The 57,671-nt window shown below is 48.0% G+C and carries 50 protein-coding genes and 1 riboswitch (2 of these 51 cut by a window edge); of the genes, 32 read left to right on the plus strand and 18 right to left on the minus strand.

Annotated elements, in window-relative coordinates; genetic code table 11:
* The 3 genes from HQN90_RS16725 to HQN90_RS16735 all read left to right on the plus strand — a co-directional run.
* Positions 1-469, plus strand: partial view of an ABC transporter substrate-binding protein gene (locus tag HQN90_RS16725; protein WP_173220700.1) — the 3' portion only. It extends 899 nt beyond the left edge of the window; the window shows 469 of its 1,368 coding nt (coding positions 900-1,368); the start codon falls outside the window, past its left edge; it ends in the stop codon at positions 467-469.
* A gap of 77 nt (positions 470-546) precedes the next feature.
* Entirely contained in the window at positions 547-2,493 is a 1,947-nt protein-coding gene (locus HQN90_RS16730; RefSeq protein ID WP_173220701.1) for a heparinase II/III domain-containing protein, read from the plus strand.
* Positions 2,494-2,515: 22 nt separating this feature from the next.
* Entirely contained in the window at positions 2,516-3,643 is a 1,128-nt protein-coding gene (locus HQN90_RS16735) for a glycoside hydrolase family 88 protein (protein WP_173220703.1), read from the plus strand.
* Positions 3,644-3,969: 326 nt separating this feature from the next.
* On the opposite strand, the gene HQN90_RS16740 is transcribed toward HQN90_RS16735, so the two are convergent.
* The 7 genes from HQN90_RS16740 to HQN90_RS16770 all read right to left on the minus strand — a co-directional run bounded on the left by HQN90_RS16740 (position 3,970) and on the right by HQN90_RS16770 (position 11,987).
* On the minus strand, positions 3,970-4,983 hold the full coding sequence (locus HQN90_RS16740) for an extracellular solute-binding protein (RefSeq protein WP_173220705.1): 1,014 nt from the start codon (positions 4,981-4,983) through the stop codon (positions 3,970-3,972).
* An 82-nt stretch (positions 4,984-5,065) separates the two neighbouring features.
* On the minus strand, positions 5,066-6,142 hold the full coding sequence (locus tag HQN90_RS16745; protein WP_216855345.1) for an ABC transporter ATP-binding protein: 1,077 nt from the start codon (positions 6,140-6,142) through the stop codon (positions 5,066-5,068).
* Positions 6,143-6,235: 93 nt separating this feature from the next.
* Positions 6,236-7,894, minus strand: coding sequence for an ABC transporter permease (locus HQN90_RS16750; RefSeq protein ID WP_158082204.1), 1,659 nt, complete (start codon positions 7,892-7,894; stop codon positions 6,236-6,238).
* Between the two features lie 90 nt (positions 7,895-7,984).
* Positions 7,985-9,019 carry an ABC transporter substrate-binding protein gene (locus tag HQN90_RS16755; protein WP_173220707.1) on the minus strand — a complete coding sequence of 345 codons (1,035 nt, stop codon included), beginning with the start codon at positions 9,017-9,019 and terminating at the stop codon, positions 7,985-7,987.
* 24 nt (positions 9,020-9,043) lie between these two features.
* Positions 9,044-9,829 carry a DUF3919 family protein gene (locus HQN90_RS16760; protein ID WP_173220709.1) on the minus strand — a complete coding sequence of 262 codons (786 nt, stop codon included), beginning with the start codon at positions 9,827-9,829 and terminating at the stop codon, positions 9,044-9,046.
* Between the two features lie 43 nt (positions 9,830-9,872).
* The gene (locus HQN90_RS16765; protein ID WP_173220711.1) at positions 9,873-11,309 is read right to left on the minus strand and encodes a sensor histidine kinase; all 1,437 of its coding nucleotides are present in this window, start codon (positions 11,307-11,309) and stop codon (positions 9,873-9,875) included.
* A 3-nt stretch (positions 11,310-11,312) separates the two neighbouring features.
* Positions 11,313-11,987, minus strand: a complete 675-nt coding sequence (locus HQN90_RS16770; RefSeq protein ID WP_173220713.1) for a response regulator transcription factor — start codon at positions 11,985-11,987, stop codon at positions 11,313-11,315.
* 232 nt (positions 11,988-12,219) lie between these two features.
* Here HQN90_RS16770 and HQN90_RS16775 point away from each other — a divergent pair, with 232 nt between their 5' ends.
* The 4 genes from HQN90_RS16775 to HQN90_RS16790 all read left to right on the plus strand — a co-directional run bounded on the left by HQN90_RS16775 (position 12,220) and on the right by HQN90_RS16790 (position 16,445).
* Positions 12,220-13,128: a polysaccharide deacetylase family protein gene (locus HQN90_RS16775; protein ID WP_173220715.1), complete on the plus strand. Its 909-nt coding sequence runs from the start codon at positions 12,220-12,222 to the stop codon at positions 13,126-13,128.
* 228 nt (positions 13,129-13,356) lie between these two features.
* Entirely contained in the window at positions 13,357-14,400 is a 1,044-nt protein-coding gene (desA, locus tag HQN90_RS16780; RefSeq protein ID WP_173220717.1) for a Delta(5) desaturase DesA, read from the plus strand.
* Positions 14,401-14,584: 184 nt separating this feature from the next.
* Positions 14,585-15,547 (plus strand): ABC transporter permease, encoded by a 963-nt coding sequence (locus HQN90_RS16785; protein WP_173220719.1) that lies wholly within the window; start codon positions 14,585-14,587, stop codon positions 15,545-15,547.
* A gap of 16 nt (positions 15,548-15,563) precedes the next feature.
* A complete protein-coding gene (locus tag HQN90_RS16790; RefSeq protein ID WP_173220721.1) occupies positions 15,564-16,445 on the plus strand; it encodes a carbohydrate ABC transporter permease in 882 nt (293 codons plus the stop codon).
* A gap of 408 nt (positions 16,446-16,853) precedes the next feature.
* Here HQN90_RS16790 and HQN90_RS16795 read toward each other — a convergent pair whose 3' ends face one another.
* Positions 16,854-17,900, minus strand: a complete 1,047-nt coding sequence (locus HQN90_RS16795) for a DUF7309 domain-containing protein (RefSeq protein ID WP_173220723.1) — start codon at positions 17,898-17,900, stop codon at positions 16,854-16,856.
* 326 nt (positions 17,901-18,226) lie between these two features.
* Between HQN90_RS16795 and HQN90_RS16800 the strand changes: the two genes are divergently transcribed.
* From HQN90_RS16800 to HQN90_RS16880, 17 genes are all read left to right on the plus strand, one after another.
* Positions 18,227-19,822: an extracellular solute-binding protein gene (locus HQN90_RS16800; protein ID WP_173220725.1), complete on the plus strand. Its 1,596-nt coding sequence runs from the start codon at positions 18,227-18,229 to the stop codon at positions 19,820-19,822.
* A gap of 86 nt (positions 19,823-19,908) precedes the next feature.
* Entirely contained in the window at positions 19,909-20,949 is a 1,041-nt protein-coding gene (locus HQN90_RS16805; RefSeq protein ID WP_173220727.1) for a response regulator transcription factor, read from the plus strand.
* A complete protein-coding gene (locus HQN90_RS16810) occupies positions 20,946-22,799 on the plus strand; it encodes a cache domain-containing sensor histidine kinase (protein WP_173220729.1) in 1,854 nt (617 codons plus the stop codon). The genes HQN90_RS16805 and HQN90_RS16810 overlap by 4 nt, the downstream gene beginning before the upstream one ends.
* A gap of 275 nt (positions 22,800-23,074) precedes the next feature.
* On the plus strand, positions 23,075-23,842 hold the full coding sequence (locus tag HQN90_RS16815; RefSeq protein WP_173220731.1) for an SDR family NAD(P)-dependent oxidoreductase: 768 nt from the start codon (positions 23,075-23,077) through the stop codon (positions 23,840-23,842).
* Positions 23,839-25,926 carry a heparinase II/III domain-containing protein gene (locus HQN90_RS16820; RefSeq protein WP_173220733.1) on the plus strand — a complete coding sequence of 696 codons (2,088 nt, stop codon included), beginning with the start codon at positions 23,839-23,841 and terminating at the stop codon, positions 25,924-25,926. Before HQN90_RS16815 ends, HQN90_RS16820 begins: the two co-directional genes overlap by 4 nt.
* Positions 25,927-25,986: 60 nt before the next feature.
* On the plus strand, positions 25,987-28,290 hold the full coding sequence (locus HQN90_RS16825; RefSeq protein WP_173220735.1) for a DUF4962 domain-containing protein: 2,304 nt from the start codon (positions 25,987-25,989) through the stop codon (positions 28,288-28,290).
* 351 nt (positions 28,291-28,641) lie between these two features.
* Complete coding sequence (locus HQN90_RS39960; protein WP_173220737.1) at positions 28,642-28,890, plus strand: helix-turn-helix transcriptional regulator; 249 nt, start codon at positions 28,642-28,644, stop codon at positions 28,888-28,890.
* 92 nt (positions 28,891-28,982) lie between these two features.
* A complete protein-coding gene (locus tag HQN90_RS16835; protein ID WP_173220739.1) occupies positions 28,983-29,453 on the plus strand; it encodes a hypothetical protein in 471 nt (156 codons plus the stop codon).
* Between the two features lie 104 nt (positions 29,454-29,557).
* Positions 29,558-30,844: an ABC transporter substrate-binding protein gene (locus HQN90_RS16840; protein WP_173220741.1), complete on the plus strand. Its 1,287-nt coding sequence runs from the start codon at positions 29,558-29,560 to the stop codon at positions 30,842-30,844.
* Positions 30,845-30,903: 59 nt separating this feature from the next.
* On the plus strand, positions 30,904-31,131 hold the full coding sequence (locus HQN90_RS16845; protein ID WP_173220743.1) for a hypothetical protein: 228 nt from the start codon (positions 30,904-30,906) through the stop codon (positions 31,129-31,131).
* Positions 31,132-31,321: 190 nt separating this feature from the next.
* Entirely contained in the window at positions 31,322-32,683 is a 1,362-nt protein-coding gene (locus tag HQN90_RS16850) for an extracellular solute-binding protein (protein WP_173220745.1), read from the plus strand.
* A 96-nt stretch (positions 32,684-32,779) separates the two neighbouring features.
* A complete protein-coding gene (locus tag HQN90_RS16855) occupies positions 32,780-33,670 on the plus strand; it encodes an ABC transporter permease subunit (protein ID WP_173220748.1) in 891 nt (296 codons plus the stop codon).
* A 16-nt stretch (positions 33,671-33,686) separates the two neighbouring features.
* Entirely contained in the window at positions 33,687-34,568 is an 882-nt protein-coding gene (locus HQN90_RS16860; protein WP_173220750.1) for a carbohydrate ABC transporter permease, read from the plus strand.
* Positions 34,569-34,653: 85 nt separating this feature from the next.
* A complete protein-coding gene (locus HQN90_RS16865) occupies positions 34,654-36,483 on the plus strand; it encodes a sensor histidine kinase (RefSeq protein WP_420851055.1) in 1,830 nt (609 codons plus the stop codon).
* 2 nt (positions 36,484-36,485) lie between these two features.
* On the plus strand, positions 36,486-37,658 hold the full coding sequence (locus HQN90_RS16870; RefSeq protein ID WP_173220752.1) for a response regulator transcription factor: 1,173 nt from the start codon (positions 36,486-36,488) through the stop codon (positions 37,656-37,658).
* Between the two features lie 180 nt (positions 37,659-37,838).
* Positions 37,839-38,369, plus strand: a complete 531-nt coding sequence (locus HQN90_RS16875) for a C40 family peptidase (protein WP_173220754.1) — start codon at positions 37,839-37,841, stop codon at positions 38,367-38,369.
* Between the two features lie 213 nt (positions 38,370-38,582).
* Positions 38,583-39,203, plus strand: a complete 621-nt coding sequence (locus tag HQN90_RS16880; RefSeq protein WP_173220756.1) for a TetR/AcrR family transcriptional regulator — start codon at positions 38,583-38,585, stop codon at positions 39,201-39,203.
* A 42-nt stretch (positions 39,204-39,245) separates the two neighbouring features.
* On the opposite strand, the gene HQN90_RS16885 is transcribed toward HQN90_RS16880, so the two are convergent.
* Both HQN90_RS16885 and HQN90_RS16890 read right to left on the minus strand, forming a co-directional pair.
* The gene (locus tag HQN90_RS16885) at positions 39,246-39,821 is read right to left on the minus strand and encodes a S26 family signal peptidase (protein WP_173220759.1); all 576 of its coding nucleotides are present in this window, start codon (positions 39,819-39,821) and stop codon (positions 39,246-39,248) included.
* Positions 39,822-40,452: 631 nt separating this feature from the next.
* Complete coding sequence (locus tag HQN90_RS16890; RefSeq protein ID WP_079415451.1) at positions 40,453-41,199, minus strand: SDR family NAD(P)-dependent oxidoreductase; 747 nt, start codon at positions 41,197-41,199, stop codon at positions 40,453-40,455.
* A gap of 233 nt (positions 41,200-41,432) precedes the next feature.
* Between HQN90_RS16890 and HQN90_RS16895 the strand changes: the two genes are divergently transcribed.
* The 3 genes from HQN90_RS16895 to HQN90_RS16905 all read left to right on the plus strand — a co-directional run bounded on the left by HQN90_RS16895 (position 41,433) and on the right by HQN90_RS16905 (position 42,430).
* On the plus strand, positions 41,433-41,825 hold the full coding sequence (locus HQN90_RS16895) for a pyrophosphohydrolase domain-containing protein (protein ID WP_173220761.1): 393 nt from the start codon (positions 41,433-41,435) through the stop codon (positions 41,823-41,825).
* 16 nt (positions 41,826-41,841) lie between these two features.
* Positions 41,842-42,060: a helix-turn-helix domain-containing protein gene (locus HQN90_RS16900; protein ID WP_173220763.1), complete on the plus strand. Its 219-nt coding sequence runs from the start codon at positions 41,842-41,844 to the stop codon at positions 42,058-42,060.
* 169 nt (positions 42,061-42,229) lie between these two features.
* Complete coding sequence (locus tag HQN90_RS16905) at positions 42,230-42,430, plus strand: cold-shock protein (protein WP_028555213.1); 201 nt, start codon at positions 42,230-42,232, stop codon at positions 42,428-42,430.
* Between the two features lie 131 nt (positions 42,431-42,561).
* Here the strand turns inward: HQN90_RS16905 and HQN90_RS16910 are convergent, their stop codons facing one another.
* From HQN90_RS16910 to HQN90_RS16935, 6 genes are all read right to left on the minus strand, one after another.
* Positions 42,562-43,881, minus strand: a complete 1,320-nt coding sequence (locus tag HQN90_RS16910) for an ABC transporter substrate-binding protein (RefSeq protein WP_173220765.1) — start codon at positions 43,879-43,881, stop codon at positions 42,562-42,564.
* Positions 43,882-44,017: 136 nt separating this feature from the next.
* Positions 44,018-45,625, minus strand: coding sequence for a response regulator transcription factor (locus HQN90_RS16915; protein WP_246362515.1), 1,608 nt, complete (start codon positions 45,623-45,625; stop codon positions 44,018-44,020).
* Positions 45,600-47,351 carry a cache domain-containing sensor histidine kinase gene (locus HQN90_RS16920; RefSeq protein WP_173220767.1) on the minus strand — a complete coding sequence of 584 codons (1,752 nt, stop codon included), beginning with the start codon at positions 47,349-47,351 and terminating at the stop codon, positions 45,600-45,602. The genes HQN90_RS16915 and HQN90_RS16920 overlap by 26 nt, the downstream gene beginning before the upstream one ends.
* A 95-nt stretch (positions 47,352-47,446) precedes the next feature.
* On the minus strand, positions 47,447-48,286 hold the full coding sequence (locus tag HQN90_RS16925) for a carbohydrate ABC transporter permease (RefSeq protein ID WP_173220769.1): 840 nt from the start codon (positions 48,284-48,286) through the stop codon (positions 47,447-47,449).
* A complete protein-coding gene (locus HQN90_RS16930; RefSeq protein WP_173220771.1) occupies positions 48,283-49,245 on the minus strand; it encodes a carbohydrate ABC transporter permease in 963 nt (320 codons plus the stop codon). Before HQN90_RS16930 ends, HQN90_RS16925 begins: the two co-directional genes overlap by 4 nt.
* Before the next feature lie 209 nt (positions 49,246-49,454).
* Positions 49,455-50,570 carry a YncE family protein gene (locus HQN90_RS16935; protein ID WP_173220773.1) on the minus strand — a complete coding sequence of 372 codons (1,116 nt, stop codon included), beginning with the start codon at positions 50,568-50,570 and terminating at the stop codon, positions 49,455-49,457.
* 489 nt (positions 50,571-51,059) lie between these two features.
* Here HQN90_RS16935 and HQN90_RS16940 point away from each other — a divergent pair, with 489 nt between their 5' ends.
* Positions 51,060-51,572 carry a hypothetical protein gene (locus HQN90_RS16940; protein ID WP_173220775.1) on the plus strand — a complete coding sequence of 171 codons (513 nt, stop codon included), beginning with the start codon at positions 51,060-51,062 and terminating at the stop codon, positions 51,570-51,572.
* Positions 51,518-52,195 carry an amidohydrolase family protein gene (locus HQN90_RS16945; protein WP_173220777.1) on the plus strand — a complete coding sequence of 226 codons (678 nt, stop codon included), beginning with the start codon at positions 51,518-51,520 and terminating at the stop codon, positions 52,193-52,195. Before HQN90_RS16940 ends, HQN90_RS16945 begins: the two co-directional genes overlap by 55 nt.
* 293 nt (positions 52,196-52,488) lie before the next feature.
* Here the strand turns inward: HQN90_RS16945 and HQN90_RS16950 are convergent, their stop codons facing one another.
* Together HQN90_RS16950 and HQN90_RS39635 are read right to left on the minus strand one after the other, a co-directional pair.
* Positions 52,489-53,823 (minus strand): 5'-deoxyadenosine deaminase, encoded by a 1,335-nt coding sequence (locus HQN90_RS16950; protein WP_173220780.1) that lies wholly within the window; start codon positions 53,821-53,823, stop codon positions 52,489-52,491.
* Between the two features lie 67 nt (positions 53,824-53,890).
* Positions 53,891-53,990: riboswitch (purine riboswitch) on the minus strand.
* Between the two features lie 96 nt (positions 53,991-54,086).
* Positions 54,087-56,222 carry a multicopper oxidase domain-containing protein gene (locus HQN90_RS39635; RefSeq protein WP_173220782.1) on the minus strand — a complete coding sequence of 712 codons (2,136 nt, stop codon included), beginning with the start codon at positions 56,220-56,222 and terminating at the stop codon, positions 54,087-54,089.
* A gap of 347 nt (positions 56,223-56,569) precedes the next feature.
* Here HQN90_RS39635 and HQN90_RS16960 point away from each other — a divergent pair, with 347 nt between their 5' ends.
* The 3 genes from HQN90_RS16960 to HQN90_RS39640 all read left to right on the plus strand — a co-directional run.
* Entirely contained in the window at positions 56,570-56,770 is a 201-nt protein-coding gene (locus HQN90_RS16960; protein WP_079415431.1) for a cold-shock protein, read from the plus strand.
* A 105-nt stretch (positions 56,771-56,875) separates the two neighbouring features.
* On the plus strand, positions 56,876-57,103 hold the full coding sequence (locus tag HQN90_RS16965; protein ID WP_079415429.1) for a cold-shock protein: 228 nt from the start codon (positions 56,876-56,878) through the stop codon (positions 57,101-57,103).
* Positions 57,104-57,203: 100 nt separating this feature from the next.
* Positions 57,204-57,671 carry the start of a peptidoglycan DD-metalloendopeptidase family protein gene (locus HQN90_RS39640; protein WP_173220784.1) on the plus strand. It continues 939 nt past the right edge of the window, so only the first 468 of its 1,407 coding nucleotides appear in the window; it begins with the start codon at positions 57,204-57,206; its stop codon lies beyond the right edge, outside the window.

Consider the following 57,671-nt stretch of genomic DNA (forward strand, 5'->3'; position numbering starts at 1 on the left):
GTTCCCGCTTAATTTCAAAGCGGCTGTAGCGCCATTCCCTAAAAACAATGCTTCAGATCCAAGCGGTTATTCCATGGTTACAACAGATTTCTATGCGGTTTCTGCCAAAGCGAAACATCCGCAAGAGGCTTACCAATTTATTCGTTACCTGACAACAGATGGTATTCTTGTGCAAGGGAAGTATGTCCCATCCTGGTCTAAAGTTAAAAACGATCAACTGGGTCAAATTGTAGATACCATCCTCAAAGGCACCAAAAACCCAGAGAAGGTAGACAGAGATTCCTTGATTACGGTGTTGACGAATGCAAGAGCTTCTAAATTGGTGCCTCCTGCAACTTATCAAGCCGACGTGTATAAAGCGTTGAATGAAGAGTATGAGAAGCTTATTCTAGATAAGCAAAATCTAGATGCTATGATCAAAAATTCGCAAGATCGCACACAGAAAATTATTGATGCTGCTAAGAAGTAGTTTCTGGTATAGTCAAGAGGAAAGCGCAAACAGGGAGAACTTCGGTTCTCCCTGTTTGTTAACGGATGAACCAATGCATGCGTACGCGAACGGAAGGCAAACGCCTTCACATTTCATTCAAGAAAGTGGGTCGTATTCCGGTGAATGTAGCATTAGGGAACATGGAAGAGTTGAAAGCAGCGCTAGGGGCAGTGAAAATAGATCAGTCCCAGCTGCTGTTTGCTGGTGAAAGCGCTGATCAAGTGAAAGCTCGCTTGCGCAGCGGCCAGCATGGCAGCCAGCTTGTGGAGGAGATCCGCACAGAAGGAGTCAAGCTGCTTCAGGAAACGATGCCTGAGCTTAGCTATACCTTATTTCGGTTATATGCGGAGCAGGGAACACGAGTTGAATACGAACATGTGTATTTTCGCCGTCGGAACCGCTTAACGACATTTGCTTTATTAGCTTGGCTAGAGACGGAACATGGCGTCTATTTCGACGCGCTTCTGGATACGATATGGTCCATTCTGGACGAGTATACGTGGTGTTTACCTGCGCATATTTTGCAAGGGCCGGAGATGCGCGGGCCTATAGGGGAGGGGCAGCAGGCCGCAAATCTTGCGAATGCTTCGGGAGAGGCTTTCACGATTGATCTTTTCGCTGCGGAGACAGCCTTCGCGCTGAGTGAAATCAGCGTGCTGCTGGGCGACGCCCTGCCTGACTTGCTTCGCGTGCGCATTCGCGAAGAAGTGCTGCGCCGCATACTGCGGCCATTTGTGACGCAGGCTCCCAGCGGCTGGGAGACGGCTACGCACAACTGGGCCTCCGTCTGCGGAGGCTCGATTGCTGCTGCAGCGATCTACACGCTGCAGGATGATGATGAACTCGCCGCTGTGCTGGGGCGGGCCTTCCTGCCGCTCGCCTCTTATTTGAGCGGCTTTGAAGAAGATGGCGCATGCACCGAAGGGTACATGTACTGGCAGTACGGCTTCGGCTATTTCACCTATGCCGCCGATTTAATTCAGCGGCGCACGGGCGGTGCCGTGGATTGGTTCCAAGACGACAAGGTGCGGCAGATTGCCTTGTTCCAACAGAAGTGCTTCCTCGATGGACGGAAGGTTGTCAGCTTCTCCGACTCCCATGGGGAGGCGGGGATCTTCATGGGATTAAGCGGCTATCTGAAGCAGCTTTACCCCGAGCTGGAGCATCCTGAGCTAGGGCTTCGCGCCGGCTACAGGGATGACCATTGCAGCAGGTGGGCACCTGCGCTGCGCAATCTGCTCTGGGCCCGTGAGGAGGCAGACGGCCGTCCGTGGCACACGGCATCCTATTATCTAGCGGATGCGCAGTGGCTGATATCGAGGCAGCTTCAGCCGCAAGGCGCTTATGTATTTGCAGCCAAGGGCGGCCACAATAACGAGCCGCATAATCATAATGATCTTGGACATTTTCTGCTCTATGCCCAAGGGGAGACCTTGCTTGCTGATCTCGGCAGCGGGCGCTATACTCGGGCGTATTTTGGCCCAGAGCGATACGAGATTCTGTGCAATGGCTCGCAAGGCCACTCTGTCCCGATCATAGATGGGCAGTATCAGCAGGCCGGTGCGGCTCATCGAGCGGAGCTGCTTGAGTTTACCAGTACGGAAGCGCAAGACGCGCTGGCGTTGGAGCTCTCCAGCGCCTATGGCACGGAGAAGGTAAGGCAATGGGTGCGCCGCTTTACTTGGCGCAAGACAGAGCCGCCGACGCTCGTCGTATCGGACCGCTTTGAATTTACGAAAGCGCCGACCACACTGGTGGAGCGCTTCATTTCCTGGCATCTGCCGCAGCAAGCGGAGGATGGACGGATTGTGATCGCGCCAACCAAGGAGGCGCGGTTGTTCATTGGTTACGACTCAAGCTTGTTCGACTGGTCGGTTGAGTCATTCATCCATGATGATCATTACGGACAGTCACGAGCTTGCTATGCCATTGATTTCACATTGAAGCCTAGTGGACAAATACGCTTGGAATTATCAGCTATGTTTATATGTGCGTTCGAATAAAGCAGATAGGGAGTGGAAGAGGATGAAGAGGCAATCCGGTTGGGCACAAGAGGCTTGGCAGAAAACAGTCACCAAAGTAGCGCGAACAAGTAAGCGCATCGGAGACGGCTTTCCTCACGCCAGTGTACAAGGAGAGTATAAGCTGGAGCCTGCATATTGGTGGACGGCGGGCTTCTGGCCAGGGCTGCTTTGGCTCTTGTATCGCGAGACCAAAGACGAGCAGCTGAAGCTGCTGGCAGAGTCCTGTGAACAGCAGCTCGATCAGGTCATGGCGGATTATTACCGCTTGGACCATGATATCGGCTTCATGTGGACGCTGACGAGCGTTGCGCGCTACAAGCTGCTGGGCGCGGAGGATTCGAAGCGCCGCGGCTTGCTCGCGGCTAATTTATTGGCTGCACGGTTCAATGTGCAGGGGAACTTCATTCGCGCCTGGAACCCCTGGCGCGAAGGGGAAGACAACGCCGGCTGGGCCATCATCGACTGCATGATGAACCTGCCGCTGCTGCACTGGGCGTCGGGCACGACCGGCGATCCGCGGTACAAGCAGATCGCTGTGCGGCATGCTGATATGGTGCTGGAGCACTTCATCCGTCCGGATGGCTCCGTCAATCATATCGTAATCTTCGATCCGCACACCGGCGAGCAGCTTGAAGTCAATGGCGGACAGGGCTTCGCCCCGGAGTCCGCTTGGTCGCGCGGCACGGCGTGGGCGATCTACGGCATGGCGCTCAGTCATCATCACACGGGAGATGAGCGGTATTTGCAAGCCGCCAAGCGCGCAGCGCACTTCTTCCTGGCTAATCTGCCGGAGGACAGCGTGCCGCACTGGGATTTCCGCTTGCCGGAGGACATTACGGCTTATCGCGATTCTTCCGCAGGCTCTTGCGCCGCGTGCGGCCTGCTTCTGCTGGCTGATCAGGTAAGCGAGCAGGAGAGCGCCCTGTATCGCCAAGCTGGCGAGCGAATCTTGCACTCGCTGTACGTGAACTATGGCGCATGGGACTCGGAGACCGAGGAAGGGCTGATTCTTCATGGAACGAGCCATTATCCGGAAGGCAAGAATATCGATGTGCCGCTTATCTACGGCGATTACTATTTCGTTGAAGGCCTGTCCCGTCTGCTAGGACATGGCGAGCTGTTCTGGTAGTGTAGTTGCAGTATTAACGCCACCCAATGGGAACTGAGATCCGCTATATCACCGAAAATAGCGAAAAAACCGTCGGAGTGGAACTACAGTCCGCTATTTCGCTGTTTTCACCTCCGCAGCGTGCTAATTTCAATAAATAGCGTACTCCAGTTCCGCTTCCTGCGCCGTCAGCTCTCTTTTGCCTCAAATAGCGTAACGTAGTTCCGCTTGGACAAGATCTTCACGCACTAAAGAACCTCGATTTCCACGAATCATGGAAATCGAGGTTCTTCGTATTCCTATCGGAGCCCAGCGCTTAGCATCTCATCCTGCGGCAAGCCTCAGCCTCACTTCGACGCTTCCCGCCACTGGCCTAGTAATTTCTCGTGCTGCTCCGCAGCCAGATCGAAGCGGTACGTCGCAAGGAGATTCTCCAGCTTCACGGGTGCAAGGAGCGGGTTCACCGGAATATTCGGCGCGACCGGGAAGGAGAAGGCAGTGTTCATATAATCCGTTTGAACTTCCCGAGACAGCATGAAATCGACGAGCTTTTTGGCTGCTGCCGAGTTGTTGCCTCCCTTGAGAATCGAGACAGCGCCGATCTCCCAGCCGGCTTGCGGCGGAATGAGCGAGCTGATGTTGTAGCCCGAGTTTTTGAACCGCAGCTGGTCGCTTAAGAAGGAGACAGCCGCCGCCAGCTCGCCTTCTGCTAAATGCTGGGCGCTTGTGTTGCCGGCGAACGTCATGGAGGCGCTTTGTTGCTTCAGCGACTGCATTAGGCTGACTGCTTCGCGATCACCACGCTGCTGGGCGAGCGAAGCGAGAAGCGTATAGCCCGTACCCGAGGTCTCCGGGTCCGGAATCTCGATCTTGCCCTTAAGCTCAGGGCGGAGCAAATCCTCGTACCCCTGGGGAAGCGGCAGAGCCTTCAGCGTTGGGTCCTGCTGCCAGACGGTCTGGTTTACCCCAATGGCCAGCGCACCCATGTACATACCGGTCCAGTAGCCGTCGTTGTCTTTATACTTGGCAGGGATGCTGTTCGCAGCCGCCGAGGAGTAACGGAGGGATTTATTTTTGTTTTTGAGCTGCTCGTGAAGATCGGCGGGTCCGCCGAGCACGACGTCAATCCCTGTTTTGCCTAGGGACAGCAGATGATAGCTGGCTTCGCCGCTGGACATCCGGATGATATCATACGGTTGCCCTGTTTGTTCTTTGAATGTCTCCAGCAGAATGCGTCCGGCGTCTTCCTGAAAGATGACATAGACCTTCAGTGGCTGGTTATTTTTCTTCTCCCCGAAGACGAGAAAGCCAAGGAATACGCCAACACCGGCAATAATCACGAGCAATGCTTTTTTCCACATGATGTTGAATCCCTCCTGAACAGCCAAAAAAGGAAACCAAAGTTCCCCTTTTCAGCAACTATCTATTTGGCTTTAAGCCCCGCTAGGTGAGCTTAATTACGTGAATTTTATCATCAGCTGCACTAATCGTGACATTCCCTTGAAACCTTGTCAAACCGATGTCATAAGCATCGACAATCCATTCTTTCATGTTATCGTCCAGAATGAAATACCGCTCCTTCTCGCCCAAGAACATCGATGATTTCACGAAGCCGCTTACGACGAACTCGCTCGCATCGGGTGCATTAATGCGCAGGGATTCTGGGCGAATGCTGAGCAGCACCTTCTCGCCAGCCGTGACAGCTTCATCCAGGGTCACACTGGCCGTACGGCCTTTCACGCCATAGGCAACAGTAGCTTTCCCGTTTGCAGAATCGTTTACGACCGCATCGACGAAATTCGTCGTGCCAATGAAATCCGCCACATAGGGGGTGCGAGGCTTGTAATAAATCTCGTGCGGTGTGCCATATTGATCGATCGCCCCTTTGTTGAAGACGACGATATGATCCGACATCGACAAAGCTTCAAGCTGATCATGCGTGACGTAGATGACCGTCAGGCCCAGCTCTTGCTGGATGCTTCGCAGCTCTACGCGCACTTCTTCACGCAGCTTGGCATCCAAGTTGCTTAGCGGCTCATCCAGCAGGATGATCGGTGAGTTCATGACGAGAGCCCGCGCCATAGCAACCCGCTGCTGCTGGCCTCCGGACATTTCGTGCGGATAGCGCTCCTCAAGTCCTGTTAATTTCACTTTCGCCATGGCGGTCTTCACGCGCTCCTGCACTTCAGCTTCAGGACGCTTCTGGATATCAAGCCCGTAGGCGACATTATCGAACACCGTCATGTGCGGGAATAGGGCGTACTCCTGAAACACCATCGGTGTTCCGCGTTTGTAAGGAGGCAGATCGTTGACGAGCTTGCCGTCAATCCATATTTCACCTTCGTCAACGGTATAGAAGCCCGCGATCGAGCGCAGCAATGTTGTTTTGCCGCACCCGCTTGGCCCTAGGAAGGTAATGAACTTCCCGCGTTCAATCTGCAAATCAATCTGTTTGAGAACGTGGTTGCTGCCAAACACCTTACTCACATTTTTCAAATCCAATAATATGTGTGAACTCATGATCCTCACTCCTTAAAGCTTTTCGGTTGAAAAGCTGGCATCGTAAGATGAACTTTTCCGGTAGAAAGACTGACGTCTTAGACGTACGTTAAATTAGAAATCGAATATTTTAACCTTTGAACGGAAGATGAGCTTCATCACACCCAGCGTGGCTAGGGTTGTTCCCATTAATCCGACGGCGACGGCAGCCGCCCAGTAGTAGGTTCCCGTCTCGGCATAGTTGAAGATGGATACCGCTGCGACCACCCATTTGGGGGTAATGAGAAAGACGATGGTGCTTAGGGTGTTCATATTTTTCATAAAGGCATAAACAAAGTTCGCGACAATCGTCTTTTGGAGCATCGGAAATACGATCGTTGTCAATGTGCGCCGGCTGTCTGCGCCAAGATTCGTAGCAGCCTCTTCAATAGATTTGTCGACCTGTTTAAAAGATGCGGTAAGTCCTCGATAGCCGACGGGCATCTGCTTCAGCAGCATCGCGACGATAATGAGAATGGCGGATCCTTGCAGCATAATCGGTCCGTTGCTGAAAGCGACGATCAGAGCCAGACCAACGAACGTTCCAGGCAAGGCTATGGGCAGAACGGCGGTGAAATCCAATATTTTTTTGCCGGGAAACGGCTTGCGTACAACGACATAGGCCAGCACGAGGGCGAAGCCAACAGCCAGAATGGAACTGATCAGCGATAGAACCAAACTGTTCAGTACAGCAGGGCTGGATGGGTTGAAGACGATTTTGAATATATGATCCAGCGTAAAGGTGTTGTCTCGACCGAAGTTTTTGGTGAAAGCGAACAAGATGGTGATAGCGAACATCGACAGAATGAAGAGCGCCATGATGCTGTTGAAAATAAATAGCACGATATCGGTCTTGCGTGATGTCTTCACACGATTGAGTCCGGAAACCGGCTTCCCTGTTATGGTGGAGTAGGAGCCTTTGGACAGCAGCTTGCTCTGAATGACGAAAACTAGCAGCGCAGGAATGACCAGAATAAGACCCATGACAGAAGCGAGCCCAGGCTCGTTATTAATAATTTCTCCGTAGATTTCAACAGCTAACAGAGAGTAATTGCCTCCGATCAGCTTGGGATTTCCGAAGTCAGCAAAGCAGTTGATAGCAACCAGCAAGAAGGCGTTAATAACGCCTGGAAGTGCTAATTTAAACGTAATGGTACGAAAAAGCTTGAAACCGCGCGCTCCTAAATTCTGTGCTGCAATTTCCAGGTTAGGTGAAATCGAGCGAAGGACGCCTGTAATTGTCATATAAGCAAGCGGGAAATAGGAGATCGTTTGCACGATCCAGAGCCCAGGCAGTCCGTATAAATCGAGCTCGACGTTGAACCAAGCTTTCATGGTTTGCGAAACCATTCCGCCTCTGCCGAATAGCAGCAGGAAGGCCAGACCGGTCATGACAGAAGGGGCCAGAATCGGAAGAAAGGCGATAAAGCGGAAAAATTTCTTCCCTGCGATGTTGCTGTAATGAATAGAGTAAGCATAAATAAAACCGCAAACAGTAGCCGTTAGAGCAGATAGGGAGGAACTGACGACGGTGTTCAGCAAGGCCGTTCCATAGCGGCTTTTACTGAAAAAAGTGGTCCAATCTGTCGCTCCTGGCAAAGCAATGACGTAAATGAGCGGATAAATGACGAAGAGACAGAGAACTGCAAAACTGATGAGCACAAGGATCAGCGAGGATGGATCTTTCACCAGTCTGCCGATCGACGAACCCATACCCTTTTTTTCTATGATCATAAGGGGTTCACGACCACCTTCCAAATTCATTGTATAGGAGGGCATTGGCGGCACAACAGACGTGCTTCAATGCCCTGTAATCGCTTACTTTTATTTGAGGTTTTTCAGCGCATCTTGCAGCTCTTTACGCTGTTCGGCAGCTTTCCACAAGCTGTAGGTCGTGTTGTATTTGGTTGCTTTAATATCGATACCGCCTTTGGGAATCGGTACGGTCGGTTTCACGGAGCTGGCAAAAGCAGATTCGGTATAAAGAAGGCCAGGCTCATTCGTTAGCATGAAATCCATAAGTTTTTTAGCGCCAGCCGTGTTAGCTCCACCTTTTACGATCGCGAGTCCGCCTACTTCGTAGCCTGCGGCTTCCGGAACGATACTGACGATCGGATTTCCTTGATTTTTCATTTTTAATTGGTCGCCTAAGAAGGTGATGCCAATAGTGTACTCGCCTTTAGCTGCCTTCTGAATCGGCTCGATGCCTGATTTCGGTCTTTCTTTGAGGTTCGGCAGCAGTTTAGCTACATAGCTCAGCATCTCCTCTTTGCCCCAAACCTGGGCTAGTGATGCTACCGCTGTGTAGGCTGTGCCGGAGGTAGCCGGGTCGGACATGCCGATTTCGCCTTTGAATTTCGGGTCAAGAAGCTCTTGGAACGTTTGCGGATACGGAGCTGCTGCATATTTCTCTTTCCAACGCTGCTCATTGATCCCAATAGCGATTGGATTTAAATAAAACCCTGTCCAGAAGCCTTCTTTGTCCTTCATGTTGTCAGGAATGTCTTTGGAATTCGGCGAAATGTAGTTTTCCAGTGCGCCAGCTTTTTTCAGCACCTCATGCGAATCAGCAGGACCGCCCATCAGGAAGTCGGCCTGCGGCTTGCCCATTTCATTTTGCACACGAGTCACCGCTTCACCGCTCGGCAAACGAAGCACGTCGTAGTCGATGCCGGTTTCTGCTTTGAATTTATCCAAGATTTTACGAGCTTCTTCTTCTTGGAAAATGGAGTAAACCGTAATCTTGCCTTTCGCTTTTCCGCCAAAAACACCGGATTTGTACAGGAAGAATCCTGCAACCAGCACGACAACAATGATCGACACGATCATCAAAGAACTATTGCTTTTTTTTCTAGCCATTTCATCAACCATCCCCTCGATATGTTAGGAGGCATCACTTAACTTGAAATAGGCTTTGTGGTTGGTTTCATCCAACAAATCGAAAACGATGAAGTAAGCGTTATCATATCGGTCGACATGCAGCCAATGCTTGCCGTTCACCGCTTTGTCGGAAAGTTGCACGACAAAGTGAGCGCTGGGTTGTTCAGCCATGAAATCAAAATGACTGAAATCAATCAGCCTGACAGCGGAATGCATTTGCCTCGTAAGAGCAGCCCGGTCCGCATCAGACAATGTCGTGAGGAGACCATCTTGCAAGCGGAATACTTGATGATTCCTGTTCGCAATGGCTTCACTTACCGTATCTGCGGTGAGCGTCTTGTCGATCAGCATGTTCTGCAGCTTCCGAATTTCAGCGCTGATGTCCAGCGAATTGACGGAGTCGGAGCCGAAACGAAAGCCGCTGGTACCGATTTGGAAAGGAATATCCTCTTGATCCAGATAAGCAATGGAGCCTGTTAACAGCAATCGTGAAGCGTTTTCACGAGTTTGTGGCTGGCCCCCGCTTAAGATGCGGCTAAACGATGCTTTCCACGCAATCAGCTCTTTCGGATCTTCTATCGAGATGGTTCCAATCCCTGGATACGTCACATTCATACGCATGGGAACACCGTCAAACATATCACGGCTGTTCGGTTCCTTGGGTACGATCTGTACTTCATCAACGCCGATGCGGAACACATAGGCGAAAATACCGATCAACGTACATCCGATAACGATTTGTAACAAGATGAGGCGCAACCATGAAAGCCCTTTCTTCTCCTCTTGCATGTAGATTACTCTCCTTTTATCTCAGAAAAATCATCGTTTTGTATCAATTTTGTAACAAAACTTGAGGGGGAAGGGACTCGACCTGGAACATTAATACGACTTCCGTACCGCTTCCTTCACGGCTGTATACGGTGATATCGCCGCCTTGCAGCTCCATCAATTGCTTGCAAAGCAGCAGACCAAGTCCATGCGAATGTGTCGAAATGGGGCGGTTCAGCTTCTGCTCAGAAGGAACGAACAGCGCAGCTGTCTCCTGTTCGTTCATGCCTTTCCCGTTATCGGTGATGCGTACAAGGCAATGATATTCTTGCTGCTCTAATCGAATCGCAAGCTCCGTACATCCGCTGTGCTTGATCGCATTTTCAATAACATTAAACAGCACCTGCTGTGTGCGTTTGGGATCGGCATACACCTCGCATGGCTCGACCTGTAAGGTGGTCATGATCGAGGATTTATGCAGGGTAGGCTCAAGAATTCGCAGACTATCTGTCAGTATCGCCGCTAGATCGGTACGCTCGACCTGCACCAGCCAAGCTTCATCGCCTTTGAGCGACGATTGCAGCAGGTCCTCAACCATTTGCAGCAGTCGTGTGCTTTCCTTGCGGATATACACATTGCACGTTCGAATATCATCCATACGCTCCATTTTGTCGATAAGATCAGAGAAGCCGATGATGGAAGTCAGCGGTGTCTTCAGCTCATGGGTCACATTGTCATAAAACTTTTTTTGCTTGCTTTGTTCATAGTGAAGCAGCTCGATGTGCTCTTGCAGCGCTGCTGACATTTGGTTAAAGTCATCGGCCAATTCGCGCACCTCGTCCTGACTGCGGACAACAATTTTGCGGCTGAAATCGCCGATGGCGACAAGCTTTAGTGCCTGCTGCAGAGCATGCAGGGGTCGCATAATAAAGAAAGAGAAGGAATAGCTCGCGAGCAGCGCAATGAGCAGGCAGCCCAGAGCGACGCCAATAAACCAGGAACGCATCGCGGACAGCGTTTCTTCGTGCTTATTCAGATCAAGCAAGTAGCGGAACCCGCCTACAATCTTGCCTTCATAGACGAAGGGAGAGGCATAAATGAGAAGCTTGCTGTTTTCCCCTTCGGTGATGACAGATGCGGTTTGACCAGCCAACGCGGCATCAATATCGCTCCGTTTAATCAAATCTTCTTTATTGCCGCTGTCCCCAATAATCATGCCCTCGGGGTCAAAGAGCTGCACTTGGAAATTGCTGTTCGCCGCGAGGTGGGAGGCAATCAGCGGGGCATAGGTGCCCGAAAATAGCTGTTCAATGCTGATTTTCTTATCGTTCACAATTTTCAAAGCTTCAATGCGATGCAGCGAATAATACTGGCCCAAGGTTTGGGTATCCCGCTCAATCATGCTTTTGCTCAATGTATAATTGACGACCACATACATTACGGCGAGCAGCATGACGATCGTGATGGAATGCTGAATGAATAGTTTGTTGCGAAGCTTCATCCCTTAAACCTCCAGCTTGTAGCCCATACCGTGAACCGTGGCGAGGACATGATCGTAAGGCTTGATTTTCTCGCGCAAGCGATTCACCATCATATCGACGGACCGGGTTTGCCCGTAATATTCGAAGCCCCAGACTTGATCCAGAATGTGCTCCCGCGTGAATACTTTCTTGGGATTTTTGGCTAACAGCCAGAGCAGGTCAAACTCCTTGCTTGTCGTTTTGATCAGCTTGCCGGCGACTTTCATCGTCCGCTCGTTTCGATCCATTTCGATGATGCCGGCCTGAAGAACGTCTATCGCTTGCGCAGCGGAATCCGGCGTCATGCGGCGCATGACAGCGCGTATTCGCATGACCAGCTCCCGTGTTTCGAACGGCTTGGTCAAGTAATCGTCCGCTCCGAGCTGAAAACCAAGTATTTTGTCGTTCATTTCATTTTTGGCCGTGAGCACGATGACGGGAATTTCCTTGTAAGTTTGCTGCAAGGTCATAAGCAGCTCGAAGCCGGATTGATCCGGCAGCATCAGGTCCAACAAGATCAGGTCGATGGGCCGAGATTCCAACTCGTGGAGACCGGAGGCGACCGTGCCGGCCACAGCAGCTTGGAACCCTTCCACCTCAAGGCTCAATTTGAGCAGCATTTGAATGCTGGAATCGTCTTCGATAATTAAGATATTCATAGGAAAATTCCTTTCCGTTCGCATTTGCTTAAGAGATTCGTCAATGAGGAGGGGTTTCTAGTTGCATATCCTATCAAAAGGGATGGGCTTTACGCAACTAGTAATTGGAGCCTACGCGGTAGTGCTGCTCAATTGGGCGAATATTGTCGAATCAATAAACTTTTTATAAGCAGCATGCGTCTATTTTTACATAAATAATGCCGCTCAGAGAGCATAGAGGAAGGTTTTTGTCGTGAAAGTTCAACTATTGACGAAACGCAAACAACATTGGATGATAGGCAGCGCATTTTGCGGCATGGTTGGCATGGCTCTCATTAATTTCACAGTGACGGGAAGTGTTATCCCGTTCCCCAGCAAATCACCCGTCATAAGCATCCAGGAAACCCACGAGGAAGCTGCACCCACGAATACAGCTCTTATCGGGCCGGCTGCCTCTTTGATCGAAGTAAAGCCGATAGAAGCAGAACATGCTCAGCAAACGGCAGTTGCTCAAGCCCAAACGGGACGGAATGGGAACCTTTCACAAACAAAGGGAACCGCTGCACCCAAGCAGGTTGCAATCACATTCGACGATGGACCGGACGGTAAGTATACGCCCCAAGTTTTGGATATTTTGAAACAGAATGGTGTCAAAGCGACCTTTTTTGTCGTTGGCGGCCAAGTCAGCAAATTTCCATCCGTACTTAAGCGAATTCATGAGGAGGGTCATGCTATCGGCAATCATTCATGGGACCATGCTGATTTAAGCAAGCTCTCCTCCGTTCGTATTGAGCAGGAACTGAATAAAACAGAGGATTGGATCATGAAAACGACCGGTATAAGCCCCTCTCTGGTCAGGGCCCCATACGGAGCGGTTTCCACACCCGTGAAGAAGGCAGTGGAACAGTCTGGACGCTCATTGGTCGGTTGGGACGTGGATCCTCGGGATTGGGCGGGCACTTCATCAAAGGATATTATTCAAAATATTAAAACGCATACGAAAGACGGCGGCATTATTTTGCTGCACAGCTTCGGAGGCAAAAAAGGAAACTTGGACAATACGATTGAAGCCCTTCCGGGCATTATCGCTTATTTCAAGAAGGAGAACTTCGATATCGTGACCGTTCCCGAAATGAAGGCACGAGCGCAAAAGAGTCGTTAAGAAGGGGCTGGTACGAGCAGGCATTCACGATTCGGCAGTGGTTTTTCACTTCTTTTTATAAATATGACTTATATTGCATTTTACAAAAAGCCATTTCCAACTTATGATGGTAGAGCGGTGTAATATTTCTTCTCGCAATAGGGAACTTTATTTGATTCGCAACGTACTACAACAGGTGACAATAATTCACATCCGGCACGAAGCGGAAAGAAGGAGTTCTAACTGAATATGAAGCATGAGGAAAAAGGTGGGTGGCGAGCTGACATCGCACCTTACGAAAGACCACATATGAAGCATAGTGTGTGGCAAATTATCAATACACTGGTACCCTTTCTTGTCTTGTGGTACTTCGCTTTCTTGAGTCTTTCGGTTTCAATCTGGCTTACGTTCGTGTTAGATATCGTTGCCGCAGGGTTTTTGGTTCGAATCTTTATTATTTTCCATGATTGCTGCCACAAATCTTTTTTCAAAAATAAAATTGCAAATGAAATTGTCGGGACCATCACAGGTATTTTAACGTTTTGTCCGTATCATCAATGGCGCCATACGCACTCGGTTCATCACGCATCCAGCGGTAATTTGGATCGCAGAGGTGTGGGCGATATCTGGACACTCACGGTTGACGAATATATGGCTTCTTCATGGGGCCGCAGACTGTATTACCGGTTGTACCGCAATCCGCTGATCATGTTTATTGTTGGACCGATCTACATCTTCTTAATTGATTATCGGTTTAACCGCAAGCGGGCTGGCAAGAAAGAGCGCATTAACACCTATATAACCAACTTGGGCATCGTAGGCGGAATCGCTTTGCTTTGTTGGGGAATCGGCTGGCAATCCGTCCTTCTGATTCAAGGTCCTATGTTTTTCGTATCAGGCATGGCTGGCATTTGGCTATTCTATGTGCAGCATAACTATGAAGACACGTACTATGAGCACGAAGGCGAATGGGACTATGTGAAAGCCGCAATGCATGGCAGTTCGTTCTACAAGCTGCCCCGCGTTCTACACTGGATTACAGGGAATATCGGCTTTCACCACATTCATCATTTGAGCCCGCGTGTACCGAACTACTACCTGGAAAAGGTGCATAACAAAAGTGCCGAGCTGCGCAAAGTGCAAACGATTACGCTGCTTACCAGCTTAGAATCTTTGAAGTTCCGAATCTGGAACGAGGAAACGAAGAAGTTTATTCAATTCAAGGATTTGAAGCGTTTCAGAACGAAACGGGTCATCGCGGCCGAAGTATTGAAAGTGAAAGTATCGGAATAAATAAGGCGAGGCCCTAGTGCTGCCAGTTTAAGTAGGTAAATCTACTTAGACTGGCAGTTTTTATTTGCTTTTTCTACCTAAAAAAAACACAAGTCAGTGAAAAGGCATTCCATTGTTGGAAGCGCTTTAGGAAGGTAGGATAGAACTATAACATCGACGAGATTGAAGTGAGGGGGGCCAGAGGATGGCGGTCAACGCACAAGCTGTGAAGCAAGTGGGACAAGGCGCACAGGTCAGCAAGGGTAAAGGCTTTCTACGAAAGCTTTGGAAGTATAGGGCGTTATATCTGATTTCGGTGCCGGGTATTTTGTATTTTATTATTTTCAAATATGTACCGTTGCTTGGGTCTGTCATTGCGTTCCAGGATTACAACATTTTTGATGGTTTTACCGGGAGCAAGTGGGTCGGATTCGAGCATTTTGCCCGGATGTTCGCCCATTACGATTTCTTGAAAATTTTGAAGAATACGATGCTGATTGGGATCTATGATCTCGTGCTGGCTTTCCCTGCACCTATTGTTCTGGCTCTGCTGCTGAATGAGCTAAGAGTCGTCCTCTACAAGCGTATTCTGCAAACTGTAGTGTACATGCCTCATTTCCTTTCGTGGGTCATTGTAAGCGGTATCGCAATTGGTATTCTTTCTCCATCTACGGGGGCTGTGAATCATTTCATTACGATGCTTGGTTTCGACCCTGTGTACTTCTTGGGGGAAGAATCGTGGATTCGTACGGTACTGATTACGTCGGGAATTTGGAGAGATTCCGGTTACGGGACGATCATTTATTTGGCCGCATTAGCAGGGATTAATCCCGATTTATATGAGGCTTCTGAGGTAGATGGCGCCAACCGCTGGAGACAAACCATTTCCATCACGCTGCCGTCGCTGCTGCCAACGATCATGATTTTGTTCTTGCTGCACATCGGGAAGTTCCTGGATTTCGGCTTTGAACGTGTTTACGTATTCTTGAACCCTTTGAATAAAGAAAATGGCGAAATTCTAGATACGTATATTTATACCGCTGGGTTATTGAATCAACAGTTCAGCTATACAACGGCGATTGGCCTATTTAAAGCCCTCGTTGGGGTCATGCTCATCGTCATCGGAAATATCATGAGTAAGAAAACTACTGGTGAAAGCCTGTACTAAGACGGAGGTGAACGCTATGAATCGCAAGCCGACTGCCGGCTGGCAAACGTTTAATGTTTTTAATGTGCTTTTTCTGACACTGTTATCGCTAGCGATGCTCCTGCCGTTCTTAAACGTGCTGGCTCAATCCTTTAGTTCGTCGGAAGCCATTGTGACCGGGAAAGTTCTGTTTCTTCCTGTAGAATTTACATCAATCAACTATCAATATGTGTTCAGTGACGCGGCGATTTGGCGGTCCTTTGGAGTAACGGTCTACATTACAATCGTAGGTACACTGATCAACTTGATCGCCACAGCATCGCTGGCTTATCCGGTTTCGCGCCCTGAATATGCAGGCCGCAACGCGATTGTCATCATGGTGCTGATTACAATGGTTTTCAGTGCGCCGCTGATTCCCAACTTTATTTTGATGAAAAATTTGCACCTGACGAATTCCCTTTGGGCTTTGCTGCTTCCGGGAGCCATCAGTGCCTTTAACTTCTTCGTGATGCGGTCGTTCTTCCTGCAACTTCCGAGTGAATTAATTGACTCCGGGCGTATAGATGGCTGCTCTGAGCTGCGCATGATCTGGAGCATTGTCCTGCCTTTGTCTAAACCGGTGATGGCTTCCTTGGGCATTTTCTATGCCGTGGGCCACTGGAATACGTATCAGAATGCGTTATACTATATTAACAAACCAGCGCTATGGCCGCTCCAGGTGAAGCTGCGTCAGTTGATCGCTTCGGAGGACATCAGCATCGACCCGAACTCTTCGCAGTTCAGCGGGCTGGCTCACATGGATCCGGAAGGGATCAAAATGGCGACAATTATCATTGCCACAATTCCAATTATTCTGATCTACCCGTTCTTGCAGCGTCACTTCGTTAAAGGGATGATGGTGGGTTCTGTTAAATCGTAATGGAAAGAAGGAACAAACACTAAAAGTTATGAAACCTAGCCGCAGGCTAGGTTTTTCGCATAGAAAGTATAAGTTTCTGGGTGGATTTAAGGGGGGCTGCCTTTTTAGAAATATTAGAGTTAATATGTTTGGGGTGAGCGCGGAGGTATGGGAACTAGAGGGCGCTATTCTAGCCAAAAGTGGCATTATAGCGAGGTTGAGGGAAATACAGTATGCTATTTTGCTTTTTCGTGGGAAATTCAGCGCTTTTCGTGGAAATAAGACCCTGTAGTTCCGCGATGCCCCTCGCTTCCCTGCTATTTGCCTAAATAGCGCCCTGGAGTTCCGCTTACTAGGTTTTGTCGCTAACAAGGGGCGGATTTCTCAGGGCGGCGAAGCCGTTTTTCACATAAGTAGAAGTTATATTTTCTATAAAGAATCTTCGATCTCTTCGAAAGCCATGTAAAGCTCAGGCAAATCGAAATTTAATTTCAATGTAATACCCAGCTTATCGGTACTGTCCTTTAGAGCGAAAAAAGCCTTATTGGAACGTACGTTGATTGATTTTGGCTTAAAGCCAGACGTCTTGAGAAGATCAAGCAGTTGTTCCACAAAGTCGTGGGCAAAGTCGTGGTTATCTGCTAATTCGCTAGTCAATATAAGACCAGTTGAAGCGCTCATCCATAGACTCAATCGAGGATAGCTTCCTCGTTCATCCTTTTCGCCAAATGCTTGGGAAATGTATTGAAAGTCGGAATGCCAGACCTCTGTTGATGTCTTCAAACTTTTACCTATTTGGCGAAGCTGCAGTTCGTTAGGATACACATAAGGGGTTAGAAGCTCCCCATCTTCTAGCCAAGGCTGCCACGTATCTGACCAAGAGACGCCGGAAGAGGTGATCTCCGGGATGCGATGCAGACGTTTTTGGCCAGTTCCTTCAGCCGTCTGGTCATGTTCAAAGTACAATTCATGATTCTCTCGGAACCGATCTGCTACGTATATGGTTTGCTCTATGGCAGCTATAAGAAATCTTACTTCTTGACCATTAGGCTGTGTTGGTAAGAAGCCAGGTTCAAAGCTGCGGAATTGCGGCCAGGCGTGAGCACCGCGAAATTTATAACCAAGATTACGGATTAATTGGAGATCATCTTTGTACAACCGATCTCGATTCTCAAAACCAACTGTGATTGCACGCATCGATCTAGCTAATTCGATCCGATCATCATCGAACTGATCAGTAACGCCGCTCAATTCCTGCAGGAATAGTCTTGCTTGTGGTCCTGTATAAACATTGAGACCATAACTGATCTTGCCTGCCCCAAACACGACACAGCAACCAAGCTCGCTGCTCTCGGGATCGGTTATCAGAAAGTAATCATCATCTTCCATCCAATTCCAGGGAGCCTGGTTTTTAAATTGAATTGTTGCTTCAAAAAGCTGCTGCCACTCTTCCTTAGTTGCCTGTAAGTTGGCCATTTCCAAACCTCCGACTATTATTTTATTTTATTATGTTGGTATCCTGTTTATTTGACAAGCCTTATTGAGGCCAACCTAAAAAAAACACAAGCAAGTGATAAGGCATTCCATTGTTGAAAGCGTTTCACGAGGGTAGGATATAGCTATAACGTCGACGAAACTTGTATAGAAGCTGCTTAATCCCTGCATGAAATCTCCAATTTTTACAGTATTCTAAAAAAAAGACAAATCGAACTAAAGGCATTCCATATCCGTATTTTGTAAACGCTTTTACAATGAAGATGTAAATGTCGTTATCAATTTGCGAAAAGAAAAGAGGGGCATACATGAAAAAATGGATTCCGACCACAATGGCAGCTGTCTTGTTGAGCAGTATGCTGGTTGCTTGTACTTCCAAGACTTCGGAACAACCGAAAGCATCAAGCGCTGCGGGTGCAACAGCTGGTGCGGCCAGCACGAAGCCTGCTGAGAAAACGAAATTCTCCATCTCTCTGCGTACTCTGGCTTTCGGACATGTGGAGAAATCACCGGATATCAATCAAGATAAATGGGTGAAGAAACTAGAAGAGATGACGAACTCTGATATGAATATCGTGTTGGTTCCGCACAAAGAATATGATCAAAAAATGATTCAAATGTTCGCAACCAACGATATTCCTGACGTTGTACAAGGCAGCGGCGGTGTGAACGGCAAGGAAATGGCAGGTTCCGTGAAAGCGGGCGTATTCATGCCTTTGGATGATTTGCTCAAACAATATGGCCCGAACTTGCTGAAAAAGGTTCCCAAAGATGCTTGGGACAGCGTGACGTATCAAGGTAAAATTTATGCGATTCCGGAGTACTTGTCCAACCCGTCCCGCCGCGCGATCTTCGTGCGCAAGGATTTGCTGGATAAAGCCGGCCTAGGCGTTCCCAAAACCGTAGATGAGTATATGACCGTACTCCGCAAGTTCAAGGAAATGGGCGTAGAGAACCCGTACATGGGTCGCGAAAACTTTAAATATGCCGATTCCTTCTTCGGTGCTTATGATGTGTTCCCGTACTTGTCGATGTTCGAGAAGCAAGGCGATCAAATTTTGCCGAAATTCTTCGATACTGAGAATATGATGAAAGCGCTGCAAACGTACAAAACGATGTTTGACGAAGGCTTGATCAACAAAGAATTTGCAACGATCAACGCGACCGTGTTCAAGAACACGATCCTTGCGGGCAAAGCAGGCATGTGGTCCATGAACGCGAATGAAATGCTGCAATGGGAAACACAGCTGAAAACAACGGTTCCAACAGGCAGTATTGCTATCATCCCTTCCCCAACTGGCCCGGATGGCAAAGGCGGTCACTACTTGTACGGCGCAGCGCCACGGACTTATTTCATCAATAAAAATGTGAAAAATGCCGGACAAATCATTAAGTTCTTCGATTGGATGATGTCAGATGAAGCAGAGAAATTCTTCACGTTTGGTATCGAAGGCGATACCTTCAAAACCGTAGACGGCAAAATTGACTACAAAGCTCCAACAGACAGCGCAGGCGTCGATGAAGAGCGTTACCGTCAATCCTTCTTGTGGCTAGTGCAAGATACGACTTATAATAAAGGCACACTTAGTTTGACGGATGAAGGCAAGAAATTAATGAACATCTATGATACAACGCTGAAAAATGAAGGCCGCGACGGCATCAGCTTCGAGCCTCGCTTGGATTCATTAATGAAAAACGTGGACATTTCACCGCTTTCCGACCAAGCGCCTCCGGTTCTTTTGCAGCATATGGTCAAAATGGTGTATGGCAAAGAACCGATTTCGGATTGGCCGAAAGTATTGGAAGAGTGGAAATCCAAAGGCGGCAACGATGTCATCAAGGAAGCCACAGAGAAATTCAATAGCAAAGATTCCGGTACGACTGTGTCGATGCCGCGTAAATAAGCTCAGCAACTGGGCATGACCGTCTCCTCACGTGCTGTGCACGTGGGGAGCAGGCATTTCATAAGGGTAAGAAGGGAGACCTCCTCATGTATCGCATACTCATTGTCGATGACGAACCGATGATACGCAAAGGATTGCAAAAGCTCGTGGAACAATCGGAACTGCCGATCGAAAGCCTGCGTACGGCTGAGAATGGCGTAGTCGCGCTGCAGCGAATTGGGGAGGAACGACCCGACTTCCTGTTCACCGATATCCGCATGCCCAAAATGGATGGACTTGAGCTGTGCGCACGGGTCGCCGAGATGGATGCAGATATCCAAGTGGTGGTCATCTCAGGGTTCGGTGATTTTGAATATGCGCAGAAATGCGTTTCCTATGGGGTAAAAGAGTACTTGCTGAAGCCCGTTAATATCAAAGGTTTCCAAAACGTGCTGGAGAAGCTGATCCGCACCAAAACCAAAGTCAGTTCAGAGACTTTCGTGGCGGTCACGAAGCTGGAACAGTGGGCAAGCCGTATGGAACATGCGGTCTGGATGCTGCAAGAAGCGGAATTGAAAGGCCTTGTCAGCGAAATTCAGGATGAGTTGAAGACGTATAAATTGAAGCTCAATCGCTGGATAGATATTTTACAAGAGATTCACACCCTTCTGCACCAAAGACTCAATGTGCGCGATGTGTACCTCATGCAGGGTGAGCTGGATCTGACAGGTGCCGCTGATGAGCAGGAAGCGTGGTACCGGTTCACAGCAGCGGTTCATGGACATCTGGATGAGCTCCGTGCGAAGCGCAAGGGGAAGCTGAAGGACCCGGTAGAGGAGGCCAAGCAGTACATCGAGACCCACCTCGCGGAGGAAGTTTCGTTAGAAGAAGTGGCTGATTTCATCGGACTGAATCCCTCTTATTTCAGCCAATTGTTCAAACAAAGCACGCAAGAGACGTTTGTGCAGTACCGAACGCGCAGACGGATGGAGAAGGCGAAGAAGCTGCTTGAACAGCCGCAGTGGCGCATCACGGACATTTCCGGAGAGGTCGGTTACGCCGATCATCCCCATTTTACGAAGACATTCAAGAAGTATGAAGGCTGTCTCCCTTCGGAGTACCGCCAACAAATGGGCATTCGTACATGAGAAGAAAGACGCTTTCAGGCCAAATCTACTCGTATTTTCTCATTGTTATCATCTTGTCACTGCTGTCTGTCGGTGCTTTCTCCTATATCCAATCGTCCAAGGCGCTTGATGGTCAGGTGAAGCAGTATATGGAGCAAATGATCGACAGTGCTAGCTACCAGACAGATAGCTATTTGCAGGCTTATGAGCTGTTAAGCAACACGGTATCGTCTAACTCCGATGTGCGGTCTTTTATGGAAATGAAGCCGGATGATTCTTATGAATATTATGTTTACTCCGATAAAATCAAAAAATTTGCCGAGGCGTCGGTGCAGTCCGTCGTTACCTTATATAAACAGTTGAATATGATTTATGTCGTTGGGCAGCATGGGCGCTCGGTCATTTATGAGAACCAGAACCTGCTCAACTTCGATCCGGTGCTCGTACAGGAGCAATACGATAACCTGATGAAAATTGCGGGTGACGGCAAAATCGCCCTGCTCAATATGAGCATTCGTCCTATCGACCAAGGCTCCGTTGTCACGATGGCCCGCAAGGTGCGGGGACCGTCCTATGGAGATGAGAATCGCGGTGTAGCCGCTATTGAGATTAAGCTCTCGGAGCTTGCGAAGACGTGGGACCGCGTCAGCTTGGGCAAGGAAGGGTTTTTCTTCATCGTTGATGATACCGGGAACTACATTTATCCGCCTACGATGGGCCAGCGCAAACCGAAAGATGAATTGTCATCCTTAATTCTGGCCAGCGGCAATCAAACGTTCATTCATAAATACAATGGGGAAGAACGTATGTTTGTGTCGCGGAAATCGGCTTACTCCGATTGGAATCTGGTGGCTTCTATGCCTGTAAAAGAGCTGCGCCGACCTGCGGATACGATCCGAACAACGACGCTGATTGTTGGTTTGGTTACGTTAATCGTGGCCTTGTGGCTTGCTTATCGCTTCGGCCGCTCCATTATCGCTCCTATTCGGGAATTGAAAGAGAGCATGCGGGAGACGGAAAAGGGGAACTGGCAGTACATCGACGAGATTGGCCGGACGGATGAGATCGGCGGACTCATTCACAGCTATAACCTGATGGTAACACGTCTCTCGGATATGATTGAGCGCGTGTATGAGGCTGAGCTGGAGCAGCAGAAAAATGCGCTGGAATTAGGCGAAACGAAGCTGGAGAGACAGCGGGCAGAATTTCAATCGCTGCAATTGCAGATTAATCCGCACTTCCTGTATAACACCTTGGAAACGATCAATTGCTATGCAATTGTGCAGGATTCCAGTGAAATTACGGAGATGGTGGAAGCCATGGCCTTCATGCTTCGCTATTCGGTGCAGACCAACTTAGAAGAAATAACCGTTGCCAATGAATTGAACCATGTGCGCAATTATATGATTGTTTTGCAGCATCGTACCGGCAAAGAATTCGAGATTGACGTAGCGATCCCGCCTAGTCTGCTGCTCGAGAAAATGGTGCGGCTGACGCTGCAGCCGCTGATCGAGAACATTTTCCAGCACGCTTTCCCTGACGGTGTGGAATCGCATCATTACATTCGCATCGATGCTCGCAAAGAAGGCGGCTTATTCCAAGTCTTCATCGAAGACAATGGCATCGGCATGAAGCCGGAACGATTGACTGAGCTTCGCAAGAAGCTGGAGGAGAACCGGTTGGCGGAACCGGAAGAAGCCGAAGGGAAGGGCAGCTTGGAGCGCGGAGGCATCGGGTTGATGAACGTCCATCGACGGATTCAAATGGTGTTCGGCGAAGCCTATGGCCTCTCGGTTGACAGCGATTGGGGCCAAGGCACCCGCTTGACGATGACCATGCCGGAGACGGCGCGGCCTCGCATTCGCGGCTGAGTTGGCGTGATGGGGTATTCGTGGGGGGGAATAAGAGTCTCGAGGGACTCTTATTCCAACAAAATAGGCGCTAACCTCGGAAATAGAAGCTGCTAGGGGCTCTTATTTGTATAGGGATTGGTCGAATTGCCTCATTTTGCGGGAATAGCAGTCTTTAAAGCCTCTTATATAGGCTAAACTGGCTGAAAAAAGCGAGATAGAAGTCTCTGGAGGCTCTTATTTCATTTCAATACCATCACCATCAACAAACTACACAACCAAATGGAGGAAATCATATGAACATCAATTTAACGGGCAAGATTGCACTTGTAACAGGATCTAACGCAGGGATTGGTCGCGCTATCGCATTGGCGTTGGCCAGCAATGGCGCTAAAGTTGGCGTGAATTGTTTGAACAACGTTGCGCAAGGGCAGGAAGTTGTAGCGGAAATTCAAGCAGCAGGCGGCGAAGCTGTCTTAGTGCAGGCAGATGTGACGAACCTGGAGCAAATCGATCGACTTGTTAATGAAGTGGAGCAGGCGCTCGGCGGTACGATTGATATTCTCGTTAACAATGCAGGTCACCTCGTGCAGCGCGTGCAGAATTCAGAGATGTTCGAAGAGATGTACGACCGCATCATGGATGTAAATTTGAAAAGCACCGTGTTTATGTCCAAAAGAGTGCTTGCTGGCATGAAAGCCAAAGGCGGCGGCCGCATCATCAACATGACGTCCGTAGCAGCGCACAATGGCGGCGGACCGGGTTCAAGCATTTATGCAGCAAGCAAAGCAGCGGTGTTGACCTTCTCCAAAGGGTTGGCGAAAGAAGTAGCAGCCAGCGGAATTACGGTTAACAACGTATCCCCTGGTTTTATCGGCAATACAATGTTCCATGCGACATTTACGACGGATACGGCTCGTCAAGCTACGATCAACGGCATTCCACTGCAGCGGGAAGGAACACCGGATGATGTGGCAGGCGCAGTGCTTTACTTGGCTTCCGATCTGGCTGCCTATGTAACAGGTGAAACGATCGAAATCAATGGCGGGATGATGATGCGATGAGTACGGCGCTGAGGCTAAGCGAAAAGCTGGAGAAACTGACTTGGGCAGGCCGTACAGCACAACGATTAAAAGAGGAGATCGACGGGCTGCTGCAAGCAGGCAGCCTCTCGATTCCCAAAGAACCTGGGGGATGGTGGCACCAGTATGTTTGTCCACGTCACCACACCGAACTGGTGTTCGATCCGATGCACGTAGATGCGGCTGCATTTCACTGTCCGCATGGCTGCGTCATTGAAGGTGAGGAATATCACGGTGCTTGGCTCGTGTTCAAGCACCAGTCTTTGGCTCGCGTGGCTTTGCAGGCGGCTGCTGTTTATGTGGCGCTGGGCGAAGTATCCTATGCGTCGCTCAGCAAAAGACTGCTCGTCGAATACGCCGAGCAGTTCCCGCTTTATCCCGTGCATCCGGAGGCGCAAAGCTGGATGCTGAAGGGGCGCGCTTTTCACCAGGCGCTGACGGAAGCGATCTGGTCCACGACGCTGATTCGCGCGTACTTATTGCTGCGCGATGAGGGGGTTGTCTTCGAGGTGGCAGAGCAAGCGGCGATTGACGCGTTCCTCGGCTTGCTCGCCGGGAGCATGGAAGAATACCGGCACATCCTTATCCATGAGCGGAACAATGCGGAGAACAACTACACCGCTTGGCTGAACGCGTCATTGTCTTGCGTCTACGCCGCCCGCGGGGAGCAAGCGGCGCTGGAGGCGCTCATTGAAGGCCAAGGCGGCTTCAAGCATCATCTATCGATCGGCGTGAAGCCCGATCAGATGGAGTTCGAGGGAAGCACGTACTATCACGTTTTCGTGCTTCGGGCGTACTTGATCTCTGCGGAGATGGCGCAGCGTTTCGGCATCGATCTCTACGCCACGACCGGCGCAGAGGGACAATCCATGCGCGGCATGCTCGAGGTCTTGGCCGATATGGCCGACGACCAAGGCGCTTTGCCCGCGCTGCATGACGGGCCGCTCGCGCGCGATCCCTACGCGCGCGAGATCGCTGAGATCGCGGAGCAGGGGCTCGCGATCTACGGCATCGCCGGCCTCGCGCCGGTGCTGCGCGAAGCGTACCGGCAGCTAGGCGCTGCCGGCGGGGAGCAGCTCGAAGCGCTGCTCTATGGCTCTGGCGAGGCTGCCGGCGTTGCTTCGCCCGGCTCGCGGCCGGCGCGGCTCTGGCCGGACTCCGGCTTCGTGCTTGGCCGTGTAGCGGGGAACCCGCTGTCGTTCCTCGCCGATTTCGGCGAGCATGGCGGTTCCCACGGCCACTACGACAAGCTGCATCTGACATTGATGCACAAGGCGCAAACCTTGACGCCCGATTTGGGGATGGTGCCTTACGGCTCGTCCATGCGGAAATCGTGGTTTGCCGAAACGGCCAGCCACAATACCGTGTCGCTGGATGGGCGCTCACAAGCGCCTCATGAAGGGCGCTGTGTCCGCTATGAGGCAACAGAAACTGCGGTGTACACTTGGCTGCAGTCTACGGACGGCTACGAGGGCTGCACGATGAATCGTCATTTGCTGTTGACGGGGGAGTGGCTGCTCGATTGGTTCCAAGTCGAGCTGGCGGGTGAAGAATCGAAAAGCATGGAATGGTGGATGCATCCCGTTGTTGAGCCGAAAGCCGGGCAGCAGCCGTATGGCATGGACGAAGTCTACAAGCTTCTAATCGCAGCAAAGGATGCTCCCTCAGATGCCCTTGGATTGGAAAGACCGCTGCCCATTGTCGGTCAATACCTTGCTTCTGAAACAGCCAACGGGAATGGCGCAGCTCAGCTGCATGCCTCTTATGAGCTTGGAGTTTCACTTCATACGGAGGCAACCGTGTTCCATACGGCGCTTGTACAGCCAGGCGATGAGCTGCTGGCTGTGAAGACACCGGGTGATGCTGTCGACCCGAGTCAACCGCTTACGGCAATGCTTCACCGTCGTCAGGATCGCCGTGCTGATTTTATCCATATTTACCGTGCTGGCAGCCCAGTAGATTTGACCCGCCTTTCGGATAAGGAAATCGCTATTTCCGTACCTGATCTTTCACATAGCATCACACGTATTCAATTAAAAGATGATCAAGGCTTGCTTTTTAACTAGGAGAAAGCTTTAACTAAGAGAAGGCTTCACGTAGAGACAACCCTCGGGAGGAGAATGGATATGACACGACTGTCGCCATTATACGAACCGCAGAGCGGCGTATTAACCGTACAATACGAACCGAATGAGCAAACGGCTTTACTGGAGAACCCTCCTCGCTTCACGTGGATCCCAGCGCAGCTGGAGCAAGATCGCTATGTGCTGCAAATCTCTTCTACCGATGCGTTCACGCAGGCAGACACGCTGACGATTCAACCAATTCCGTATAATTTGTATACACCGGATCAAGCGATGGAGCCTGGTACCTACTTCTGGCGTTATGCGCTACTTGAAGAGGGAGGCTCACAGACCGCTTGGAGCCAAGTGCGTCGCTTCGAGGTACCGCCTCACTTGCCGGAAACTCCGCTGCCAAGCCGAGAGCGCCGTTATGCGGAAGCAACTGCGAAGCATCCAAGATTATGGCTGCAATCCGCGGAAATAGCGGCTTTTCGCAGTCAATTAGCTGCTGATCCAGGTTATTGCGGGTTTGACGTTTTTTATGATAAATCCGTTAAGCCTTGGATTGACCGTGAGCTGATTGCTGAACCGCAGCCTTATCCAGGCAATAAGCGTGTTGCCAATTTGTGGCGTCAAATGTATATGGATACGCAAGAAGTGCTTTATGCGATTCGTCATCTTGCCGTGGCGGGTACTTTAACGGAAGATGATGCCTTATTGGACCGAGCCAAAACGTGGCTGCTGCATGTCTGTTCATGGGATGTAAACGGTACAACATGCCGTGACTACAACGATGAAGCTTCCTTCCGTATGGCAGGCGCGATAGCCTGGGGTTATGATTGGCTGCATGCCGTGTTATCCGAGGATGAGCGCGCGCTTGTGCGTCGTGTTTTGCTTGCGCGCACGCGTCAAATCGCCCAGCACGTTATCGAGCATTCGAAGATTCATCATGTGCCCTTCGACAGCCATGCGGTGCGCTCTCTTTCGAGCGTTCTGGTGCCTAGCTGCATTACTTTGCTGGAGGAAGAGCCGGAAGTCCGTGAGTGGCTGGATTACACCTTAGAATACTATGCGTGCTTATATTCGCCTTGGGGCGGACCGGATGGAGGCTGGGCGGAGGGTCCGATGTATTGGACGACTGGGATGGCTTTTGTCACGGAAGCGATGAATTTGCTGAAAAAATATACGAGTATTGATTTTTATAAAAGGCCCTTTTTCACGAAAACGGGGGATTTCCCGCTGTATGCCTTCAGTCCGGACACCCTTCGCGCAAGCTTCGGGGATCAGTCCACGCTTGGCGATCCGGTCAGCTTAAAAACGGGATTTAACATCCGGCAGTTTGCCGGTGTCACCGGAAATGGTCTATATCAATGGTATTTCGAGCGGGCTCGGGAAACGGATACGGATTCCGAAATGAAATTCTACAACTATGGCTGGTGGGATTTCCGTTTTGATGAAATGGTGTACCGCCACGATTATCCGCAAATAGAAGCGGTTGAGCCTACCAATGCCAATATAGAGTCGGTCAAATGGTTCCGCGACATTGGCTGGGTGGCCTTTCACTCGCAAATGGCTGATCCGGAAAGGCATATCATGCTGCTGACGAAGAGCAGCAAGTACGGCTCTGTCAGCCATAGCCATGGCGACCAAAACGGCTTCCTGCTGCATGCCTACGGCGAACCGCTGGCCATTGAAAGCGGCTATTACGTGGCGTTCAACAGCACGATGCATATGAACTGGCGTCGGCAGACGCGTTCAACGAACAATATTTTGATCGACGGACACGGTCAATACGCCGAGAAAAATAAAGTGCTGAACATGGCAGCCAGCGGCTTCGTAGAAATTGCCGAGCAGCGCAAGGGCTATGGCTACTCTCGCAGCAACGCCACGGCGGCGTATCTTGAGAACGTGCCGTATTTGGAGCGCTATGTGCGCGAATTGTACTTCTTCGGCACGTATGTTGTGGTCGTTGATCATATCGACCTGTCGCAGACAGGTTCGGTCGATTGGCTGTTCCAGACCCTGTACGAGATGAAACTGAACGGACAGAACTTCAAAGTCCAGGGCCGCAAAGCGGACATGGACGGTCGTTTCGTCTATTGCTCCTCCGGCGACTTGGAGCTGACGCAGCATCAAGGCTTCGCGGACGTCGATCCGGCCGAGATCGAGGGCTTGCCGCAGCATTGGCACCTGAAGGCGGCAACCAAGCCGGCGCGCAGCCACCGGATTGCGACACTGCTTGTGCCGATCAAGCATGGCGAGCCGAAATACGTATCCTACTTCATGGATGACCAGGGCTTCGACGCGTATATTTATTTCACCGAAGATGGTGTCACGAATAAAGTTGAGGTACCTAAGGCTTACTAAGTTTCTATATTGAACTTATCTATAAAGATCGATTCCATTTCGTCTATCAAGCGAATGGGTCGGTCTTTTTGTTGATTTAGCTTCTTTTGATGAATATCAAAAAAAACCACATATCAGTTTATGTGGTTTAAAAAATGGGAGATCAATTTATAGTATCCAGTAAAATACTTAAAATAAAATTAATTCAAACTATTATTTTCCTTAATTTTAAAATTATTACTCAATATAAAATACAATAAAATACATTTAATATATAGTTTGTAAAATGAAGTATTTACTGCACAAAGAAAAGTATGGTTAAATATTAAATGTCATAAAAAGGGAATTTATGTATTAAGAAGGGGGGTTATTTTGATAGAACCGCATCTTACAAAAAGAAATGCAGCGCTAAGGACAAATTTATTTAAAATAAATGATCTAACAGAAAGAGAGAAAGAAGTTTTACTTCACTGGGTAGTAGATGATTATAATTACAAAGAAATTGCCAGTATACTCACAATAAGCAAAAATACGGTTAGAACTCATTTACAAAATATAAATAAGAAGCTAAATGTGAGCTCCAAGACAATGCTAATAATCATGATTTTGAGCAATGTATAAATTACATATTTTTACATATGAAGTATTTACTGTAATACAAAACTGTGGTTTAATTTTTTTGTGTGGTGAAAAAATGGGAGGAATAGTAAAAAATGAAAAAAATCTATTCAATGGCATTTGCATTAATCTTAATGCTTAGCATGGCGTCATCTGCATTTGCAGATTCTTATCAAAACACTAAAACAACGTACAACATCGCAACTGCCTACCATTTATTGGATAGTGATTCTAACTGTGTAGGTTGTGGAAATCTAACAGTTTCACTAGCGGGAACAGTAACAAGTACTACTACTGTTAGTATTACAGCCACTGCTTCTTTTAAAAGTTCATTTTCTTATGCAACGAACGTGCAATGGGTAGATACGGATACTTGGACTAAAACTCTTACATACACGCTTACTTCAGGTGAGAAAATTTACTTTTTTGGGTACCAGTATCTGACTGGTTATGTAGGTAACTATACAGTAACCCACTGGTATGGGGATGATCATTATTATAATGTTGAATCCGATTTCCCTCAAAAAGCAGGCAACTCTTGGACTTCACACGATCCCCAAGGTTAAGTTTTTAATTAAATAGATAATTCACCACACAAAAGGGGGATTGAGTGAATCAATCTCCCTTTCCATTAATCATTCTGAAATAATACAAAGGTGTGAACTCAAAGATGAAAAACATTGTGCTTGGGCTAACTGTCTTATCTTGTATAATATTCTTAACTAGTGGTTGTCAAACTACCTCTAAAGAAGAAAAAAATACTCAGCTTACAATTTTAGCAGAGGATTCGCAACAAGTACGGCAAAATTGGATTGAACCATATCAGCTAGTTCATCCTGATGTAAAAATCAATATTCTTGATCTAAATACAATAATAAGTAAAGATGAGAAGAAAATTAATGATCCTATACATGCAATGGTTAATATAATCAAAGAAAATCCGATTGATATTGCCTTTTTAAGAGGGCCAGAATTAACAACACTAGTAAATGAAAATTTATTAGTAGAGTTAGATCCTCTAATGAAACAAGACAATTTCGATTTTAATAATTACGCTGATATTGTGAAAACTATGATATCTGTCTACGGGAATGGGAAAACATATGGACTAGCACCGTTTTTTAATTCGTTTGGTTTGGTTTATAACAAAAAAATATTTTCGAGTTTAAATATAGATCCTCCGTCAGATCATGAGAATTGGGACGATTTAGTTCAAAAAGCTGAAGCTATATCAAAGAGATTAGAAACTGACGGAATATATGGGTTGGATTTACCTCAACCAGATCCATTTGATGCTTTGGGCATTTTTACGTACGCGAATGAGTTAAGTCTTGTTCAAGAGGATGGGAATAAAATGGTTGTAAACACACCGTCGTGGAAAAAGGTTTGGGGGCAGGTTGCAGATTTATATAGCAAAAAAATTGTGTTTACTCCGATGGTTGCTAAGAAACAAGGAATTGGCCCAAACTTCGGAAACAATAAAGTGGGTATGGCAATTTATGATTATAGTAGGATAATTCAAGGTGGATTTAATAACAAAGATGAATATGGAGTTGCAAGTTTGCCGTATTTTTCAGATAATAAGGAAGGGTTAAATATAACTTTATTCGGATTATCTGGAATAATAAGCAATAGCACTCACATAAAGGAATCTTGGGATCTATTAAAGTTTATTAATAGCGAAGGGGTAGCGAAGGTTAAATCTCAGAACTTACCCTTACTTACTTCAAGAAGTAATATTATGCATGATGATGATTTTTCTAATAAGTTTTACGATTATAAAGTGACTTATAATCAAAGAGAATCAATCCACGTAGATACAAAAAAGATTTCTAAAATTGCAGCAGTCGGTTCGGAGTTACTGAATCAAACAATTCAAGGGAGAATTACGACAGATGAAGCTTTAAAGGAGTTTGAAGAAAAAGGCCAAGAGATACTTGTAACGCCAATAAAGTAGTATGAATTCCCTTACTTTAAAAGAGATATGGGAATTTATATTCGAAAGAGGGAAGTATTTTGAACAAAATAGCAGGTACTTTGTTAATTGTTTCAGGCGCATTTTACTTATTATTTTTAGAATTGGCGACGAAATATTTCATTTATTATCAAATGGTTGAAACGAAAGGCACTGTGAAGGATTTTCCCCTTCCTGAATATATTTATACTTTGCCTTGGATACTTATAATAGGTGGTTTAGTTTTTGTTGCTTTTGATATCATAGTAAATTTTAAAAAGGGTATTTAGTTATCACGTATTAATCAAAGCACTGACTGAACAATCTCAATGTGGGGTTGTACAGTCGGTGCTTTTTCGTCATTTTCCATATACCTATAAAAAGTAAACATCAAACCTATAGTTCCCACATTGTAAGCACTCCCATTTTCGCGCAATAATAAGGACATCAAGATCACCAAACAAACGAGGGGGATTCACATTGGTAAAAAAATATAAAGGTCTTCAAGTTATCGGCGCAAGCTTACTGGCAATCAGCTTAACAGCATGTGGTTCAGGCAGCGGTACAAGCACGAGCACAGCAACACCAGATGCCAAAGCAGCAGCAACGCCAGCGGCTACGACCAGCACAGCAGAGAAAAAAGAGAACATCACCATCACGTTCCAAAACATATATCCCGATCCAACGGACCCGAAAAACGGGATGTTGAAGAAAATCGTCAACGACTACCAAACGAAAAACCCAAACATCAAAATCGAGCTTGACTCCTTGAACACGGATCAACAAAAGCTGAAATTGAAAACACAAGCAGCTTCCAAAGAAGTTCCGGATATCACGATCGTGAATCCAGCGGCACAAATGAAACCTTTCGTTGATGCTAAGCTTTTCGCTCCGCTGAACGATATGGTTGAGCAAAACGGCCTGAAAGCAACGTTCCAAGACGGTATCCTTGACTGGTACACGTTCGACAAGAACATTTACGCGCTTCCAGACGGCAACAACATCGGACTTGTTTACTACAACAAAGACTTGTTCAAACAAGCTGGCGTTGAAGTACCAAAAACATTCGAAGAAATGGTTGCAGCTGTCAAAACACTGAAAGGCAAAGGCATTCAGCCAATGGCTATCGGTGAAAAAGATTCCTGGACTGGTTCCTTCTTGTTTATGAACGTCTTGCTTCGCACGAACGGCGGACCTGGCTTCCTGCAAGCGGTTGTTGATGGCAAAAAGACTTTCGCAGATCCAGCTTTCACAGACGCAGTCAGCAGCTTTGAAGATTTGATCCAAGCTGGCGCATTCCAAGAAGGCGCAACATCTTTTGACTACAACGCAGGTGAAAACTTGTTCAAAACAGGCAAAGCGGCTATGTACTACATGGGCAGCTGGGCAACTGGCGGTATCGAAACTTCTTCCGTTAACGGTAAAGTGGGCGTATTCAAATTCCCAACAGTTAAAGGCAAAGGTAACCCAGATGAGTTCATGTTGGCACCAGGCAGCGCGTTCGCTATCTCTGCAAACAGCAAGCATTTGAAAGAAACCAAAGATTTCTTGAACTTCTTCATGATTAACTTCCCTAAAGAAGCTTTCGCTGTTAAAGGCGCAGTAGGTATCGCACAAAAAGTAGACGGCGACTTCAAAGCAGCTGGTTACTCCGACATGGCGATGGAAGTGCTTGGCTTGTTCAAACAAGTTAAAGGCGGCGACTTGGCATTCGACAACACGATGAACCCAGGAACAGCACAAGGTCACTTAACTAGCATCCAAAACCTCTTCGTACAGAAGAAAGATCCTGCTGAAGTAGGAAAAGAACACCAAACAGCTTACGACACGAACAAAAAATAAGATGAATTAGCAGCCGAATCGGAATTTATCCTAAGCGCCGCGAGTGGGGCTGAGGGTAAATTCCGATTGGTATATGCCATGAAGGAGGCGAGCCTAGTGAATGTGTTAAGAGTCTCCAAGTGGACGATTGCCATGTTTGTACTGCCGTGTTTGATCATTTATGTCAGTCTCGTTTTTGTCCCGATTCTCGTATCGCTTTACAGCGGACTACTGGATTGGAATGGGATCGGCGATTCGACATTCGTCGGGTTTAAGAATTTTCACACCTTGCTTTTCGCAGACCCCGTGTTCTGGCCGTCTGTTCGCCGTACTTTGATGTTTGCCGTGTTTTCCATGGCTGAAATTCCGATCGCTTTGGGCGTGGCGATGCTGCTTAACCGTTTTATCAAAAAACCGAATTTTCTCGTTTCGAGTTACTTTTTACCGGTTATTTTATCCGTTGTTATCATCGGTCAATTGTGGAAAACGATCTATAATCCCGCAACTATGGGGGGCATGCTGAATCAAGTATTAGACATGCTGAACTTGCACAGCTGGACCCATTCGTGGCTGACAGAACCCAAGATTGCGATGTACTCGCTCTACTTCGTGGCACTGTGGCAGTACCTTGGTTATCATACATTGATCCAGTTTACCGGCATTCAGAACATCCCTGCTGATATTTATGAAGCAGCCCGGATTGACGGTGCAGAGGGGCTTAAAGCCGACTGGCATATTACCTTCCCTATGAATATTCCGATTTTCAAAATATCGATCGTCCTCGCCTTCATCGGCTCCCTGCAAGCTTTCGACATGGTCATGGTCATGACTGCAGGCGGCCCGGCGCATGCAACTGATGTGATTTCGACGCATATGTACAACATGTCATTCCTGTCCATGAAATATGGCTACGGAAGCGCGATTGCCGCCTTCTTGGTTGGTTTGTGCTTAATAGCAACGGTTATTATCAATACGATTTTCAACAAACTAGAGAAAAGATTTTCATGAGGAGGGGAGTGTCACCATGCAAACGGCAAGGGAGATAGCTGCGGCTAAACCTGCAACAATTCGGAGACGCAAACGCCTCTCTTTCGTCAAAATTATCGTCGTCGGATTTCTTTCACTGCTCGTGGTTACGCAAGTCTATCCACTGCTTTGGCTCTTTATCTATTCGTTGAAAACGAATGAGGAAATTTTGTCGGGCAAATTTTTCGCCCTGCCGCACGCCCTGCAGTGGAGCAACTTCACCGCTGCCATCGATGCAGGACATTATTTTCAATATTTGAAAAACAGTTTGTTCGTCACATCGGTGACGATGGTCTGTGTGATCCTGCTGGGCTCCTTGGCCTCCTTCGCGATTGCGCGGTTCAAATGGAAATACGGCCAACTGGTTATGGTGATTTTCCTGATTGGGATGATGGTGCCGCTGCAAGCGACGCTGCTGCCACTCATGATTATTTTCAAAAACTTGCACGCGCTGAACACGCATATCTCGATCATCTTGCCTTATATCGCTTTCCAAACGCCGATAGCGGTATTCATCCTAAGTGGATTCATGAAATCCATTCCGGCTGAAATTGAGGAGTCCGCTGTGATGGATGGCGCGGGGGTTTTCCGGATCTTCTGGAGCATCATTCTGCCGATATCGATACCGCCGATGATGACGGTCTGTATTTTAACTTTCATCAACATATGGAACGAGTATATTCTCGCGGCGACGTTTATCTCATCCGAGCGGCTCAAGACGCTGCCTTTCGGGGTCAACAGTTTCGTGAGTCAGTATTCCGTCAACTACGGAGCCATTGGTGCATTCCTTGTTCTGGGCGCATTGCCGGTCATCATTATTTATTTCTTATTAGCTGATAAAATTACAAAAGGTATGGTAGCGGGAGCGGTGAAGGGTTAACTTCACCCCTCTCTTTTTTGCTATTTCGGAGGCGGTCTTGATAAAATAGCCAGTAGCTACTGACGGAAAGGGGAACGACGATCCAGTGACACGGGGACTGCATTCCATTCATAATCGGCTGTTTTTACTCTTTATCTCCTGTATGTTAGTTCTCGTGCTCCTGGTGAGCGTGGTTTATTACAAGAAAACGACGGACATTATCCATAGTAAAATCAGCGATTTGGCAGAGAAAAATATTTCCCAAACGGTGGGTTTATTTGATTTGCTGCTTCAAGGGTATGACAGCATTACCAAGTCCCTTAACAGCAACTACGAAATGCTCAGGCTCATTCAGGAGCGGGATTCGAGCAGGGATGAGACCGTCAGCATTATTAATGAGCGAACGATTACGAATATTATTGGCGCTATTTATTACTCGCGCGATGACATCGTGGGGATACATGTGGTGACCAATGCAGGCAAAAACTATAACTACGAACGCGGGTTTGACAGTGTCATTGATACGGATTACGCCAACTCGGAGTGGTATAAGAAGCTGATGGATTCTTCGGGAGAAATGGTGTGGCTGGGTCTCTATAAAGGTTCTGTCATTAATCGGTTTCAAAAGGATACGCTGTTCGTCTTCGGCCGCAAGCTTTACGATTTATCGGACCATCGGATGATTGGGGTCATGTTGATTGAAACGAATCCGCAGCCGATTCTGGCTGCACTCTCCAACGTCACGATCAGCCCGAACAGTCAGGTCTACATTGTGGACCGGGAAGACAGGATGATAGCCTCGACGGCAAGCGAGAAGGTGAGTATGCCGTCATTCGACGGACTGCCGCGTCCGCAAGCCAGTGAGATCATCGTGGACGACAGGACGGGTCAGCTCATTGTCGCCGCGAAGGCGAAGATGTCGGATTGGACAGTTTTCGGCTTGACGCCCAAAAGCGACATCAATGCCGAGGTCGTGAAAACACGGGAGTATCTATACGTCGTCATTCTTGTATTGATTCTGCTTTCGACCGTGCTGGCGAGCATCGTGTCCCGGAATATTGCTTCACCGCTCAAGCTGCTCATTCGGGAGATGAAGCAAGTGGAGATGGGGAATTTCAAAGGCTCAGTGACGGTCAAATCGTTCGAGGAAATCAATTCCTTGGTTTCCTCGTTCAATCGCATGGTGAATCGCATGGATGAGCTCATTGAGCGGATTACGCTGTCTTCCATGAGTGAGAAGAATGCCGAGCTGCAAGCTCTGCAGTCGCAGGTCAATCCGCATTTCCTCTACAATACGCTGGATATGATCTACTGGATGCTGGATGAGCGTGAGAACGATCGATTGGGCAGAGTGATCTTAGCCCTGTCCCACATGTTCCGGTACAGCAGCGACTGGCAGGAGGCCTCTAAGACGACGCTGAGGCAGGAGCTGGATCAGATGCGGCACTACATGACGATTATTGAGAATCGGCTTGAAGGCAGAGTGAGTACGGAGCTGCACATTGATCCGGAATGTCTGGATGTCGTGCTGCCGAAGATGACGCTGCAGCCGATCATCGAGAACGCCGTCAAATATGGCCTCGAGCCGCTGGATCGACCGGGAACCCTTCAAGTCTCAACAGAACTCTGCGAGTATGAGCTGCGCATTATCATTGCTGATAACGGTGTTGGCATCGAAGAGAGCGCGCTGCGTCAGATGCAGGCCATGCTGGCAGCAGAATCAACCGAGAATGATGGTCAGAAAATGGCTGCTCTTCAGCTGGAACAGACGCTGCCGGGCACCGATGTGAAAACCAGACGGGGCATTGGGCTTACCAATGTTCACAGGCGTATCGTTTTAATGTTCGGAGAAATCTACGGACTCCGTATTCATAGTAAACAAGGGGAGGGCACGACCGTTACGATTGCGATGCCGCTCCCCCGGAAAGGCGTGTAACCATGGACATTCTCATCGTAGATGATGAAACGGTCATTCGCGAAGGCATTCAGCGTACGCTGCAGAATCGCTTTCCAGAGCATAATATCCATCTTGCCGCGAATGCGGAGCAAGCTATCGCCTTGCTGCGCAGCCACCGCATTCAAATTGTACTTACCGACATCCTCATGCCCGGCATGACAGGCCTGGAGTTTATGAATATGTCGCGTACCCGTTACCCGCATGTGAAATGGGTGGTCATCTCCGCGTATTCGGAGTTTTCCTATGCGCAAGAGGCTGTGCGGCTAGGAGCGAAGGATTACTTGCTGAAGCCGATTGGCAAAGAGGTTCTCGGCGATATGATCGGGAAGCTGAGCGAAGAAATCGCACGCGAGACAGAGCTGATCGAGGATGCCGAGCTGCTGAAGGCGAATCGCAAATATTTGCAGGAAGCCGTCTTCCAACGATTCGCGCAAGGCTTGGATACAGGCCGCATTGATATGGGGCCGTTCATGGAGCAGCACCCGTATTTCCACCTGATCATGGTCAAAATGGAGAGCGACAAGCCGGTCTTTCTCGAGAATTACATCATCGAGAATGTTCTTCAGGAGCTGATCGAGCGCTACGGCAAGGGCTTCGTAACGGTGCACGACAACAAGAGCCTGCTTGGCCTCGTCACCTTGCCGAGCGGTGCCAGCGTGAACCAACTGGTCGATGAGCTGCGCAGCCATCTAGTGAAGTATTTGAAGGTTCCCTTTCAAATCATGAACACGGAGCTGATCGAGCATTTCCAGGCTGTGCCCGCTGAAGTGCAGCGTATGCGTCAAGCATCCACGACGCAGGTCTACGAGCACCATGCCAGCGGCAGCGACCGCTCTATCGAAGTTGCGCTCCAGTATATGCGCACGCATTATCAGGCCGATCTGTCCTTGGAGAAGGTGGCCTCCATCGTCTATCTGAACCCCGTTTATTTCAGCCAGCTTTTCAAGCAGAAGACGGGGCAGGGCTTTAAGGAATATGTCACGCATCTTCGCCTGGAGCAAGCGAAACAGCTGCTGTTGAATCCCAAGCTGAAGCTGGCCGATGTCGCCGAACGCATCGGCTACCAAGACATGCGGCACTTCTCGCAGGTGTTCCGCAAGAAGTATGGCGTAACGCCTTCGGATTACCGTCAGGAGCATACACAGATGGTTTGAGTCGTCAAGGGATTGACGCAAAGGAAATTCTCATGGAATTTTAAGGTTGGCTCTCAACGCTAGGCCTGACAGGTCTTTCTTCACCCCTTGGTAAATCTCGGGAGGTTCAGGTGTGATATGGTAGTTCCAGGGGAAATACCCCGACCATCACACACGATCCATGAAGGAGGACATCCAATCATGCAAGCAATGAAGAAGAACCGCCTTAGCAAATCGTTAGTGGGGATCAGCCTAAGTTTATCCTTATTAACATCCGGGACTATGTTCCTGAACCCGCCTGCCGCTCAAGCTGCGACTGTCGACACAACCGCTGCTGCGAATGCCATAAGCTCCAGCAAAGCAGACAGTATAATACGAACTGCACAATCCTATATCGGTAAGGTCCGATATGGCTTTGGCGTCCGAGATACCAAACGACTCATTCTGGACTGTTCTGCTTTTACGCAAATGGTATTCAGCCAGAACGGCATCACCATTCCTTGGGGCTCAAGCGCACAAACGCAGGTAGGGACAGTTGTCAAGAGTAAGTCAAGCTTGCAAAAAGGCGATCTGGTTATGTTCAGCGTGAGCAAGCCGGGTAAGATCAATCACGTCGGCATTTATATAGGAAACGGGAAGTTCATCAGCAACACGACAAGTTCGGGTGTCGTCATTCGTGATATGAACACAGGCTATTGGAAAGATAGATTCATTACGGGTCGTCGTCTTTAATTTCATCCCTCACGAAATCCTTGCCCAAGGCAAGGAGGTAGGAAGCAGGAAGCAGGAAGCTCATCATATCCGTATGGTGGGCTTTTTTGTTGTTTGCGAGACTCGAGGGGCTGCAAATGAACGAGGGATGTACCACTTTACCTAAAAAAAGGTATAATGACGCTAACAGGATGTCTGAACATCCCTACTTTGGATAGATAAGGATTAAGTGAAATGGAAGTTAAAAAAAAAGATCCCCGTGTTATACGCACGCATCAGCTTCTTCGTAAAGCGCTGATTGAATTGATGGAAGAACGGGATTTCGAGCAAATTACCGTACAGGACATATCGGATCGCGCAACCGTGAAGCGGGCGACATTCTATTTGCATTTTGATGATAAGCAGGCATTAGCCCAGCAGTATATGAATGAGATATTGGAAGATCTCAGAGGGCACCTGTTTGTTGCTGAAACCAATGATCCCGACCAATTCGATATGCTCAGCGGACAAGCGCATCCAAGCTTTGTTAGGCTCTTTCATCAAATTGCCCAAAACTTCAACCTCTATTATGCCTTGTTGGTTAGAAATCGCGTGCCTTATTTCGCTTCCGCCTTGCTTGAGGTCATTCACGAATTCATCTCCAAAGGCGTCGATTTCACAGAACCGGATGACCGCAATTTAACAGCGACAAGGGAAATCGTCGTCAAATACGTGGAGTCCGCATTTCTGGAAGTCATTATCTGGTGGGTTGCGAACAATATGCCTTATTCGGAAGAGGAGATTGCCGCGCATCTGATGAACCTTTCGATCCGAGGACCTTACAAGCAAATTCCCGAGAGAAAAGGCCGGATATAATTTTGCGGAGAGAGAAATTCGCGTGGATTTGCTCTAAAGTGTTTATTCACTAACTCCTAGAACCTTACCACGCAAATCTTTCATCGCTAAATTTCGAAATGTAGAATGATTGCTTCTTGACCAATCGTCACCTACTACAAAAACTTCGTTAGAGCTGATCGTGATCTCTTTCATGTTTTTTTTGAAAATCTCTGCGATAAGATTTTCTTTAGCTTTCTCCTCCAAGTCACTACCTTTGAAATGTTCATAATCGTAGCCTCGAATATGAGCCGACCCATAAAATGTATCCAATTTTGCTCCATCAATATAAATCTGTCCATTACTTATGTTTATTTTTTCATTCGGAAGCCCAACTATCCTTGAGACGGAATTATCTTCATAGTAAACAATGTCCCCTCTTGCCACTGAGTGAGTTTTATAATAAGAAGCGTCTACAACAACATTTCGAGATAAATCATGTTGACCACGGTCCATGGCATCGCTCATTGGATTAATGGTTGTACCAATTTCCGGTGATACTTTAGAAATCGATTCAGTTGTAATTTTATCATCTACTTCTTTTTCAGAGCATGATGAGAGTAATACGACTAGAAGAGCTGTAAGCAGCAGTCGTTTCATGCCAATTCCTCCCCAAAAAGCAAAGACTGCAAGAAAGGTCCAAAGGGAAGGGAACTTACATACAGTCTAGCTTTATTTGCTATTCGCTGAGATTTCGAATGGAGATATTTGATACATCCACTTTTAGAAGAGAACAATCAAATTCAATATGTTTATCTGGTTAGTTGATCAACTTCACATTAACACATCTTCCATTTAGTGTATATTATTATCTAGAATATGTAAGCTGTGCCTGCCGAAAAGGCCGCCTCAGAAGGAAAACTGCATAAAACCCGCGCTGAGCCTGCCGAAAAGGCGGTCTCAACCGCAGAAAGAGGCAGCCACCCCGCAAATGTAAGCTGAGCCTGCCGAAAAGGCCGTCTCAGGAGGAGAAATGCATAAAACCCGCTCTGAGCCTGCCGAAAAGGCGGTCTCAACCGCAGAAAAAAGCAGCCACCCCGCAAATATAAGCTAAGCCTGCCCAAAAGGCCGTCTCAGGAGGAGAAATGCGTAAAACCCGCTCTGAGCCTGCCGAAAAGGCAGTCTCAAGCGCAGAAAAAGGCAGCCACCCCGCAAATTAGGCCGCCCCCAAGTAGCAGTACCTACATGGGGGCGGCCTCTCTTTCATTTATAGAAACAGATGGTCAAATCCTTACAAAGCAGTCCAGCCACCATCAATGACAAGCTCTGATCCCGTCATAAAACGTGATTCATCGGAAGCAAGGAATAGGACGCCGTATGCGACATCTTCCGGTTTGCCGAAGTAAGGGAGCTGTGTGAATGTCTTGTAATACGGCATGGCATCCTTCATGGACGGTTCTGTCATTGGTGTGACGATAATGCCGGGGTGGACGGAGTTGACGCGAATGTTCTGTTTCGCATATTCAACCGCGGCGGATTTCGATAAGGCGCGTAGCGCACCCTTGGCTGCCGTATACGGGCTTGATCCGGCCATTCCGACGATGCCGCCGATGGAAGAAATGTTAATGACGGAGCCGGCGCCGGCTTTTTGCATTTCCGGGAAAACATATTTCATCCCGAGCACGCAGCCTGACAGATTGATGTCCATCACGCGATTCCATTCGCTCATTTCGATATTCGCGATCGTTTTCGTCGACGAAATCCCCGCGTTGTTCACAAGGATGTCCACCTTGCCGAAGCGGTTGACCGTTTCTTGGACGATCTGCTGCCACTCTTCTTCCGAAGCGACGTTATGTTTGAAACCGATGGCTTCACCGCCATTTTCATTAATTTCCCGAATGACTTCCTGCAGCTCGGCGTCCTTAATATCCGTTCCTACCACTTTAGCGCCTTCTTGGGCGAAAAGCTTCGCTTCCGCAGCCCCCATGCCTAAGGCCGCCCCTGTAATAATAGCTACTTTTCCACTTAAACGTCCCATCTTCGATCCTACCTTTCTTTACGAAACTAGAATGATAAGCCACTGAATACCCAAGTGTTTGTAAGCGGGTATCTGTTTACAGTATAGTATAAATGTGAAGTTATGTACACGATGTAAAATAAGTAAAAGTGGAACCTATATCCTTTCCCATGGAATATGGCTTGGCCTGTTGACCTCTCCCGCGTATTAATGGTATATAAAAGAAAACCATCGCAAGGGAGCGAACTATCGCAATGACGTTAAAGAATGCTTATGAGGATATTAAAAAGTTCCATGAAGCCTTTCAGCACCCAATCGGAACTTCTCCGCAGCGCCTATCCGAAAGCCGTAAAGCGGCTCGTATGGCTTGGATGCAAGAAGAACTGAATGAGTACAAGGAAGCGGCAACGCTGGAAGATGAAGTAGATGCCATGATTGATGAGTTGTATTTTGTTCTGGGCACCTTGGTTGAGATGGGTGTAGAGCCTGGACCGATTTTTGATATTGTGCATCATGCGAATATGTCCAAGGTTTGGCCTGACGGTCTAGTCCATAAGAACGAATTTGGCAAAACGATTAAACCGCCTGATTGGCAGGACCCATTCGACAAAATTAGTGCTGAAATTCGCAGACAGCAAAATAAATAAACAGAGGAGGCGCAGCATGAAATTTCATGTCAGGTTAAAAGAGCTGAGACAGCAGCAAAATCTTACTCTTCGCAAGCTTGGAGAGAAAGCTGGCGTCAGCTACTCGATCCTCAATTCGATCGAAAACGGTCGAATGGAGCCGTCGAAAGATGTCGTAATTGCACTCGCAATTGCCTTGAAAATTGAGGATAGAGAGGAACTCTTATCCTTAGCAACAAATCCCTCTGAGGGATAATTGCATTACATAAATTTGTGTGGTACAGTAGTAATAGTCTTAAAGGTAAAACCTGAATTGCGTATTGCAAAGGGTTATCATTTAAGTAAATGAAACCTTTTCCAATGTGTAATTTTTTTGTTCGAAACAAGAAAAAAGACATGTTAATAAAACTTTGGAGGTATTACCCATGGCAGTAGGAACAGTAAAATGGTTTAACGCAGAAAAAGGATTTGGCTTTATCGAAGTTGAAGGCGGCAACGATGTATTCGTACATTTCTCCGCAATCACTGGCGAAGGTTTCAAATCTTTGGATGAAGGCCAACGCGTTGAGTTCAACGTAGTTCAAGGCAACCGCGGACCACAAGCTGAGAACGTTGTAAAACTGTAAGCTCCAGCTTGCACAAATAGCATTCTCGAAGAACGGCTCTTAACATTTGTTGAGGGTCGTTCTTTTTTGCGTTCCACGGCAGTCGCCGCATACAAATAAGGAGCCTCGAAGGGCTCCTCATCCACATGATCTTATTGATAATCTTTAGCTTTCTTCACGAGCTCTTCGTAAGCAGCTTCTGGTGTTATTTTGCCAAACATAATTTTCTCGCCGATATTTTTGAAATCCTTCGCTGTATAATTACTCCAGCCTTTAGCTCCCGCGTTGAAAGGTTGCGCGTCAGGAGCGACCGTTTTGATCAGCTCAATTTGCAATTTATCAGCAGGTGTTAACTTAGGTGTTAAGTATTCCAGCATTTTTTTGGAAACGGGCACGCCTCGAGTAGTCGTTAATAGATCTGCGGCTTCGCTGTCATTCACGAACCAGTCGATGAATTTCTTGGACTCTTCGGCATATTTGGAATCTGCGCTTACCGACCAGAACATGGAAGGCTTCAGGAAGCCGCTGGATTGCGGGCCTTTAGGCTGATTCACAAGGGAATAGGCAGATGGCTTTACTCCTTCATAGCCTGGGAAAAGTGCGGCAAAAGTACGCTTCATCAAGACGGTGTCATTGTTCATTAAGTCCAGCTTAGCGTCAGACTCTTTGTCCGTAGTCGCGATCTCCGCAGGAGGTACAACTCCGGCTGATCGAAGCTCCGTATATTTCTTGACGAAGGTTAGATAGGTATCTTTATCAAAGTTGAATTTGCCGTCAACAGTGATCGGGTAACCCTTGCCTTGACTGATTTGATAAGCGGAATATCCTGTGTAATCGTTTGTCGCATCCATCAACACATATTTATCTTTATCCAGCTTAGCTTTGGCATCTTTGCCGAACTGGAAGTATTCATCCCACGTCCAACCGTTTTTAGGTGGTGTGATCCCCAGCTTATCAACAGCATTTTTATTGTAGATCATACCTGTAGCGTTATTCCCAAGCGGGATCGCATATAGCTTATCTTTAAATTTCCCGGAATCTACGAGTGATTTGTCGATATCGTCAGTGCGAATGCCTTTGGACAGCTCTGCGAGTTGATTTCTGCCAGCATACTCCGCAAGCCAAGCCGGGTCCATTTGGATAATATCCGGTGCATTTTTGGCCGCCGCTTGGGTAGCCAGTTTATCCGCATACCCATCAAACCCCGAGAATTCCGGCTCGAAGGTGACATTCGGATTCTTTTTAGTATAGGCATCCAGCGCTTTCAGCGTAGCGTCGTGTCTTGCTTGTGAGCCCCACCATACAATACGCAGCTTAACAGGCTGGGAGGCTGCCGCCGCCGGTGCCTTCGTTGCAGCAGGGCTGCTCGCCGCAGGTGTACTTGATGTATTTCCGGAACCACATGCACTTAGGGTCAGCGCTATTATGGCAGTCATCGAGAGCATGCTCCATTGTCTCATCTGCACTTTCATTGAAAAATCCCCTTTCGCTACCTTATGATCTATACAGTTTCATTATAGAAATAACTCAAAAGAAGAAAAAGGAGAGTAATGAACACACTTCTTTCACTTTTGATCACAATACGGCGACAAGCAGCATTATAAGTTGTTATAAGCCGCTTTTCCCAACCTCACTGGGGCTGACTCCTGTATACTTTTTGAAAATTGAGCTAAAATAAGGAACATTTTTGTACCCGACCTTCTCGGATATCTCATAGATCAGATAGTTGCCCTCGGCCAGAAGGGTCTGCGCCTTCTTCATCCGGACTTGGATTAAATAGTTGGTGAAGGTTTCTCCGGTCGCTTTTTTGAAAATTTGATTCAAATAATTGCGAGACAGATACAGCTGCTTCGACATATCCTCCAAGCCAATCTCCTCGGCATAGTGATCATGCGCATATTGAATCATGAATTCAACTACATCCTTATGCTTGGAATTCTCATTCCAATGACGACTTGTCGCGATGACATGGATCTTGTGCTGAAGCCATTGCTGCAATTGCTCCGGCGTTTGGATTTGAACGATTTCTGCTGACAGATTCATGTCTGGGAACAGCTCGTCAAGTACGATGCTCACGCTGTATAAGGAGTAGGCGAAAATAGTCCAAAGCTCTGTACACAAATACTGCAAGTAAGCTGGTGTAATGGTGGACATGCTTTGTATTTGACGAATATAAGCTTCTACAATCTGAGCAGCAGTTTCCTCTTTGGAGTAGACGATCGCTTCCGCAAGCTCTTGATAAAACTTAATCGGTCGAATCGCCAGCTCGGATGAGACGGAAGCCAGCTTCCCCTGCGGGGTGGTAACCGTTTGCTGCAATAAATCCAAGAAAGCTTCCTCTGTCGAATCAGAGATTTCCAGCCATGATGCTTTCATTTGTCCTAACCCTAATCGGATGGTTAGCTTCAGATAAGTGAGCACACAGTCGGCAATGCGATTGCCGATCGATCTGATGCGATCAAGAGCAGTCTCCATAGGGATAGTATCATCAATATGAAACATAATCGCAGCATGATGGCTGTGAAGCTCAATGAAGTCAGACTCCGGCCAATCCTCGGCCAAAACCTCTCTAATAATGTTGGCTAAGGCGAAGCGGAATAAATTCCAGTCGATAAGGGATAAGTTGGCTGTACGAACGGTACTCATCAGCTCAATTCCCATCACAAGATGGCTTCGGTGCAGCCAATAGGCTTGTTCAGAAGGGGGAATACTCGCCGCCACCGCTGATTTATGAAAGGTGCCCGTCATGACAGATTTCAGCCATTCCTGCTGACCAAAAGGCTCGTACAGCAGCAGGCGTCTCTTGATTTCTTCCTGCTCTATTTTCTTGATTTCTTTGGCTTCGAGTTCTTTGATTACCTTGGTGAGAACCGTTTCAAGCTCTTGGATGGTGACTGGCTTAGACAAATAATCGCTCACCTGCAGCCGCAAAGCTTGCCTCGCATATTGAAAGTCCGTGTAACCGCTCAGGATAATCAATTCACCGGGGAAGTTAGCCTCCCGCAGCTTCTCGATCATTTCTAAGCCGTTCATCACCGGCATGTAAATATCCGTAATGATAATATCCGGTTCAGTTTGTTGAACCATCTCAAGCCCTTCGGCGCCGTCACTGGCTTCGCCAACCAGCTCTGCATCAATAGATGCCCAGGGAATCGCCTTCTTCATCCCTTCCAGCACTTGAAAGTCGTCATCAATAATGAGTATTTTCCACATCATATCGCTCCTCGACTTCTTCTTTATTTCGGATTTGCGGCAATAGGATCGTAACCTCAGTCCCTGTGCCTTCCGTACTTGTAATGCGAATTCCGTATGGAGGGCCGAAATAAGCTTCCATCCGCTCCTTCACGTTGCGCATGCCGTAACCGCCTGTTTTCCTTGCCTTCGGTTGATCCCAGTCGGGTCGCAGCCCGACACCGTTATCCTCAATCTGGAATCGAATGTCCTGATTCTGCAGCTGCACAGACACGCGGATATTTCCGGTCTTCCTTCCATGAAAGCCATGAATAATAGCATTTTCGATGAACGGCTGCAAAGTCAGTCTGGGAATATAAAGCTCCTTGGCAGATTCATCAGCAGAGATCGTGAACGTCAAACGATCCCCCCAGCGAATTTGCTGTATCTGCAAATAACATTCAACATGCGTAATTTCATCCGCGATGGGAATCAACGTTTCCCCATTGGACAAGCCGATACGGAACATTTTACCCATCAAGGACAAAATCTTGCTAATCTTATCTTGGCCGGAGTCAATCGCCAGCCAGTTCAATTGATCGAGCGTATTATAGAGAAAATGAGGATTAATCATCGCTTGGAGCGCTTTGATTTCGGCTTCGCGCTGGCGTTTGTGCTGAGCCTTCAACGATTCAAGTAGTTCCTCGATTCGTTCCATCTGCTTGCGGTAGCCGTTAAATAAATTCCCGAACTCATTGGTATAATCCCTCGGCAAATCAGCGACAAAGCCCCGATCAGGAAGCTTGCCCATGAAAGCGACCAGCAGCTTGATGGGTGTGGTGAATTGCCGGGAGATGAAGAAGGTAACAAAGGAAGCGACGAAAATGGCAGAAAGACCAACGGTTAGGAGAATCAGCGCCAAGCGAATACTGCCATGAATGATGGTGTTCCATGGCGTCATCTCAATCAGTGTCCAGTTGGAGGGCGATTTGCTCCAGACCAGCAAGGAGTCCCCTTGCGGTTTGGCGGTCAAATGAATACTGCCCGATTTCTCCTTCAGCAGTCTAATATTCTCCAGTTCACTCTCCTGCAAATCGGGGTTGCCGATCGTCGCAATCTTCCTGCCGCTTGCGTCTACAAGCAATCTGCTTCTTCCCTCTGTTTCGCCGCGAATCAAATTCTGAATCTCCGAGGATTTCACATTGAGCAGGAGCATGCCGTAGTAGATTCCTGAATTATTGTACAGCTTCCTTGCGAAGCTGATCACCGGAATCGGGCCGGAATTAGTCGGAATGGTTCGCTCTTCGATCCAAGCAAAGTCGTTATTCTGGATGCTCGGAAACCATGCTTCTTCTTTTACCTTTTGCAAATCATAAACCCGCAGCGGACCTTGTGCATCCGTCGAAAAAGGCCGTTCAATATATAAATAAATGGATTGGACCATGGTTGTGCTGTAGGTAATGCTGGCCAGCAAGCTGACTAGATCCACCTTGCGGCGATTTCGCTCAAATAAGTCGCTCTCTAAGGGATCGAACGAGATCGTCTCAATATTCCGGTAAGCAGCTAGAGACATTTGCTCAATTGAGTTCAACTGAGTCACTAAGCGCTTGTTTAGTTCATTTAAGAGATCCTGCTGATAGTTGGCGGTATTGCTGGCTAACTCCCGTGAAGTCAGGCTGTAGCTAATCCAGGAGGAAATGAGCAGCAGAACCGCAATGAATGCGGCAAAGCTGCCGAAGAACAGCCGTCCGATGCGAACACGTTTGAACATGGTAAACAGGGCCTATCCCTCCCCCATCGCTTCTGGTAAAAGTGGAAAAAAGGCTGCAGGTAGCGCAACCTTTTTCATATGATTTGTCTCTCATTCTATCCTTTCACTGCACCGGAGGCAATGCCATCGACAAAATGCCGCTGTGCCATGAAAAATAAAATCAGGGAAGGGATAATGGAAACGAGCGACATCGCCAGCAATTGTCCCCATGGCAGCGCGGATTGGCTGTCTACGAACAGCTTCAAAGCAAGGCCCACGGTGTATTTACTGACAGAGTTAATATACAGCAGGTGCCCGAAGAAGTCGTCCCAATTCCAGAGGAAACAATAGATGGCTACGGTGACTAATGCAGGCTTCGTTAGCGGCAGTATGATTCGCCAGTAGATGCCGAACCAACTGCAGCCGTCCATTTTGGCCGATTCATCGAGCTCCCGCGGAAGACCGCGAATAAATTGCACCAGCAGGAAGATGAAGAAAGGGCCGCCTATACCGCCGGCCAGTGCATGCGGCACATAGAAGGGCAGATACGTATTGACCCATCCCCACGTGTTAAACATGATGTACTGTGGCACCAATGTGACTTGGCTTGGCAGCATAAGAGTTACCATCAGAATGGCGAACCAGAAATTTTTCAACGGAAAATCCAATCGCGCGAAGCCAAAAGCAACCAAGCTGCAGGAAAGGATGGATGTCACCAGAACGCCGGCAATGAGTTCAAAGGTATTCAGATAAAAATGCGTAAAGGTAAACTTAGGAATAGCGACCCATCCTTGGCTGAAATTGCTCCATAACCAGACGCTAGGGAAAAGGGCAGGCGAACTCATTTCTGCGTTCGATTTGAAGGCAGCCCCGAACCACCATAACATGGGATAAATCATAACTAGGCAAAATAAGGCCAATAAAAGATGCGTTCGTATCGTACGTGACTTATTCATTTTCTTTTCGCTCCTTCTGTTTCGTAGAATACCCAGTAGCGGGATGAGGCGAAAATGACAGCGGTCACGATTGCAATCACCACAAGAAGTATCCATGCCAGCGCGGAAGCATAACCCATCTCATATCTCGAAAAAGCGCGATCATAGAGGTATAAGGCATACATATAAGTGGAGTTGATGGGACCGCCCTTCGTAATAATGAAAGCCTGAGTAAACATTTGAAAGGAACCAATCGTTTGAAGCACCAGGTTAAAAAGCAAGACGGGAGACAGCATCGGCAAAGTAATTTGAAAGAACTGTCTAACTTTGGAAGCGCCGTCTACGGAAGAGGCTTCGTAGAGCTCGGCAGGGATTTGTTTTAATCCGGCCAGGAATATAACCATGGAAGAGCCAAACTGCCAAGCGACCAGAATAATCAAGGTGCCAAGGGCTGTCTTGGGATTGCTGATCCAGCTGACTCCGTCAATGCCGAACATGCTCAGGAAGCGATTGATGAAGCCGTCAATCCCAAAAATATTTTGCCACAGAATAGCCACGGCAATGCTGCTTCCGATTAAGGAAGGCAAATAAATAAACGTTCGATAGACGGAAATTCCTTTAATTTTCTTATTCAGCAGGATCGCTACCATCAAAGCGCTGAAGATCTTAATCGGTACAGACAAGACGACGAAAAGAATCGTGATTTTCAAAGACTGGCGAAACAGCTCGTCATCAGCGAAGATGCGTTCATAATTGCGCAGGCCAATCCATTCCGGTGCATCTAACAACGTATATTTGGTGAAGGAGTAATACATGGATTGAATCATCGGCCATAAGGTTAGAAGCAGAAACCCAATCAGCCAAGGGGAGATAAATAAATAACCAGCAAATGGCGACTCCCAGCGTCCTCTCAGGGTAAATGCTGTTTTTAGCTTACTTGCGGGAAGCTTGTGGGAAGATAAACTCGTGTCAGCCTTCATCGGGAAAACCGCCTTTCATGTTAAAGCCTATATGCATAGTATAAAAGGTAAGTCCCGCTTGAAAAATGAGAGTAATGAACACAATTCATTCACAATCGAACAATATCATTGGTGGTTTACAAACTTATGTATGGCGAGGTACACGCGCCTGAAGTGGCTTGTCCATCATCTCCAAGGAGGAGACAGCGCTGTCCCCTCCAAGACCACGATTAGCCTAGGTAGACATGCTTGGCAAGAAGAGGCCGGGTCCTCGCACCGTTATTCGTGATCGGATAATCTTGAACCACCGTAATTGTACCTGCATTTCCTACGTAGACGCGGTTTGTTCGTGTGTTCAGAGCCATATTCCCCGCGGATTCCCCCGTGCGCAGTGTGGTTAGAAGCTTATTGCTTTGTCCGTTATACGCCAATAAATTGCGGCCATCGGAGTCTCCAATGAAATAATGATTGGTGAGCGGATTGACCAATATGGAAGTGAAGGCCGGGATCTGCAATGTCTCCAAGATACGGTTGGTTTCACCATCGAGGACAAAAAGCTTCCCTCTCCCCTCCTCCTGAGCACTTGTGAAGTAAACACGATTGGTCAACGGATTCACGGCGACCTCACTTTGCAAGCTGCCGAGCTGAATAGGGATGCTTTTCCCAGGGGCATTGCCCAGAACTAAGGAAGCGAACCGGCTTAAATTATTGGCAATATAGATACGGTTGGACGTGCTGTTAATACCCGGTACAATGATAGGGTTTCTGCCCACTTTAATGGTCTTGCTCACTTGCAGCGTCTTTCCGTTGATGATATGAAGGGAGTTTTTCCCGACGTTTGTCACATAAATGTGGTTCGTCCGCTCATTCACGGAGACAAGAGCCGGTGATCCGCCCACGTTCATGGTTTGCAGTATACGGTTGGAGCTGCCGTCAATCACGCTAATCGTTCCGCCTAGATTGGCGACATAGATGCGATTGCTGCCTTGGTGTACGGCAATGCCATAAGGCCGCAGTCCGACGGAAACGGACGCTATGACACGGTTTGACGTTCCGTCAATGACGGAAACCGTACGATCCCGAAAATTGGTCACATAAATCCGATTCGTACGAGTGTTCACGGCAAGGTAAGTAGCGCCCTCCCCCACCTTCACATTCCGTATAACACGGTTGGTAACCCCGCTAAGAATACCGACTTGATTATCACCCTGCACATAATACACGCGATTAGTTGCGGAATTGGTTTGGATATCCCCTACATGAGTAGAGACAGGTACAATAGCGAGGACTTGGGGCAGCTTGGATGGCGCCTTAAGTTGTGTAGAGCGCTTTAAGACGTTGGTCATGAGAGATCCCTTCCTCCATTAAGGTATGAACCTTTATTACTATATGGATAAAAAAGGGATTGGGAACATTTTACTGAAGGAGACGCGCTATTTTCATATTATAAAAGGGAATATATGGTATGATTAGGTTGTTGAATGAGTAAGTGATTGATTGGGTGAATGAGTGCGTGCGTGTGCAAGATTAAATAAGTGAGTGATTGTAGAATTTAGTGACTAACCGAATGAATGATTGAGTAACTGAGTACGTTTGTAGGTGAATGAGTAAGTGCGTAGGTGAATGCATGTTGAATGAATGAGTGATTGAGTGATTGTAAAATTTAGTGACCAACCGAATGAATAAGTAACTGAGTAAGTCTGAAAGCGATTGAGATGAGCTGAGGTGTAATTGAATGCAAGATTGAACAAACGAACAAACGAACAAACGAACAAAGGAATGATTGATTGCAATACTGGGTGACTAATCGAATGACTGGGGATGGTACTTCTAGCATGCCTAAAATGAAAGCGATTTCCATCGCGGGTATTAGTGTGATTTTGGTTGTAATTGGAGTGAGTTTTTGGGGGTTCAATTCGGCTGGCTTTTGGCGAAAGACGGCTATGCCCCCACCTGGGGAATCAGTTGCCTCTTCCATGGTCGCTTCGCTACCAGCGCCCTCTCCTAATTCGACAGAAACAGCCGCGCCGGCTAAAAAAAGCTTAGCTGACTTGCTGCTGCAATACGGCTCCCTCCCCTTAGCGGACGTGCACAATCATGATGCAAGTGATAAGAAGTACGCCGGGATGAAAGGTGTCTGGCAGCGGGACCAAATAGATCGAGTTGTCCTTTTCGGTGACGTCTCCGAGTATAGCGCAATCCGCACGGATGAGTATGCTTGGGAAGCTTATACGGATAGACCGGACTTTTTTACGCCTTTTTTCTCCGGCTTTGATTTGCACGATCCAGGAGTTTGGATGTTATCAGAAAAAATCTCGAACAAGGCTATTTCGGCCTTGGCGAGATAGTGGCTGCTTCCTACAACTCGCCTGTGGTGTCCAAAGTAGAGTGGAAAGGCAAAGATCCTATGGATGGCTTCCTACCGCAAATTTATGATTTATGTGCAGAGTACCAGGCCCCTATCCTGCTGCATATGGATCCTCCAAACGGTTTTGTTATAGATAAATTGGAGGAAGCATTGAAGAGCCATCCGAAGACAACTTTCATTTTCGGTCATGCCAATGCTTACAACTCACCAGAGAACATCAAACAACTATTGGAGAAATACCCCAATGTTTATATGGATTTCTTCGCAGGCTTTACGATTCTCAATCCGGACAGTGCGAATCGACTCGAGGATTTCCTGCCGTTGATGAAGCAATTTCCTGACAGATTTATGCTAAGTACTGATTCCGGCTACGGAGTTGGGAGTGAGGAAGCGGCGATTGAAGCGATGTATCGTGTCTTGGATGCTTTGGGTGAACCCGCGTTAATCAGCCAAATAGCTTACTCCAATCTAGATAATATCCTGCGTAAGGAGCCGGCAACCCAAATACAAAAGAAAGCTATTCTTACGCAGGACCCTTCTCGAGATATAGCTGGGTTTAACAAATTAGAAGCGGGCAAATTGCTCTATAGCAAGGTGAAATAGGGGGCGCTAACCAACTTAGAGAACTATGGTCCTCTATTTCATCTAAAACTACCTGAATTCAAGGTCAGGCGGAACTACAGTCCCTTATTTTGTTGGTTTAACCATCTTATGACGGTAATTTCGCTAAATAGCGGAACCCAGTTCCCTTTCCTCTACGTTTTGCCGCTATTCGCCCAAAATAGAGGATCGTAGTTCCGTTTCATCTACACGGTGCAGGAGAAAACTCCAAAAGCAAAGGCAATCACCAAGGCGACCTCCTAGATGGAGGTTCACCTGACGACCCATCGCCGCGCCTACCGAAGGTTGGCACGCTGCAGCAGCCGCTTGATGGAGCGGTTCGCTTCAGGGAGGACGATATCCTTGTCGATCGTCCGCATGATGCGGTTCTCCATGACGATCCGACCATTGATGATCGTCGTCTCCACATCGGCGCGCGTCGCGGAGTAGACGATGCGCGAGATCGGGTCCACGTCGAAGGACGGGTACGTGTGGAAGTTATTGAGATCGAGAATCGCCAGGTCGGCTTTCTTGCCGACTTCGATGCTGCCGATCTCCTTCTCCATGCCGACCGCGCGGGCACCGCCGATGGTCGCCATCCGGAAGACCGTCTGGGCGTTCATCGCCGTCGGTCCGTGGATCGGCTTTTGGATCAGCGCGGCAAGCCGCATCTCGTTAAACATATCGAGATTATTGTTGCACGGCGCGCCGTCTGCTCCTAAGCTGACGGAGATGTCGAGCTTCAGCAGCTCCGGCGTCTCGGCAATGCCTGAAGCCAGCTTCAGGTTGGAGCCGGGACAGTGGCTCACATGGACGCCACGCTCATGGATGATGCGCTTCTCCTCGTCATCGAGCCAAACGCAATGCGCCAGAATGAGGCGCTCATTGGCCAGACCGAGATGGTCGAGATAGACGACATTGCGCATGCCGGTCTCGGCTTGCACAATCTCAATCTCGCCGAGATTTTCGGAAGCGTGCGTGTGCACCTTCACTTGATACTGCTCCGATAAGCTGCGAACCTCACGCAGCAGCTCCTCCGTACAGGAGATGACGAAGCGCGGCGAGAAGGCATATTGAATACGGCCGTCGTCATGGCCGTTCCATTTTTCGAGCAAATCCACGCTTTGCTGAAGGGATTCGGCTGTTTTCTCTTGCAAGGCAAAGGGAACCTCATCTCCTTTGTCCATCATCACTTTGCCAGAAAGCGCGCGGATGCCGCTGGAGGCAATGGCTTGGAAGGCGAAGTCCGTATGATGCACGGTTTCCATATCGACGATCGTTGTCGTACCGCTTTGGATCAGCTCGCCAATGCCAAGCAGCGCGGAGTAATAGATGGACTCCTCGTCATGGGAGGCTTCGAGCGGCCAGATCCGCTTTTTCAACCAATCCATTAATTCCAAATCGTCGCCTTTGCCACGAAAAATGGTTTGGCAAAGATGGATGTGCGTTTGGACAAAGCCGGGAATGACCGTGCGGTTGGCTGCATCAATGATTTTATCCACCTGCGGAGGGTCTAAGTCCGGGCCGATCGCCGTAATCCGATCATTTTCGATTAAAATATCCCCGTTCACAATTTCATTTTTACGGTTCATGGTCACAATTTCAGCATTTTTAATTAAAATGGTTGTCATCGTTACAAACCTCCTATTTCCATCTAGAGTATGAAGCTAGGGAACAAAAAATAGCCACGAAAAATATGCCGGTATGCACATTTTTCGTAGCTAGAAATTTACGGTTTCTAAGTAGAGACCCTTAATCCAATTATTAAGGTTATACGAAGTGGATCCTATTCAGTTCGCTTTTGCTTTCTTCTAGCGTAAACGGATCGCTGAAATTTGTCAACAGTGCGTTAGATTAACTGACATGTCCTCCCTCTTTTATGAAAATGACGTTTTCATTCCGGGTTATTCGGAGTTCCGCTGCCAACGAAGTAGGAGGTTGTCACGCCTTCGTACAGGAGGTGCATCTTCATTCCAGCTGCAGCATGCACAAGGTTATGGAAATGATCCATCCATAGGCCAGAATTATTGGCAACGAACGCAACCTCATACGTCTCGCCCGGCTGAACGTCCAGTGTATCTGTCCACCATGGACTGCCCGTGGAAGGCTTGCCATTGCGAGACAGCACGAGAACACGGTGTCCGTGGAGATACATCGGATGATCAACGATGCCGCGATTGACGATCGTGGTTTTGACGAGGTCTCCCTCTTTTACCATCAGCATCGGCGTTTTCGGGAATACATGTCCGTTCAATGTGTACAAAAAGTCCATTTTGCGATTATAGAAGCCTAATTTGTTATCTAAAACTAAAGTGAAATCTCGATTAAACGAGCTGCTCGCATCAAAAGGCGTAGCCGCCGGACTGCCATATTGAAGTGGATCAAAAGCAATGGTCCTAGGAGCCGTTGGAATTTCCCCTTTTCCATCCGGTGACATCAGAATACCTAGCCTATCGTTCTCGCCGACATTGAGGAATACCGGATGCTCCGGCATGATGAAGGTCAAGTCATAACGTCCGCCTGAAGCAACATTAATATGGGTATTAGTCAAAATGTCGGGCTTATTCAGGTCCGTGCCATCAATGGCAGCAACCTCAAAATGTGTACCCACCAGCGTATATTTCTGCTGAATCCAATCATCTGTGTTGATAAGCCTTAATCGAACAGACGTCCCCGGCGTGATCGTCATTCTTTCGAGCTGATCGGATGCGCCGATAGCCAGCGCAGCGCCTTTCCAGCGATGTGTCATCACGGTAATATCTTTGACCTCCTGCAGAGGTGTTTCTTTGGGTTCTACAATGAGGGAACCAAACAATCCCATGCTGACGGCTTCTTGGGAATCCTCATGGGAATGATACCAGAAGGTACCCGCCTGCTCGGCGCGGAAACGGTAGGTATAGGTTTCGCCGGGCATGATGGCATTTTGCGTAGCTCCGGAAACACCGTCCTCCGCGTTTGGCGCGTCTAAGCCATGCCAATGAAGGGTAACTCCTTGTTCAATGTTCTCATTGACCAAGGTCACTTCAACCAACTCTCCTGCTTTCATGCGCAGTTCAGGCCCGGGAATCTGGCCGTTGTAGGTCCAAGCGTCTACGGTTTTACCCGAGCTTAGCGTTACGGTCTTTTTCTGCGCGGTTAGTGTGAAGCGACGATCCGGCGTTCCTTCGCGCGGCCCGGTCGGATCAGTGACCGCAACCATTGTGGCAGAGGAGCCGTTCATAGCCCCCTTCTCGCCATTGTGAGTGGGCAGATTGCCATCTCCCGATACGGACTGCTGGCCATAATCCGCGGTTCCGCTTGCCATATCAATTTCGGCTGGTAATTCACTGTTGTTCATGGCGATTGTGAATAGGTAGTAAGCCGATCCTGCGACTACGGCTAGTACGCTCATCATCGTTAAGGCGCGTTTCCAGAAAGCGGGGATCGCATAACTGGCCATTTTGCCCACCTGCCTGTAACGCATCTGATGTCTCCACCACAGCCCTGCCGTTGCGACTGCGAAGACAGCCAGTGGAATGGAAATTTCCAGCCATTGCAACCAAACCGGAGGCACTAAGGAGAAATATAGGGCTGTTAATGCGCCTAACGCTGTCATTTGGAAGGGGATAATAAGTGCTGGACTTGCGGCCCTTTGGTAAATGACGGTTTCCAGCGGCATAGCTTCGCTTTGTTCGAGTGCATCCTGCTCTGCTTTTATCTGTTTGGTCAAAGAACGCAGTTTAAGCAGCTTGGGAACCGATATGAGCCAAACGGTCAAGAGCGGCACAATCACGAGCGGAGCTTGAATACATACACGATCTAACCAGAAGTTGGAGTCCATCGTTTGCTGTATCCAAACAATAGGGCCGATGACAGCCGCCGCTGGAAGGATTGGAAACCATGACCAGAACAGCGCCTTGCGCGTTTTGTGGTGAAGCTTTTCTATATTACGGCTATAAAGCAGTCGTGAAGCTTTGACACTCCCGATCCAAGTGAAAACAAAATACATGAGACTAGCGAATAAGATAATTTGAGTGCTTATGCTGTACACAATGAAGAAACCTCCTAAATAATTTACGATAACTTAAGTATAGATTCCCATGGGGGTTCTTCAAACGGTCCAGAGGCTAAGTGTAAACCTAGACCAAAGTTGGGGGAAGACTGTCAGTGCCCTATTCCGCCTATTTTATGAGGTAAGCGATTACATAGTTATGAATAAACTGGAAATAGTTTGCGTTTTCAAAATGGATATGGTATGATGAATCCAATCGACAAAAAGAACCTGAATTCACATATTGTAAAGGGTTTTCATTTTTGTTAGTGAACCTTTTGCAATGTGTGAATTTTTTTCTCTTTGAAGAATAAAAAACATGTTAATAATTTTTGGAGGTATTTCTCATGGCTACTGGTACAGTAAAATGGTTTAACGCAGAAAAAGGTTTCGGTTTCATCGAAGTTGAAGGCGGCAACGATGTATTCGTTCACTTCTCCGCAATCCAAGGCGACGGTTTCAAAACTTTGGACGAAGGCCAACAAGTTGAGTTCAGCGTAGTTCAAGGCAACCGCGGACCACAAGCAGAAAACGTTGTAAAACTGTAATATAATTAAAAAGACTGCCTTTACTTGTGTAATGGCAGTCTTTTTCAATTTAGTCCATGCGGCTTGACGGTTTTGCCAAATAGCGCAATACTAAGGAGGTTTATCATGTATTCCAGAAAAAAGTCGCTTGAAGAGATGCCTCTAGAAAATGTGACGATATGGTCTTGTGAAAAAGAAGGCTGTAAAGGCTGGATGCGAGATAATTTTGCATTCGATCACGTACCGACTTGTCATTTATGTCAGTCCACCATGGTTCGAAGTGTCAAGTTACTTCCATTAGTTAATAACACGAATAGTGATCAAAAAACGCTCAAAAAAGGCGTGCAAATATAAGAGAAGAGAACCCGGGGGCATGACTGTCTTCGGGTTTTTTGTGTTATTCTATTGGAAAAGGATGTACAACTATTCGTCGGACCGAGGAGGGCCAATTTCTGTGAAATCAAACAAACGTCGTCAATGGCCGTTATTAGTGGGCGCATGCGTACTGGCGGCATGTGTGGTTATTGTAGTGGGCAAATCCCCACTTGGCGCAATTTCCACATGGAGTCAGAAAACCGAAAGCTCAGCCGCTATAGCGACGCCGATTCCAACACCGCCGCCTCGAGAGGCTGTTTCTTTTCGGATGCTCGACTTTGATCGAGGGTGGGTGAAATACGTCGATGGCGTCATGAAGACTGCAGACAGTGGGGATCTGTGGCAGGAAACGAGCGGAGCCGACATCACGTCAGAGGAAGCTGGGGCTGCCCTTCCATCGGACGGGCCTTTCAATGAGCTGCTTAGCTTGGAAGCTGGTCTAACGGGTCAGCAGGAAACGCCTAAACCGCTAACCGTCACTATAGGCGGAGCGACAATTCCAGTGAAGCAGTCGCAGTTCTTGACGCCTCGCATCGGCTGGGTGCTG

The sequence above is a fragment of the Paenibacillus alba genome (assembly GCF_013204855.1).
Taxonomy (GTDB): domain Bacteria; phylum Bacillota; class Bacilli; order Paenibacillales; family NBRC-103111; genus Paenibacillus_E; species Paenibacillus_E alba.

Bases quoted from the DNA above. Each gene is read 5' to 3' on its own strand.
- HQN90_RS16730 (WP_173220701.1), top strand. From the start codon at position 547: ATGCGTACGCGAACGGAAGGCAAACGCCTTCACATTTCATTCAAGAAA.
- HQN90_RS16735 (WP_173220703.1), top strand. From the start codon at position 2,516: ATGAAGAGGCAATCCGGTTGGGCACAAGAGGCTTGGCAGAAAACAGTC.
- HQN90_RS16740 (WP_173220705.1), bottom strand. From the start codon at position 4,983: ATGTGGAAAAAAGCATTGCTCGTGATTATTGCCGGTGTTGGCGTATTC.
- HQN90_RS16745 (WP_216855345.1), bottom strand. From the start codon at position 6,142: ATGAGTTCACACATATTATTGGATTTGAAAAATGTGAGTAAGGTGTTT.
- HQN90_RS16750 (WP_158082204.1), bottom strand. From the start codon at position 7,894: ATGATCATAGAAAAAAAGGGTATGGGTTCGTCGATCGGCAGACTGGTG.
- HQN90_RS16755 (WP_173220707.1), bottom strand. From the start codon at position 9,019: ATGGCTAGAAAAAAAAGCAATAGTTCTTTGATGATCGTGTCGATCATT.
- HQN90_RS16760 (WP_173220709.1), bottom strand. From the start codon at position 9,829: ATGCAAGAGGAGAAGAAAGGGCTTTCATGGTTGCGCCTCATCTTGTTA.
- HQN90_RS16765 (WP_173220711.1), bottom strand. From the start codon at position 11,309: ATGAAGCTTCGCAACAAACTATTCATTCAGCATTCCATCACGATCGTC.
- HQN90_RS16770 (WP_173220713.1), bottom strand. From the start codon at position 11,987: ATGAATATCTTAATTATCGAAGACGATTCCAGCATTCAAATGCTGCTC.
- desA (WP_173220717.1), top strand. From the start codon at position 13,357: ATGAAGCATGAGGAAAAAGGTGGGTGGCGAGCTGACATCGCACCTTAC.
- HQN90_RS16785 (WP_173220719.1), top strand. From the start codon at position 14,585: ATGGCGGTCAACGCACAAGCTGTGAAGCAAGTGGGACAAGGCGCACAG.
- HQN90_RS16790 (WP_173220721.1), top strand. From the start codon at position 15,564: ATGAATCGCAAGCCGACTGCCGGCTGGCAAACGTTTAATGTTTTTAAT.
- HQN90_RS16795 (WP_173220723.1), bottom strand. From the start codon at position 17,900: ATGGCCAACTTACAGGCAACTAAGGAAGAGTGGCAGCAGCTTTTTGAA.
- HQN90_RS16800 (WP_173220725.1), top strand. From the start codon at position 18,227: ATGAAAAAATGGATTCCGACCACAATGGCAGCTGTCTTGTTGAGCAGT.
- HQN90_RS16805 (WP_173220727.1), top strand. From the start codon at position 19,909: ATGTATCGCATACTCATTGTCGATGACGAACCGATGATACGCAAAGGA.
- HQN90_RS16810 (WP_173220729.1), top strand. From the start codon at position 20,946: ATGAGAAGAAAGACGCTTTCAGGCCAAATCTACTCGTATTTTCTCATT.
- HQN90_RS16815 (WP_173220731.1), top strand. From the start codon at position 23,075: ATGAACATCAATTTAACGGGCAAGATTGCACTTGTAACAGGATCTAAC.
- HQN90_RS16820 (WP_173220733.1), top strand. From the start codon at position 23,839: ATGAGTACGGCGCTGAGGCTAAGCGAAAAGCTGGAGAAACTGACTTGG.
- HQN90_RS16825 (WP_173220735.1), top strand. From the start codon at position 25,987: ATGACACGACTGTCGCCATTATACGAACCGCAGAGCGGCGTATTAACC.
- HQN90_RS16835 (WP_173220739.1), top strand. From the start codon at position 28,983: ATGAAAAAAATCTATTCAATGGCATTTGCATTAATCTTAATGCTTAGC.
- HQN90_RS16840 (WP_173220741.1), top strand. From the start codon at position 29,558: ATGAAAAACATTGTGCTTGGGCTAACTGTCTTATCTTGTATAATATTC.
- HQN90_RS16860 (WP_173220750.1), top strand. From the start codon at position 33,687: ATGCAAACGGCAAGGGAGATAGCTGCGGCTAAACCTGCAACAATTCGG.
- HQN90_RS16870 (WP_173220752.1), top strand. From the start codon at position 36,486: ATGGACATTCTCATCGTAGATGATGAAACGGTCATTCGCGAAGGCATT.
- HQN90_RS16875 (WP_173220754.1), top strand. From the start codon at position 37,839: ATGCAAGCAATGAAGAAGAACCGCCTTAGCAAATCGTTAGTGGGGATC.
- HQN90_RS16880 (WP_173220756.1), top strand. From the start codon at position 38,583: ATGGAAGTTAAAAAAAAAGATCCCCGTGTTATACGCACGCATCAGCTT.
- HQN90_RS16885 (WP_173220759.1), bottom strand. From the start codon at position 39,821: ATGAAACGACTGCTGCTTACAGCTCTTCTAGTCGTATTACTCTCATCA.
- HQN90_RS16890 (WP_079415451.1), bottom strand. From the start codon at position 41,199: ATGGGACGTTTAAGTGGAAAAGTAGCTATTATTACAGGGGCGGCCTTA.
- HQN90_RS16895 (WP_173220761.1), top strand. From the start codon at position 41,433: ATGACGTTAAAGAATGCTTATGAGGATATTAAAAAGTTCCATGAAGCC.
- HQN90_RS16900 (WP_173220763.1), top strand. From the start codon at position 41,842: ATGAAATTTCATGTCAGGTTAAAAGAGCTGAGACAGCAGCAAAATCTT.
- HQN90_RS16905 (WP_028555213.1), top strand. From the start codon at position 42,230: ATGGCAGTAGGAACAGTAAAATGGTTTAACGCAGAAAAAGGATTTGGC.
- HQN90_RS16910 (WP_173220765.1), bottom strand. From the start codon at position 43,881: ATGAAAGTGCAGATGAGACAATGGAGCATGCTCTCGATGACTGCCATA.
- HQN90_RS16915 (WP_246362515.1), bottom strand. From the start codon at position 45,625: ATGATGTGGAAAATACTCATTATTGATGACGACTTTCAAGTGCTGGAA.
- HQN90_RS16920 (WP_173220767.1), bottom strand. From the start codon at position 47,351: ATGTTCAAACGTGTTCGCATCGGACGGCTGTTCTTCGGCAGCTTTGCC.
- HQN90_RS16925 (WP_173220769.1), bottom strand. From the start codon at position 48,286: ATGAATAAGTCACGTACGATACGAACGCATCTTTTATTGGCCTTATTT.
- HQN90_RS16930 (WP_173220771.1), bottom strand. From the start codon at position 49,245: ATGAAGGCTGACACGAGTTTATCTTCCCACAAGCTTCCCGCAAGTAAG.
- HQN90_RS16935 (WP_173220773.1), bottom strand. From the start codon at position 50,570: ATGACCAACGTCTTAAAGCGCTCTACACAACTTAAGGCGCCATCCAAG.
- HQN90_RS16940 (WP_173220775.1), top strand. From the start codon at position 51,060: ATGCCTAAAATGAAAGCGATTTCCATCGCGGGTATTAGTGTGATTTTG.
- HQN90_RS16950 (WP_173220780.1), bottom strand. From the start codon at position 53,823: ATGACAACCATTTTAATTAAAAATGCTGAAATTGTGACCATGAACCGT.
- HQN90_RS16960 (WP_079415431.1), top strand. From the start codon at position 56,570: ATGGCTACTGGTACAGTAAAATGGTTTAACGCAGAAAAAGGTTTCGGT.
- HQN90_RS16965 (WP_079415429.1), top strand. From the start codon at position 56,876: ATGTATTCCAGAAAAAAGTCGCTTGAAGAGATGCCTCTAGAAAATGTG.